Source organism: Paraburkholderia lacunae (assembly GCF_003353175.1).
GTDB classification, from domain to species: Bacteria; Pseudomonadota; Gammaproteobacteria; order Burkholderiales; family Burkholderiaceae; genus Paraburkholderia; species Paraburkholderia lacunae.
On sequence record NZ_QHKS01000014.1, the window covers coordinates 57,672 to 115,342 of the forward strand.

Consider the following 57,671-nt stretch of genomic DNA (forward strand, 5'->3'; position numbering starts at 1 on the left):
CCAGCATGTCGCCGGAAATGTCGCTGCCGAAGATCTGCAGATCGGCGCGCGAGCTGCGGGCGGCGAGCTTGGCATCCAGCGCGGCGGCCTTCAGCGTTTGCCACGTCTTTGCTTCGTATTGCTTGAGCTTTTCGAAGCCGAAGCGGCGTTCGGCTCCTGGCGCGATATTCAGCGCGACCTGCGCGGCTTCCGCGAGGAACGTGCCGCTGCCGCACATCGGGTCGTAGAGCGGCGTGCCGGCGCTCCAGCCGGTCAGGCGCAGGATGCCCGCCGCGAGGTTCTCGCGCAGCGGCGCCGCGCCCTTGTCGAGACGCCAGCCGCGCTTGAAGAGCGGATCGCCGGAGGTGTCGAGGTAGAGCGTGCAATCGGTGGCGGTGAGGAAGGCAAACACGCGCACGTCGGGCATAGCGGTGTCGACGCTCGGACGCGCGCCGCTGACTTCGCGCAGACGGTCGCAGATCGCGTCCTTGACGCGCAGCGTCGCGAATTCGAGGCTGCGCAGCGGCGATTTGATCGCCGTCACGTCGACGCGCAGCGTTTCGTTTGCGGAGAACCACTGTTCCCAACGCTGTTCGAGCGCGAGCGCGTAGATGTCCTGCTCGCTGCGGTACGGGCGATGCGCGATTTTCAGCAGCACGCGGCTCGCGAGGCGCGAATGCAGGTTGGCGGCCATGCCGGCAGCCCAGCCCCCGCGGAAGTGCACGCCGCCCGGCACTTGTGGGCCGGCTGTGAACGGCGCGCCGTGCAGATGTTTCGCGGCAATTTCGGCGAGTTCGGCGGCGAGCGAGGTTTCGAGGCCGCGCGGACAGGGAAGGAAGAAGTCGAAGGACATTGAGGTTGCCGGAAGGCGTTGGATAAGGCGCTATTGTACGCGGTCGGGGTGAAGCGCCCGGGCGCGTACCGGCCACACCAGTTCGAGCGGACGCTGGAATACGCGCTGCCAGATCGCGCCGCGCAGCGAGCGCACCGTCTTGCGCCGCAAATCGCGCGATTTCACCGCCATGTAGAAGGCAAGCGCGAAGCTCACGGCCACGTTCAGGATCGCCATGCTGCCGACGCCCGCGACCGCCCACCAGAGCTCAGGCAACTTCAACGTGTCTTTGCCGAGCACGCCGAGCGCGACACCGATGGAGCCGGCGCTGAGCGTGACGTGGCGCACTTCAAAAGCGAACGCGAAGGCAGTGATGATCGCGGGCACGAGACCGAGCATCAGGCCGAGCGTGATATTGCCCGCCACGCCTGCCACGTTCGAGCGACAGAACTGCGCGAGGCGGGCGGCGCCGGCCACGCCGAGCGTCATGCGCAGACGCCGGTTGTAGGCGAGCGCATCGGCTACGCGATGCAGGACGAACCAGTTGTCCGTCCAGCCTGCGAGCAGGCTCGACGACCACAGCAGCACGCCGGTCAGCGCCGCGTAGAGCGGCGTCGGTCCGAGCAGCGCGAACGATTGCAAGGTAGCGTGGGCTTTCTCCGGCGAAATGAGGTTGGCGTGGAACAGCATGTGCCACAGCAATTGCACGCCGAGGCACACGGGGAACACCAGCAGGACGTTGCCGAGCACGGCTGCCGCTTGCGTGCGGATCAGCGCGGTCACCGAACTCACGAAGCTGTCCACGCCTGCGGGCGTGCCGGTCCCGTCGAGTTCGCGGGCGAGGGTGGGCGCGGTCATCGCCGGCTGCTTGGTAGCGAGCGAGAAGTGCAGGAAGTGCATCAGAAGGAAGCTGGCTGTGTAGTTGATGCCGGCCAGCAGGCCCTCGAAGATCGATTGCAGATGCGCGCCGGTGATCGCGAACTTCACACACACCGTGACGACGGTGACGAGTCCGCCGCCGGCCGCCATGCGCAGCATCTTCAGGTACTCGGCGCGATCGCGCGCGATGTAGTGCTCGCCGGTGTCGGCGCTGTATTCGACGACCTTGCGCGCGAGCAGCGAGAAATTGCTGCGCACCAGGTGGGCGACGCTTTGGCTCGCATGATTCGCGTTCACCAGTTCGGCGGTCAGACGCGCGCCGGCGTGCGGATCGTCCTGTGCCATCCATGCGTTGAGCAGAAGCTCCGCGCGCACGATGCGCATGCGCATCCGCTCGACCTGGAACACGATATCGACGCTGACGCCGTTGCGGTAGAGGTGTGCGAAGACGTTGTCGGTGGCGCTGCGGCATTCGTCGAGGAGCAGCCGCAGATAGTTGACCTCATGCAGCAGCCTGTCTTGCGACGCGCCTTCGACGACGGCCTGATGCGCGGCTTCGACTGCGAGCATCGCGCGTGTGAGGCGGTAGAACGGCTGCTTTTCCATGGCGACGCGCACATCGCCGGCATCGCGGACGTCGACTTCGCCGAGGCGGCTGCGCACGGTTTGCGACAGGCCGGTGGAGCTGATCTGGCAGGTGAGGTTGTGCAGCGCGGCCAGCAGGTCGAGTGAGAACGGCGTGGTTTCGTGCGGCTCGTTTTCGTCTTGCTCGTCGTCGAAGAGGGCGCGGATGCGGGTGAGCAGATCGGTGGGGAGGGCGTCGATCCACTGCGCGTCGCGCTCGGAGTTGAACATCAGCCTGACGATTGCGGTGAGATCGCGCCGGTTGGGCGCGGGCGGAATCAGCGATGCCTCGAACCGTTCGAACAGCGCGCCGAAGAAGCCCGAGTGGACCGGCATGCCCGCGTCGCAGAGGAGCGAGAGGCTGTCGCTTTCGCGCAGCAGCGCGCGGAGGATGCCGGCGACGTTGGCCTTCCACGTGGGGTTGCGGTCGAGGACGTGGAGCAGGTAACGGATGCGGGTGTGCGCTGGGATCGAGCGCGAATCGGAGGCGGAGTCGGAGGTTGTGCTGGATGCGGCCGGTTGGACGGCGCCCCCGCGGCGGATCCAATGCGCGAGCTCTATCAGCCACTCGCTGCGGTCAGGGTATGGCGCGGTCTTGTCAGCGATCGCTAGCAGCGCGTCTAGCTGGTGGCCGCTGTCGCGGGATGCACGCCATTTTTTTATGAATCTTTGGATGGAGGTGAACATTTTCTTGTTTTGCCTGCGGCGCTGGTGGTCGTTAGGTAGAAGGATATGGCATGTTTTTTTCTTCTGGTAAGCCAAGACCAACGCCGTAGGCAAACAGCCATAAGAACCGTCGCGAAGGCAAATAATCAAGCAAAGACCACCGCCGCAGGCAAACCACAATTGCCGCCGCCAAAGGCAAAACAAAACCTTAACCAGTAGTACCAACAACAGAAGGACAAGCAGGCACAGCCGGAGCAGTAACAGTCCCCTTGCTAGCGGAACTGGCCTTCCCCTGCGTGGCAGAAGCAGCCATCGCCTTCACCCCAGCAGCAATCTGCAAAGACATCTGCCGCAACGCCAACCGATGCCCGCTCACCAGAGCGTCATAGCCACCGCCAACCGGCTCACTAACAACACCCCGGCAAGTCATCACAGCAGTACTGCGTACGGCCCGTACGCTCCAGACAGCGTCGAGCAACGCATGCGATCCCGGCCATGACTCGAACCGTTGCACATTCACGCTGACCCGATAGACAGGCACGCTATCCGGATAAGCGGTGCCATACACGTCGATCGTGTCCAACTGCTGCGTGAGGCCAGTCGACAACGCACGACGAATCTCATCGCCCGGCAGCGAGGCCCAACGCTCCTGCTCCAGCACCTGGACCTGCGTCGGTCCCGTCTGCACGACGAACTGAGTCTTGGCCACTTGAGGCGGCACGTCGATCGGCGCGACTTCGATCAGCCACGCCGGCGCACCCGAAGTCCGCGCGCTAACCAGCGCCCCAGCAGAAGCGGACGCAACTGAAGCAGCAGAAGCGCCACCATCGCTGAGCGTATAAAACCGGCTAGCCGGCGACGAACACGCCGCCATCGTCATCAGTCCGGCCAGAGCGCCAACATAGGCAGCGCCGCGCGCGAGCCCGCGCAGCGGGCGGGGGAGCCGGGCAAACATCATGGTTTATCTCCTGATTTACCGCGCAACAGCGATTCTGGATGACGCTCCAGATAGTCCGACAGCGCATTCAGCGACTGCAACGTGCGCGTCAGTTCCTGCAACGCCTGATGAACATCCGACTGCAACGGCGAATCCTGCTGCAAGGCCGCCTCGGCCGAACCGAACGTCTGCTTCGCCGCCGCCAGGGTGTCGCGCGCCTGCGGCACGACTTCCTTGTCGAGCCGCGCGAACAGCTGGTCGGCGTTCTTCAGCGCGCTGCTCAGATTCATCCCGATCTGGTCGAACGGCACCTTGTCGAGCTTCTTCGCAATGTCGGCGACTTGCAGTTGCAGTTCGTCGAGCGTGTTAGGAATAGTCGGCAACTCGAGCTGATCACCCGTCACGTCGATCGTGGCCGGCGGCGCCTTCGGGAAAATATCCAGCGCCACATACAACTGGCTCGTGATCAGGTTGCCGGTACGCAACTGGCCACGCAGCCCATGCTTGACGAGCTGTTGCAGCAGGTTCTGCCCAGCCAGGCTGCCTGGCGTCGGCGCCGATTCGCGGAAGCGCCTGCCGAGACGGTCGGGGTACAGGTTCATCGTCACGGGCATCGTGAAGGTACGCGTCTTCGGTTCGTAGTCGATGCCGATGTTGGTCACCTGGCCGAGCACGATGCCCCGGAAATCGACCGGCGCGCCGACGGATAGCCCGCGCAGCGACTGGTTGAAGTTCATCACCACGCGCAGCGGCACGCCGTCCGGTTCGCGCATCGCGTCCGCTTCGTCGGAGCCGAGGCGGAAGGTCGTGTTGTTCGGCGCCTGCGCGCCCACGCCCTGGCCCGGCGGCGACTGGAACGACAGGCCGCCGACGATCACGGTCGCGAGCGACTGGGTGTTCAGCTTGAAGCCGCTCGAATCGAGCCGCAAGTCGACGCCGCTCGCATGCCACCAGCGCGAGTTGGTGCCGACGTACTGGTCGAACGGCGCGGCCACGAACACTTGCATTGTCACGCCGGTGCCGTCCTTGTCGAGCGAGAAACCGACCACCTGGCCGACCTGCACGCGCCGGTAGAAAATCGGCGAGCCGATGTCGATCGAACCGAGCGAATCGCCGTGCAGCACGAACTGGTGGCCTTTCTGGTTGCCGGTAACGGGCGGCGGCGTTTCGAGCCCGACGAAGCGCGACTCGCCGTCCGGCGAATGGCCGGCGTCCGCGCCGATGTACGCGCCCGACAGCAGCGTGCTGAGCCCCGACACACCGCTCGCGCCCACCCGCGGCCGCACCACCCAGAAGCGCGAATCTTTCACCGCGAAATCTTCGGCTTCCTTCGTAAGCTGCACCTGAACCAGCACGTGCGACAGATCCCTCGACAGCGTGATGGTCTTCACCGCGCCGACGTCGACGTCCTTGTACTTGACCTTGGTCTTGCCGGGCTCGAGCCCTTCGGCGCTGACGAAACTGATGGTGATGGTCGGGCCTCGTTCGGTCACCGACTTGATCACGAGCGCGACGCCGATCAGCGCGGCGATCAGCGGAATCACCCAGACCAGCGAGGGCAGCCAGCGGCTGCGCGGCTCGATGTCGGGGTCTGGCAATTGGGGCGGTAGCGTGGGTCCGTTCGAATCGTTGCGCGGCGCATCGGAGGCGGGCGTCGGTCCTTGCGGGCTAGTCATGGTCGCGGTCCTGAGGTTTTTGAGTACTGCCTTCCACGTTGTCCCAGATGAGCCGTGGATCGAATTGCATGGATGCCATCATGGTCAGAATCACCACGGAACCGAAAGCGATGGCGCCCGGTCCGGCTGTGATCACGGCCAGCGACTTGAAGCGCACCAGCGCGACCGTTAGCGTGACGACGAACACGTCGAGCATCGACCAGCGCCCGATCCGTTCGACCATCCGGTACAGCGTGGTGCGCTGCTCCGGCCGCCAGCGCGAGCGGCGCTGCGCCGTGACGGTGAGCAGCACCAGCACGCTGAGCTTGAGCATCGGCACCATGATGCTGGCGACGAACACGATCACCGCCAGCGGCCAGTCGCCCGAGGTCCAGAAATAGACGACGCCGCTCATGATGGTGTCGTCTTCGGACCCGAGCAGCGACGAGGTGTGCATCACCGGCAACAGATTCGCGGGAATATACAGCAAGGCCGCCGCGATCAATAGCGCCCAGGTGCGCATCAGGCTGTCGGGATTGCGCCGGTGCAGCACCGCGCCGCAACGGCTGCAATGCTGCGGCTCGACGGAGCGGATGCGCGGCTCGACCCGTCCGCACGCGTGGCAGGAGACGAGGCCCGCGCGCTTCGCGGTGACGTATTTCATCGTGCGCTCACCCCTGATGCGGCGCCGGCGGCGCGCCGGCCTCACCCGTGGAGGGCGCGGGCGGCGCCTCCACGATATTGACGGCGACTGCCGCGCTATCGGCCGCGGTGCGCGGCAGCGGACGCCGATCGTGGCCGTTCATTTCGTCGGCGAGATCCCACAGAATGCGCGGGTCGAAGGTGACGACCACCGCGAACATCAGCGTCAACGCGCCGAACGCGAACAGCGCCGCTTCGGGAATCACGCGGGCGAGACTCACCATCTTCACAATCGTAATCAGCACGCCGAGCATGAACACTTCGATCATGCCCCACGGGCGCACGAATTGAATCGCGCGCAACACCCGGTTGAATGCGGGCGGCACATAACCGGCGCGCAGCGGGATCAGCACATAGAGCAGCGCGACCAGTTCGGTCAGCGGAAACAGGATGGTCGAACAGAACACCATGACCGCGACGATCTGCATGTCCTCGCCCCATAGCGCGATGAGTGCGCCGAACAGCGTGGTCTGCGAGGTGATGCCGTTGGTTTCCAGTTCGACGATCGGGAATCCCTGGGCGATCAGAAAGGTGATCAGCGCGCCGAGAGTCATCGCGCAGATGCTGTCGAGCTTGCGGGAGACGCCGCGATAGAGCGTCGCGCCGCAGCGCGGACAGCGCGCGACCGTACGACCGACAAGCGGTGGCTTGCGGAACAGCGTATCGCACTCATGGCACGCAATCAGGTTGTCATGTTCCATACGGCACAAGGGCTAACGACGTGAGGGAGGCGTGCAATGCCGGTTGTCAAGGTGGGCATGGCGAAAGTGTGGAGCAATAGTACCAAACGCGCCTCGCGGCCGCGCCGACCGCTGCGCCCGATACGGCCGTGAGCCCGGCTGCGCGGGCATTTGAATTTGTCTTACATGAAATCTAATATGGCTCTGACAGCCTCCGGCGCTCGTTGTTCAATGCCGGCCCCGTCGCATGAAAATGGGTGGCGACGGCCCGTTCCTTGCAACGGCAGCCAGCTTTTTCCGCTTGGGGTAGCATGGCGGCCTTGGCGTGTGCCGCGCCCCTCGTCAAATCGCATGGGCCGATCCAGTCTGCGCAGACAGCAGGGAATAGCAGGGCCGGCTGCGCCGTTAACCTCTCTCTAGCGTTGACCTGTCATGGCACTCAATCCTTCTTTCGGCGGCCGGGAGTCGTACACGCGGACCGCCATCACCTTTCACTGGCTGATCGCGTTGCTGATCGTGTGCGGCTTCGCACTCGGTTGGGTGATGACGGATATCCCCGGCTTCACGCCGACCAAGCTGCGCTACTTTTCCTGGCACAAATGGATTGGCGTGACGGTGTTCGTGCTCGCCGTGCTGCGCATTCTGTGGCGCGCCATGTATGGGGCGCCGCCGATGCCGCGCCGTATGCCGGCCTGGCAGCGCGCCGCCGCGCATCTCACGCATCTGCTGCTGTACGTGCTGATGATCGTGATTCCCGTATCGGGCTATCTGTATAGCTCCGCGGCCAATGTGCCGGTGGTGTACCTCGGGCTGATCCCGCTGCCGCGCCTGATCGCGCCGGACCCGCATCTCAAGGAACTGTTGAAGAGCGTGCACATCGTGCTGAACTACGCGCTCCTCGTACTGGTCGCACTGCACGTGGCGGCGGCGCTCAAGCATCAATGGCTGGACCGCGACGGCCTGTTGTCGCGCATGCTCCCTTTCATCAAATAAGGATAACCATGAAAGTCTCGTTTTATCGCTACATGTTCGCCGCGTTCGCAGCGGCCTCGCTCACCGCGGCCGGCAGCGCGCTCGCCCAGGTCGACGTCGCGAAGAGCGCGGTGACGGCCACTTCGAAGCAGATGAACGTGCCGGTGGAAGGCAAGTTCGGCAAATTCACCGCGCAACTGAAGTTCGATCCGGCCAAGCCGACCGAAGGCGGCGCGCAGATCACGATCGACGTCGCCAGCTACGATCTCGGCGACGAAAGCTACAACGAGCAGGTGCGCGGCAAGGACTGGTTTGACGCGAGGGCGTATCCGGCCGCGACCTTCGTGTCGAGCGCGATTGCGCCGGCCGGCGGCAATCAGTTCAAGGTGACCGGCAAGCTGACCATCAAGGGCAAATCGCAGACGGTGGTGGTGCCGGTGACGGTCACCCAGCAGGGCGCGACGCAGACCTTCGACGGCGCACTGCCGATCAAACGTTCGCAGTTCGATGTCGGCACCGGCGAATGGAAAGACACATCGGTGGTCGCCGATGAAGTGGTGATCAAGTTTCGTATCGTTGCAGCACGCAAGTGACGTTCGCTGCGTCGTTCCGGCGCGGTCGCTTATCTTTCAGAACAAAGGAGCATGAGTTGAAAACATCCCTGTTGATCGCCGTAGGCGCACTGGCTTCTTCCTTCTCGCTCGGCGCGTTCGCCGCCGATACCTATCAGCTCGATCCGACCCACACCTTTCCGAGCTTCGAAGCGGATCACTTAGGCGGCCTCTCGGTGTGGCGCGGCAAGTTCGTCAAGAGTTCGGGCATCGTGACGCTCGACCGTGCGGCAAAAACCGGCACGGTGGAAGTGACCGTCGACCCGGCTTCGGTCGAAACCGGCAATCCCAAGCTCGACGAGCATCTGAGGACGCCCGAGTTCTTCGACGTGGCCAAGTTTCCTGCGGCGACCTACAAGGGCACTGAAATCAGGTTCGACGGCGACAAGCCGGCCGAGGTGGTCGGCAATTTCACGATACACGGCGTAACCAAACCGCTGAACCTGAAGATCGAGTCGTTCAAATGCATGCCGCATCCGGTGCTCAAGCGCGAAGTATGCGGCGTGGAAGCGAGCGGCCATTTCAGCCGCGCGGAATACGGCATGGATTTCGGCAGCAAGTACGGCTTCAGCATGGACACCAAGCTGCATATTCAGGCTGAAGGCATCAAGCAGGAGTAAGCGCGTTCACGAGTCGTCACGCATTCACGCATTCGTTGGCGCGTGGTGCGCGCCGCGCGGCCATTCCACGGCAACAAAAAACCGCTTCGTTCGCTTTGGCGACGAAGCGGTTTTTTATTGGCCTGCCCGAAAACGCTGAAGACCTTGCGCGGCGGCTGTCCGGCATTTGCCGCTCGCGTCGTTTTAGATTTTCAGGTACACAGAGCGCTGACGCCGCATTGGTTGTGCGTGCATCCAGTGAGGCAGTATCGGACTTAAAGCCTGCATGGCATCGATAATATTTCGCGCGCATCGGAGATCTGCATGAACGCAACGACAGCAGCAAGCGTGGTGGGGAGCCAGCAAAATTCGTGGCGCGCGGTGGTCGCCGCGTCGATCGGCAACGCGCTGGAATGGTTCGACCTGGTGGTGTACGGGTTTTTCGCGCTGATCATTTCGAAGCTGTTTTTTCCGGCGGGCAACGAGACAGTGTCGATACTGCTCACGCTCGGCACCTTCGGCGTGTCGTTCTTCATGCGCCCCCTCGGGGCGATCGTGATCGGCGCATATGCGGACCGCGCGGGCCGCAAGGCGGCGCTCACGTTGTCGATCCTGCTGATGATGACGGGCACGCTGATCATCGCGCTTTTGCCGACCTATCAAAGCATCGGGATTGCTGCGCCGGTGATCCTCGTAGCGGCGCGTCTGATGCAAGGCTTTTCGGCGGGCGGCGAGTTCGGCAGCGCGACCGCGTTTCTCGCTGAGCACGTGCCGGCGCGGCGCGGCTTCTTCGCGAGCTGGCAAGTGGCGAGCCAAGGGCTGACGACGCTGCTGGCCGCCGGTTTCGGCGCGCTGTTGACCGGCAGGCTGGCGCCGGAGCAGATGGCCTCGTGGGGCTGGCGTGTGCCGTTCTTCTTCGGGCTCCTGATCGGGCCGGTGGCCTGGTACATTCGCACCAGACTCGACGAGACGCCTGAGTTCCTCGCCGCGGCAACGACTACGACGCCGTTGCGCGATACATTCACGAGCCAGAAGCTGCGCCTCGTGATCGCGATCGGCGTGGTGGTGCTCGGGACGGTGTCGACGTATCTGGTGCTGTTCATGCCGACCTACGGCGTGAAGCAGCTGGGTCTTGCGCCATCGGTCGCGTTCGCGGCGATTGCGCTGACCGGCGCGATCCAGATGCTGTTTTCGCCGCTGGTCGGCCATCTGTCGGACCGTCATGGGCGCACCACGATCATGCTGACATCGGCGCTGTTGCTGCTCGTGCTGATTAATCCGGCCTTCGTGTATCTGGTCTCGCATCCGACTTTCGGCACGCTGATCGCGCTGCAGATCGTATTCGGCTTCCTGATGACCGGTTATTTCGCGGCGCTGCCGGGCCTCCTCTCGGAGATGTTTCCGGTGCAGACGCGTACGACAGGCATGTCGCTTGCCTACAACATCGCGGTGACGATCTTCGGCGGCTTCGGGCCGTTCATCATCGCGTGGCTGATCAGCTTCACGGGTTCGAAGGCCGCGCCAAGCTACTACATGATTTTCGCCGCGGCGGTGAGTCTGGCGGCGCTCATGGCGGCGCGGCGCAAACTCGGGTTCAGATAAATATTCCAGAAGGTCTTCGCACGACGGGGCAGAGCAGGGCGATAGTTGCGGCGTGCGGGCGGCAGAGCGATAGATAGGTGGAGCTTGGAACGGTAGAGCGGTAGAGCGGTAGAGCGGTAGAGCCGTAAACGTAAAAGGCCGGTTCGAGTGAACCGGCCTTTTTTTACAGCGAGGTCGACGGCAAGATCAAACTTGCGCGCCTGCGTTCGGGTCGTTCGGATCGGTGCTTTCCTTCTTGTCCTTCAGCAGATCTTCGCGCTTCACGCCGAACCACATGGCGAGCGCCGCGGCGACGAACACCGACGAGTAGATGCCGAACAGAATACCGACCGTCAGCGCCAGAGCGAAGTAGTGCAGCGTGGGGCCGCCGAACAGGAACATCGACAGCACCATCATCTGCGTACAGCCGTGGGTGATGATCGTGCGCGACATCGTGCTGGTGATCGCGTGGTTGATCACTTCGATCACGGTCAACTTGCGTTCGCGGCGGAAGGTTTCGCGAATCCGGTCGAAAATCACTACCGATTCGTTCACCGAATAGCCGAGCACGGCAAGCACCGCGGCTAGCACCGACAGCGAGAACTCCCACTGGAAGAACGCGAAGAAGCCGAGAATGATGATCACGTCGTGCAAGTTCGCGATCACGCCGGCCACCGCGTACTTCCATTCGAAACGGAACGACAGGTAGATCACGATACCCACGACCACGCAGGCGAGCGCGAGCAGGCCGTCGGTGGCGAGTTCCTTGCCGACCTGCGGGCCGACGAACTCGACGCGTTGCAACTGCACCTGCGGCGTCTCCGCCTTCAGCGCGCCCATCACCTGATCGCTCTGTTGCGCGGACGTCAAGCCTTGCTTGAGCGGCAGACGGATCAGCACGTCACGCGAGGTGCCGAAGTTCTGCACTTGCGCGTCGGCGTAACCGAGCTTGCCCAGCGTGCCGCGTACCGGTTCAAGCGGTGCGGCGCCCGGATACTGCACTTCGATGACGGTGCCGCCGGTGAATTCCACCGACAGGTGCAGCCCGCGATGCAGCAGGAAGAACACAGCGGCGACAAACGTCAGCAGCGAGATCGCGTTGAAGATCAACGCGCGCTGCATGAACGGAATGTCTTTGCGGAAACGGAAAAATTCCATGGTTTAGTTCTCCGGGGTTCAGCGGGACGAACCCGGTTTCTGCGGCGAATTCGGCGCGTTGCGGCGGCGCACGGTCGGCTTGCCGGCACGCGCTTGCGCGGAGGCCGCCGCCTTCGGTTTGGCGGTGGCGGCCGCAACGGCTTGTGCGGTGTCGGTGGCGGCGTCCTCGTTGCCGAGGTAGGCAGCGGAGCCCGCCGGCGCCGTGTCCGGACGCCACACCTGGCCGATCGCCAGCGACTTGAGCTTTTTCTTGCCGCCGTACCAGAAGTTGACCACGCCGCGCGAGAAGAACACGGCCGAGAACATCGACGTCAGAATGCCGATACAGTGGACGATCGCGAAGCCGCGCACCGGGCCGGAGCCGAACGTGAGCAGCGCGAGACCGGCGATCAGCGTGGTGACGTTCGAGTCGAGAATCGTCGCCCAGGCATGCGCGTAGCCGTTCTGGATCGCCAGTTGCGGCGGTGCGCCGTGGCGCAGTTCTTCACGCACGCGTTCGTTGATCAGCACGTTCGCGTCGATCGCCATACCGAGCGCGAGCGCGATAGCGGCGATACCCGGCAAGGTGAGCGTGGCCTGCAACATGGACAGCACGGCGATCAGCAGCAGCAGGTTCACCGAGAGGCCGATCATCGAGATCACGCCGAACAGCATGTAGTACGCGATCATGAAGACGGCGATCGCCGCGAAGCCCCACACCACCGAGTGGAAGCCCTTCTTGATGTTGTCCGCGCCGAGGCTCGGACCGATCGTGCGTTCTTCGATGATGTCCATCGGCGCGGCGAGCGAACCGGCACGCAGCAGCAGCGCGAGGTCGGCGGCGGCTTGCGGGGTCGGCTGGCCGGTGATCTGGAAGCGGTCGCCCAGTTCCGACTGGATGGTCGCCACCGTCAGCACTTCGCCCTTGCCCTTTTCGAACAGCACCATGGCCATCGGCTTGCCGATGTTGTCGCGCGACACGCTGCGTACCGCGCGGCCACCGGCCGAATCCAGACGGATGTTGACCGACGGACGCTGATGCTCGTCGAAGCCCGCCGACGCATCGATAATCCGGTCGCCCGTGAAGATGATCTGCTTGCGCAGCAGCACCGGCGTCTGGTTGCCTTGCGTGAACAGTTCGTCGCCCGGCGGCACCGGATCGGACGGGTTCGGATGCGTGTTGACCGGGTCGGCGAGACGCGCTTCGAGCGTTGCCGTGCGGCCGATGATGTCCTTCGCCTTCGCCGTGTCCTGCACGCCCGGCAGTTCGACGACGATACGATCCGCGCCTTGCTGCTGGATCACCGGCTCGGCCACGCCGAGTTCGTTCACGCGGTTATGCAGCGTGGTGATGTTCTGCTTGAGCGCGGCGTCCTGAACGGTTTTCTGCACCGCCGGCGTGAACGTGCCGACCAGTTGCACAGTACCGTCCGTGCCGGGCTGCGACGCCCACTGGAGTTCGTTGATGCTGCGGCTCAGCTGTTTGGCCGCTGCGTCCGCCGTGGCCTGATCGGCGAAGCTGATCACCACCGTCTGGTTGACGCGGTTCACGCCGCCATCGCGGATGTTGTTGTCGCGCAGGAGCGTGCGCGCGTCCGAGGCGTCGGAGTCGAGCTTCTTGTTCAGCGCGCCGGCCATGTCCACTTGCAGCAGGAAATGCACGCCGCCGCGCAAGTCGAGCCCGAGATACATCGGCAACGCATGCAATGCGCTCAGCCAGCGCGGCGATGCGCTTTGCAGGTTCAGCGCGACGATGAACTGCGGATCGGTCGGGTCGCTGTTCAGCGATTTCTGCAGCAGGTCCTTCACGCGCAATTGCGTGTCGGTGTCCAGCAGGCGCACGCGAATGTTCGCGTTGCTCGACGCGTTGTCGAACGTGACGTCTTCAGGCTTGATCTGACTGGACGCGAGCGCCGCTTCGACTTGCGACAGCGTGGTCGAGTCGAGCTTGACCGTTGCCTTGCCGCTCGACACCTGCACCGCCGGCGCTTCGCCGAACAGATTGGGCAGCGTGTACACGAGGCCGATGACCAGAGCCACCAGCATCACGGCGTATTTCCAGAGGGGGTAGCGATTCATGAGTGGTCCAACGGGAAGGTTGGCTTGGAAGCGATGCGTCCGGCGATGAGCGCGGGCGGTGCGCGGTGTGCTGCGTGAGCCGCCGGCGAGGCCGCGCCGGACGCGAGAGAGCAGGCCTTACAGCGACTTGATCGTGCCCTTCGGGAGAATTGTCGTGACCGACGCTTTTTGCACGGTGATTTCCGTGCCTTCCGCGATTTCGATGCCGACGTAAGCTTCGCCCACCTTGGTCACCTTACCGACGATACCGCCGTTCGTCACCACTTCGTCGCCCTTGGCCATTGCGGCGAGCATGTTGCGATGTTCCTTCTGGCGCTTCATTTGCGGGCGAATCATGATGAAGTACAGCACGCCGAACATCAGGATCAGCGGCAGAAAGCTCATCAGATTCGACTCAACGCCACCTGCTGCGGTGCCTTGGGCGAAGGCATTGGAAATGAACGACACGTTGGTCTCTCCGTTATAAATCAAAACGATCAAAAAAATCAGCCGGTTATTCTACCACCGGGCCGACAAGGGTCGGCGCGGCAAATCGGCTTTCCAATCAAGCTTTTAAAGTCCTTTTTTGCCGCGATCGAAAGATGGCTGTAAGGTTTTTCGTGCGATGCCGACGGACTCGGGATGCGAATCCGTCGGCGGTTAGCGCGCAAGGCGCCTAATCGACGCCGCGCGCGCGGTTCTCGTGAAAGCGTTTGCGGAAGGGCTCGAACAGCTTCGCGTCGATCGCGTCGCGCATTTCCTGCATCAGTTCGAGGTAGTAGTGCAGGTTATGGATCGTGTTCAACTGCGCGCCGAGAATTTCCCCTACACGATGCAAATGGTGCAGATAGCCGCGTGTGAAATTTCGGCAGGTGTAGCAGCCGCATTGCTCGTCGAGCGGGCGCAGCGAGTTCTTGTGCGTCGCGTTGCGGATCTTGATGTCGCCGAAACGCGTGAACAGCCAGCCGTTGCGCGCGTTGCGGGTCGGCATCACGCAGTCGAACATGTCGACGCCGGCGGCCACGCCCGCCACCAGGTCTTCCGGCGTGCCGACGCCCATCAGGTAGTGCGGCTTGTTGGCCGGCAGCTTCGGGCCGATGTGGTTCAGCACGCGCATCATGTCTTCTTTCGGTTCGCCGACCGAGAGTCCGCCGATCGCGAGGCCGTGGAAATCCATTTCCGCGAGACCCGCCAGCGACTCGTCGCGCAGGTCCTCGAACATGCCGCCCTGAACGATGCCGAACAGCGCGTTCGGATTGCCGAGCCGGTTGAACTCGTCGATCGAGCGCCTGGCCCAGCGCATCGACATGCGCATCGAGTCGGCGGCTTCCTTGTGCGAAGTCGGCACGTTATCGGTCGCGTAGGGCGTGCATTCGTCGAACTGCATGACGATGTCCGAGTTCAGCACCTTCTGGATCTGCATCGACACTTCCGGCGACAGGAAGAGCTTGTCGCCGTTAATCGGCGACGCGAAGGTGACGCCATCTTCGGTGATCTTGCGCAGATCGCCGAGCGAAAACACCTGAAAACCGCCCGAGTCGGTCAGGATCGGCTTGTTCCAGCCCATGAAGCCGTGCAGGCCGCCGTGCGCCTCGATCGTCTCCAACCCCGGACGCAGCCACAGGTGAAACGTGTTGCCGAGGATGATCTGCGCATGCATTTCCTCGAGTTCGCGCGGCTGGACCGCCTTCACCGTGCCGTAAGTGCCGACCGGCATGAAGATCGGCGTTTCGACCACGCCGTGATTCAGCGTGACGCGGCCGCGCCGCGCCTGGCCGTCGGTGCCGAGCAGTTCGAATTTGAGGCCGTTTTCCGGGCACTCCGTTGGTGTTGATTGCGCGGGCTGCGCTTGCTGCGAATGATGACCGTCGGTCATTGATAACTCCTGTGCTACCGGAAAAGTGCTTTGCATGGGACCAGAGTAACGCGCTATGGGGCTGGAGTAAGCGCTAAAGCACTAACTCCAGCCGACACGCGAACTCTGGCCGACAGCTTTGCATGGGACTGAAGTAGGCGCTATTCAGATCGGCTGAAGCGCGCTTCAAGTGTCGCTGCGCGCCAGCAACATCGCGTCGCCGTAACTAAAGAAACGGTAGCGTTCCTCGATTGCGTGGCGATACGCCGCGCGGATCGTCTCGACACCCGCGAACGCCGACACCAGCATCAGCAACGTCGACTTCGGCAAATGGAAATTGGTGACCAGCCGGTCCACCACGCGGAATTTGTAGCCCGGCGTGATGAAAATATCGGTTTCCGTGCTGGCGGCGGCGAGCGGCCGGCCGGCGGCTTCGGCGTCGCGCGCGGCGGCTTCGAGCGCGCGCATCGAGGTGGTGCCGACCGCGATCACGCGGTTGCCGCGCGCACGCGTTGCCGCGATCTTGTCGGCGAGCGGCTGCGGCAGGTGATACCACTCGCTGTGCATCTTGTGTTCGGCGAGATTTTCGACCCGCACCGGCTGGAAGGTGCCCGCGCCGACGTGCAGCGTCAACGTCGCGCGTTCGACGCCTCTGGCGTCGAGTTTGGCCAGCAGCGCGTCGTCGAAATGCAGGCCGGCAGTGGGCGCCGCCACCGCGCCGGGATTTTGCGCGAACACGGTCTGATAGCGGGTTTCGTCGGTCGCGTCGGGGTCGTGCTCGATATACGGCGGCAGCGGCAGGCGGCCGAACTGCTCGATCAGCGTCAGGCAGTCGTCCGGGAAATGCAGGGTGTAGAACGGCTCGACGCGCTCGCCGAGCGTGACGTCGAACGCGTCGGCGAGGCGAATCGTGGTGCCTGGCTGCGGGCTTTTGCTCGCGCGGATCTGCGCGAGCACAGTGCGCTCGCCGGTCAGACGCTCTACCAGCACTTCGATTTTGCCGCCACTGGCCTTCTGGCCGAGGAAGCGTGCCTTCAGGACTTTGGTATCGTTGAAGACCAGCAGATCGCCGGGCGCGATGCGCTCGGGCAACTCGGCAAAGCGGCGATCCGTGAGACGCGCGGGGCTCACCGTGTTGTCCACTTCGAGCAGACGGCTGGCGCTGCGCTCGGGCAGCGCAACTTGCGCGATCAGCTCGGGCGGCAGATCGAAATCGAAATCGGAAAGCGTAAACATGCGGACGACTGGAAGCGAATTGAGACTGAATTGAGCCGAAGCCGGAGCCGGGCGGCTATGATTGCGGGACGCCGGAGCGGCCCGCGAGCCCGCGCGCTGTATGGCGGCGACACCTTTGACAGCCGATATTGTACTTGCGAAGCAACCCATGCCTTTGTCCGAACGCCGATCGCCCTCCGCTACCGACGAAGTGAGCGCCGAGCCCAAGCGCCGCGTCGCGCGGGGCAAGGCGACAGCGGCGGTGGCGACCGAGGTTGGCGCCGGTGCGGCGCCGGAGCAGAAAAAAGCGGGCCCCGCGCCCGTAAGAACCGCCGACAAGCTCGCCAAGCTCGGGCTCACGCGCGACATCGACCTCGTCCTGCATCTGCCGATGCGCTATGAAGACGAAACTTCGCTGACGCCGATCGGCCACCTGCTGCCGGGCGGCATCGCGCAGACCGAAGGTGTGGTGTTCGACAACGAAATCGCGTATCGGCCGCGCCGCCAACTGCTGGTGAAACTGCGCGACGACGCCGGCGACGAACTCGTGCTGCGCTTTCTGAATTTCTACGGTTCGCAGGTCAAGCAGATGGCGATGGGCGCGCGGCTGCGGGTGCGCGGTGACGTGCGCGGCGGTTTCTTCGGCATGGAGATGGTGCATCCGGCGGTGCGCGCCGTCGGCGAAGACACGCCGCTGCCCCAGGCGCTGACGCCGGTGTATCCGAGCACCGCGGGCGTGACGCAGGCGTATCTGCGCAAATCGATCGATAACGCGTTGTCGCGCACGTCGTTGCCGGAGTTGCTGCCCGAACCGGTCGCCCGCGCATATATGCAGCCGCTCGGCGTGCCGACACTGATGGACGCGGTGCGCACACTGCATCACCCGGACGTGCAGTCCGACGAAACCGCGTTGATCGACGGCACGCATCCGGCTTGGGTGCGCATCAAGTTCGAGGAATTGCTCGCGCAGCAGATGTCGTTGAAGCGCGCGCACGAGGAGCGCCGCACGCGCGCGGCGCCGGCCATGCCGCGTCGCAAGGAAGGCGATGCGTCGGCGCTGGTCGCGCGCCTGTTGAAGGCGTTGCCGTTTTCGCTGACGGCGGCGCAGGAGCGCGTCGGTGGCGAAATTGCGCTCGATCTGACGCAGCCTCATCCGATGCAGCGGCTGTTGCAGGGCGATGTCGGCAGCGGCAAGACGATCGTGGCCGCGCTGGCCGCGGCACAAGCGATCGACGCCGGCTACCAGGCCGCGCTGATGGCGCCGACCGAAATCCTCGCCGAACAGCACGCGCGCAAACTGCGTGGCTGGCTGGAACCGCTGGGGGTGAGCGTCGCGTGGCTGGCCGGCAGTCTGAAGACCAGGGACAAGCGTGCGGCGCTCGAAGCCGCGGCGCTCGGCACGGCGCAGCTCGTGATCGGCACGCACGCAATCATTCAGGACGCGGTCGAGTTCGCGCGGCTGGGGCTGGTGATCGTCGATGAACAGCATCGCTTCGGCGTGGCGCAGCGGCTCGCCTTGCGGGCGAAGGCGCAGAGCGCCGCTGACGGCGCGCAGGATTTCCAGCCGCATCAGCTGATGATGTCCGCGACGCCGATTCCGCGCACGCTCGCAATGACCTATTACGCCGATCTCGACGTCTCGACCATCGACGAATTGCCGCCCGGGCGCACGCCGATCCTGACCCGGCTGGTATCCGACGCGCGGCGCGAAGAGGTGATCGGCCGCGTGCGCGAGGCCGCATTGACGGGGCGGCAGGTGTACTGGGTATGTCCGCTCATCGAAGAAAGCGAGACTTTGCAGTTGCAGACCGCGGTGGAAACGTACGAAACGCTGGTGGCCGCGTTGCCCGAGTTGAACGTGGGCCTCGTGCACGGACGTCTTGCGCCAGCGGAGAAGGCTGCGGTGATGGATGCATTCACTCGCAACGAGGTGCAATTGCTGGTGGCGACGACGGTGATCGAAGTGGGCGTCGACGTGCCGAATGCATCGTTGATGGTGATCGAGCACGCCGAGCGGTTTGGGTTGGCGCAATTGCACCAGCTGCGGGGACGGGTGGGGCGCGGAAGCGCGGCATCGGTTTGCGTTCTGCTTTATACGGGACCGTTGTCGATGACCGCGCGGGCGCGGTTGCAAACGATGCGGGAGACGACCGACGGCTTCGAGATCGCGCGTCGGGACCTTGAGATTCGCGGTCCAGGCGAGTTTCTGGGCGCGCGGCAGTCGGGCGCGGCGATGCTGAGGTTTGCCGATCTGCAGAACGATCAGTGGCTAATCGAGCCTGCTCGCGAGGCGGCTGCGGTTTTGCTCGAGAAGTACCCGGAGGTGGTGTTGCAGCACCTGGCCCGGTGGCTTGGCGCCCGCGAGCAATATTTGAAGGCCTAGTTTTCTGGCCTTCCGGCGGTTGGGCTGTTTGCCTGCGGTGTGACTCCTTGCCTGGTTCTTTGCCTGCCGGAGAGGGCAGAAAAACCAAAAAGTTGGCGAACCGACCCCATAGGTGTATAACTATAATCTATCGAACTCATCGCACTGATTGGTCCCCAATGACGCTCACCGAATTGAAATACATCGTCGCAGTCGCCCGCGAGCGGCACTTCGGCCGGGCCGCCGAAGCGTGTTTCGTCAGCCAGCCGACACTGTCGGTGGCAATCAAGAAGCTCGAAGACGAACTCAATGTGCAAATCTTCGAGCGCGGCACCAGCGAAGTCAGCGTCACGCCGATCGGCGAACAGATCGTCACGCAAGCGCAACGCGTTCTCGAACAAACGCTCGCCATCAAGGAAATTGCCAAACAGGGCAAAGACCCGCTGGTCGGGCCGCTGCGCCTCGGTGTCATCTATACGATCGGACCGTATCTGCTGCCCACGCTTGTCAAACAGATGATCAGGCGTGTTCCGCAAATGCCGCTGATGCTGCAGGAAAATTACACGCTCAAGCTGATCGAGTTGCTCAAACAGGGCGAAATCGACGTCGCCGTCATGGCGCTGCCGTTCCCGGAAACGGGCCTGATGCTGCGCCCGCTCTACGACGAACCGTTCGTCGTCGCGCTGCCGTCCGGTCATGCGTGGGAAAACCGCCCGAAGATCGACGCGGACGACCTGAAGCAGGAAACCATGCTCCTGCTCGGCAGCGGCCACTGCTTCCGCGATCATGTGCTGGGCGTTTGTCCTGAACTGATGCGCTTCTCGCAAAACGCGGACGGCATCCAGAAAACCTTCGAAGGTTCGTCGCTGGAAACGATCCGTCATATGGTCGCGAGCGGCGTCGGTATCACTGTGCTGCCGCGCATGTCGGTGCATGAAGTCAAACCGCACGCGGGCGGCATCGATTCGGGCCTGCTCAGCTATGTTCCCTTCGACGAACCCGTGCCGGATCGCCGCGTCGTGCTCGCCTGGCGCAAGAGCTTCACGCGGATGCCCGCGATCGAGGCGATCTGCGACGCCATCAACGCCTGCGACCTGCCGGGCGTGAAAAAACTCGATTTGCCCGTCGCCGTCAATTAAGTCGCCTCCACGCCGGCTCGTCGCCCATCTGTGCGCGGCGGGCCGTATCGCATCACATGGCGATAGTCGCCGTCCCTATCGAATAGATAAAATTAATCAAATACGTTAATTCGATAGTTTAGTTATAGTTTCCTCCATGGATCGCCCGATCCGCACAAGACCCGGAGGAAATCATGACCCAATCGAACCCGCAGCAAGCCCAGGCCGTCGCCGCTCAATCGGCTCAATCCGCTCGCCCCACCGCCAGCTCGTTCGCCGCGTCGATGCTTGGCATGCGCACGGTCGCCATGTCTTTGCTGGTCGATCGGGCCTTGTCCGCGTAAGCCGTCAGCGTAAGCGCCGCGCCTCTCCCCATATTTTCTTTCCGATAAAGCAACCCTGGAGTTCCGCATGTCCGAACGTAAGCTCACCAATGCAGCCGGCGCACCCGTCGCCGACAACCAGAACTCGATGACCGCCGGCGCGCGCGGTCCGGTCGTCCTGCAAGACGTCTGGCTGCTCGAAAAGCTCGCCCATTTCGACCGTGAAGTGATTCCCGAACGCCGCGTTCATGCGAAAGGCTCGGGCGCATTCGGCACGCTGAAAGTCACGCACGACATCTCGCGCTACACGAAGGCCAAAGTATTCGCCGAAGTCGGCAAGGAAACGCCGCTCTTCATGCGCTTTTCGACTGTGGCGGGCGAGCGCGGCGCCGCCGACGCCGAGCGCGACGTCCGTGGTTTCTCGATCAAGTTCTACACGGAAGAAGGCAACTGGGACGTGGTGGGCAACAACACGCCGGTGTTCTTCATCCGCGATCCGCTCAAGTTTCCGGACTTCATCCACACGCAAAAGCGCGATCCGTACACCAACATGCGCAGCAACGTCGCCGCGTGGGACTTCTGGTCGCGTCATCCGGAGTCGCTGCATCAGGTGACGATCCTGATGAGCGATCGCGGCATTCCGAAGAACTACCGGCAGATGCACGGCTTCGGCTCGCACACGTACTCGTTCGTCAACGCGAACGACGAACGTTTCTGGGTGAAGTTCCACTTCAAGTCGATGCAGGGCATCGAGAACTACACCGACGCGCAAGCGGCGCAGGTCGTCGCGCAGGATCGCGAAAGCGCGCAACGCGATCTGGTCACGAACATCGATGAAGGCAACTTCCCGAAGTGGCGTTTCGCCATTCAGGTGATGCCGGAAGCGGACGCGGCGAGCTATCGCTACAACCCGTTCGACATCACGAAAGTGTGGTCGCAGAAGGACTATCCGTTGATCGACGTCGGCACCATCGAGTTGAATCGCAACGCGGCGAACTATTTCGCGGACGTCGAGCAAGCGGCTTTCACGCCGGCGAACGTGGTGCCGGGTATCGGCTTCTCCCCTGACCGCCTGTTGCAGGGCCGGCTGTTCTCGTACGGCGACACCCAGCGCTATCGTCTCGGCATCAATCACCATCAGATTCCGGTGAATGCGCCGCGCGTGCCGAGCCCGCGTTCGTTCCATCGCGACGGCGCGATGCGCACGGACGGCAACCTCGGCGGCAACGTGAACTACGAGCCGAATCGTTTCGGCGACTTCGCGCAGGACAGCAATGCGTCGGAACCGCCGCTCGCGGCGGGCGCAGTGGACCGTTACGACCATCGCGCGGACGAGGACTATTACAGCCAGCCGGGCCTGCTGTTCCAGTTGTTCGACGCGGCGCAACGCGAGCGGCTGTTCGGCAACATCGCACGGCATATCAGTGGCGTGCCCGAGGACATCGTCGCGCGTCAGATCGAGCATTTCCGCCGGGCCGATCCGGCGTATGCGGAAGGCGTGATCGCGGCGCTCGCCGCGCTCGCTGAAGCGAACAGGAAGTAAGCAGTTCAGGTGATGCAGCAAGGCGGGGCGCATCGGCGCCCTGCCGGTTTTGATACGAATCGAGGGAGCACGATCATGATCCAGACGATGATGTCCACCATTGGCGGCACAGTGGCCGCACGCCGCGCACAACACCAGCAGCAAGCAGCGATGTTGCGCCGCGCGGTGGGGTTCGCGATCGTCACGAGCGGATTGGCGGTGATTGTCGCGCAAGCGCTGCAACACGCGCTCGGCAGATGACATAAGCGCAGCGTGCACGCTGCGCCAGTGACTTTGCGTCACACAAGCAGCAGTCGCATCTAAGATAAACTGTCGGGCGTTCCAAGGTTTCCGGCTTGCTCATCCGCAATCCGTCGATCTGCCGACCGGTTCGTATCACTCTTCAATGGAGTCATCATGGCCAAGAAAGAAGCTGTACAGCACGTCAACATCGGGATCAGCGACAAGGATCGCAAGAAGATTGCAGAAGGTTTGTCGCGCCTGCTCGCCGACACCTACACGCTGTACCTGAAGACCCATAACTTTCACTGGAACGTGACGGGTCCGATGTTCAACACGCTGCATCTGATGTTCGAAGCGCAGTACAACGAGCTCGCGCTGGCGGTCGATTCGATCGCGGAACGTATCCGCGCGCTGGGCGTGCATGCACCGGGCAGCTACAAGGAATTCGCGAAACTCTCGTCGATTCCTGAAGCGGACGGCGTGCCGGCTGCGGAAGACATGATCCGCCAACTGGTGGAAGGTCAGGAAGCCGTGGTGCGTACCGCCCGCGCGATCTTCCCGTCGACAGAAGCCGCTAACGACGAGCCCACGGCCGACCTGCTCACGCAACGCATGCAGACGCACGAAAAGACCGCGTGGATGCTGCGCTCGATGCTGGCTTGAGCATCCTGGGCGTTTCGCCCGGGCTCAGCGCGACGCATTGGCGTTGATATTGGCGTTGGCGTTGAACCGAAACAAAAAAGCCTCTCTTCGCGGGAGGCTTTGCTTTTTGCGGCACCGGATTGCGCGGCGCGTCCGGCCTTGTCCGCCCGGACGCGGCATGCCGCACGCATCCCGTAAAATAGCGGCATCGCCCGCACTTCACCGAGTCCGCACATGTTCGCCCGACTTCCCCTGTATCTGCGCCTCGTGCGCATGGACAAGCCGATCGGCAGCCTGCTGCTGCTGTGGCCCACGCTCAATGCGCTGTGGATTGCGTCGGACGGCCATCCTTCATGGCCGCTGCTGCTGATCTTCACGGTGGGTACGGTGCTGATGCGCTCGGCGGGCTGCGCGATCAACGATTACGCGGATCGCGATTTCGATCGCTATGTGAAGCGCACCGAAAACCGTCCGATCACGTCGGGCAAGATCAAGGCGTGGGAAGCGGTCGCGCTGGCGGCCGGTTTGTCGCTGCTGGCGTTTCTGCTGATTCTGCCGCTCAACACGCTGACAAAGGAGTTGTCGGTGGCGGCGCTGTTCGTCGCCGGCTCGTATCCGTTTACCAAGCGCTTCTTTGCGATTCCGCAGGCCTACCTCGGCATCGCGTTCGGCTTCGGTATTCCGATGGCGTTCGCGGCAGTTCAGGACCACGTGCCGCTGCTCGCATGGGTGATGCTGCTGGCGAACGTGTTCTGGTCGGTCGCGTACGACACCGAATACGCAATGGTCGATCGCGACGACGACATCAAGATCGGCATCCGCACGTCCGCGCTGACCTTCGGCCGCTTCGACGTGGCCGCGATCATGCTCTGCTATGCGCTCACGCTGGGCATTTACGTCGGCATCGGCGTGATGCTCGGTTTCGGCGTGCTGTACTGGCTGGGATGGGCGGCGGCGGCGGGTTGCGCCATCTATCACTACACGCTGATCCGCAACCGCGAGCGCATGCCGTGTTTCGCGGCATTCCGCCATAACAACTGGCTCGGCGGCGCGTTGTTCGCGGGTATTGCCGCGCATTACGCGGCGGCTTCGTTCTAGTTTTTCTGCGCGTCGATTGGATGGACGCCATTGCGCATGTGTTTGCGCTGCGGACGCCGCCCCGGTCTGAACCAGGGCACGGCGTCCTTCGGCGGATCGCCTGACCGTGGACTGCTGTCAGCTGATTGCCGACAGCCGACAGCCGACAGCCGACTGCCGACTGCCGACTGCGCCGAAACGCTTACTGTTTGCCGAACTCGTCGCCCATTTCCTTGGCGCGCGCGTCTGCGGCGAGCACGCCGCGCACGATCGCATCCTTGATGCCGCTTGCGTCGAACGACGTCAGCGCCGCAGCGGTGGTGCCGCCCTTGGACGTCACGCGTTCACGCAACAGGCTCGGCGGCTCGTCGGAATTCGCCGCGAGTTGCGCCGCGCCGGTGAAGGTCGCGACGGCCAGCGCGCGGCCTTGCGCTTCGTTCATGCCGAGCTGGCGCGCGGCTTCCTGCAGTGCTTCGATGAAATAGAACACGTAGGCGGGGCCGCTGCCGGAGATCGCGGTGACGGCGTCGATCTTTGCTTCATCGTCGAACCAGACGGTTTGGCCGACCGCGCCGAGCACCTGCGAGGCGAGCGCGCGGCCCGCTTCATCGACGCTGGCGGTCGCGCTCAGGCCCGCGACGCCCATGCCGATCAGCGCCGGCGTATTCGGCATCACGCGCACGATGCGAGTGTGGCCGTTCAGCCAGCGCGACAGGTCGTCCATGCGAATACCCGCAACAATGCTGATCGCCAGTTGCGACGCGTTCAGGTGCGCTGCGAGGCTTTGCGCGACGCTCTTCAGAATCTGCGGTTTCACCGCCAGCACGACGGCGTCGTAGGAGGCGAGCGCGGCGTCCGCGGCGGCCGCCGTGCGAATGCCGAATTGCTGTTCGTTGCGCTTGCGCGCGTCGTCGTTGGGGTCGATCGCGTAGAGGTCAGAGGGCGCGACGCCGCGTTTGATGAGGCCGCCGATCAATGCGGCCGCCATGTTGCCGCCGCCGATAAAAGCAATTTTCATGATGATCCGAGAGAGGTCCCGTGAGGGGGGCCAAAGAGCCCGCAAGGGTCAGTTAGAGTAATCTCGCGCGCCGAATATAGCGGTGCCGACGCGCACGATCGTCGCACCTTCCAGCACGGCGGCTTCGAGGTCGCTCGACATGCCCATCGAGAGCGTATCGAGTTCGAGTCCGTCTGCGCACAGGCGCTCGAACAGTTCGCGCAATTGCCGATGCGGTACGCGTTGTTCATCGATACCGCCGGCCGGTTCGGGAATCGCCATCAGGCCGCGCAAGCGCAACTTCGGCAGCGCGGCGATTTCCTGTGCGACCTGCGCGGCCTCGGGGATGCTGACGCCGCTCTTCGACGCCTCGCCGCTGATGTTCACCTGCAGGCACACGTTCAGCGGCGGCAGGTTGTCCGGGCGTTGTTCCGCCAGACGCCGCGCGATCTTCAGCCGGTCGACCGAATGCACCCAGTCGAAATGCTCGGCGACCGGCCGCGTCTTGTTCGATTGCAATGGTCCGATGAAATGCCATTCTATCGACGCTCGCAGATCGGCCAGCGCCTCGATCTTGGCGATCGCTTCCTGCACGTAGTTCTCGCCGAACGCGCGTTGGCCGGCCGCGTAGGCGGCGCGCACGTCATCGGCGGGAAATGTCTTCGAGACCGCGAGCAAGGCAATCGAACGCGGGTCGCGTGCGGCGCCTTGCGCGGCGAGGGCGATGCGCTGCCGCACCGCTTCGAGGTTGTGAATCAGATCGGGCATGGAACGAAGCCGGGAGTCCAGCGAAAGACGATTTACCGGATTATACGGACGTCGCCGCGCTGCGCCGGGCTGCACTGCGGCTGGGAGCGTCGCGGGAGTGACACGAAAAGGCGGCGGCTGCGGCATGCCGCGAGCCACATGCCGCCGGCACGCGCTTCAGGCCGACAGCATATGTTCCACCAGTTCGATCCAGTGCGCGACCGGCGTGGACGTGCCGCTTTGCAGATGCGCAATGCAGCCGACGTTCGCCGACAGGATGACCTGCGGCTCCTGCGCGTGCAGCCGTTCGAGCTTCTGGTCGCGCAGCGCGTACGAGAGCTTCGGCTGCGTCAGCGAATAGCTGCCGGCTGAGCCGCAACACAGGTGACTGTCGGCGGGCAGGCGCACTTCGATGCCGAGCGCCGCGAGCAGATGTTCGACCTTGCCGCGCAGCTGCTGACCATGCTGCAACGTGCAAGGCGGATGGAATGCGACGGTATGAATCGACCGGCGGCGCGTGACGGCGACAAGCGTCTCTTCGAATTCCAGCAGGATCTCCGAAATATCGCGTGTCAATTCGACGACGCGGCGAGCCTTCTGCGCATACGCCGGATCGTTGCGCAGCAGGTGCGCGTATTCCTTGACCGTCGCGCCGCACCCGGACGCGTTCATCACGATCGCTTCCACACCCTCTTCGATGTACGGCCACCACGCGTCGATGTTGGCGCGCAGGTCGTCGAGCGCTTCGTCGTTGTAGCCCAGATGCAGACGGATCGCGCCGCAGCAGCCGGCCTCGGGCGCCACCAGCGTTTCGACGCCGAGCGCGTCGAGTACGCGCGCGGTCGCGATGTTGACGTTGGGCATCATCGACGGTTGCACGCAGCCGGCGAGCATCAGCATCTTGCGCTGATGCTTCGCGCCCGGCCATTCGAGCGGACGCTGCCGTGCCGGCACCTTGTCGCGCAGCTTCTTCGGCAGCAGGGGGCGGACGTGCTGGCCGAGGCGCATGGCCGGCGTGAACAGCGCGCTGTTCGGCACGAAGCTCGCGAGCAGCCGGCGCACCAGCCGCTGACCAAACGGGCGCGTGACCTTCTGTTCGGTGATCTTGCGGCCAATCTCGACCAGCCGGCCGTATTGCACGCCGGATGGGCAGGTGGTCTCGCAATTGCGGCAGGTCAGGCAGCGGTCCAGGTGGAGCTGGGTGCTGCGCGTGACGTCCGCGCCCTCGACCATCTGCTTGATCAGATAGATGCGCCCGCGTGGGCCGTCGAGTTCGTCGCCGAGCAGTTGATAGGTCGGGCAAGTGGCCGTGCAGAAGCCGCAATGCACGCACTTGCGCAGGATGGCGTCGGCTTCGTCGCCGTCGGGCGTATTGCGAATGAAGTCCGCGAGGTTGGTTTGCATCGCGTCGCTCAGAAGTCGGGGTAGAGCCGGCCGCGATTGAAAATGCGGGCGGGGTCGAAGGCGGCTTTCAGACCGCGATGGATCTTCATCAGCGGGGCGGGCAGCGGCGTGAACACACCGGCGCCGCGATCGTAGCCATGACCAGTGCGAAAGATGGTCGCATGACCGCCGGCCTGCTTGGCGCTAATGCGCACGGTTTGCGCGTCGGTGTCGGTGATCCACCAGCGCTGGCCGCCGCCCCATTCCATCAGTTGTGCGCCGGGCAGTTGCAGCGGCTCCGTGATGGACGGCAGCGCGAGGCGCCACAGCGCCGCCTTCGGGGCGATCGCGGAAAAGAACGGGTCGGTCTGTTCGCGCAAGCCGGCCCAGAAGCGCTCGGCTTCGACCGCATCGACCACCTCTCCGCCGAGCGCGGTGCGCGCCGCCTTGACCGCAGCTTCCGCGCCGGCCAGCCGCACGGCCAGCGTGCCGTGACGCCATGCGCTCGCGGTGATCGGCAATGGCCGGCCGCCCCATTCGTTGAGCTTGCGGACCGCGTCGGTGCCGTTCATGTCGAATTTGAGCGTGGCTTCCGCCTGCGGCAGCGGCAGCACTTTGATGGACAGTTCGAGGATCAATCCCAAGGTACCGAGCGAGCCGGCCATCAAGCGGGACACGTCATAACCGGCGACGTTCTTCACCACCTGGCCGCCGAAATGCAGCGTTTTCCCGTCGCCGTTCATGATCACCGCGCCGAGCACGAAGTCGCGCGCGGCGCCGGCGGCCGGGCGGCGCGGGCCGGCGATGCCCGCCGCGATGCAGCCGCCGAAGGTGGCCTGCAAGCCGAAGTGCGGCGGCTCGAAGGCGAGCATCTGATGATGTTCGGCGAGCGCCGCCTCGATTTCCAGCAAAGGCGTGCCCGCGCGCGCGGTAATGACGAGTTCGGCCGGATCGTAGGCGATGATGCCGCGATAAGCGCGCGTGTCGAGGATGTCACCTTCCAGCGTCTGGCCGTACCAGTCTTTGGTGCCGCCGCCACGGACGCGCAACGTGCGCCCTTCGGCGCTGGCCGAACGCACGCGTTCGGACCAAATGGCGACGATGTCGTCCTCTTCCATGGTGTCCCGCTTCGTTGTATTTCGCTTGATTGTACCGGGCGGGGGCTCGCTGGCAACCCGGAGCGGACCCGCATCGGGTAATCCGGGTGAGGCTCTCGAAGCGCCGCCGACGCGCGCGATGTCGCGATGCGTCGGCGCGGCGCAAAGGCTTAGAGCCGGCTTAGAACCGGCTTAGAACCGCGGCAGTTCCGGATGCGGCAGCAGGCCGCCGCGCACGTGCATCTTGCCGTACTCGGCGCAACGCGCGCGCGTCGGAATGCCCTTATCCGGATTCAGCAAGCCGGGCGGGTCGAAGGCGCGTTTGACCGCGTGAAACGCGTCGTGCTCTTCCGGGGAGAACTGCACGCACATCGAGTTGATCTTTTCGATGCCGACACCGTGCTCGCCCGTCACCGTGCCGCCCAGTTCGACGCATGTTTCGAGAATGTCGCAACCGAACTCTTCGGCCCGGTGCCATTCGTCGAGATCGTTGCCGTTGAAGAGAATCAGCGGATGCATGTTGCCGTCGCCGGCGTGGAACACGTTGATACAGCGCAGGCCGTATTTCTGTTCCATGACTTCGATGCGCGCCAGCAAGGGGCCGATGCTGCGGCGCGGCACCGTGCCGTCCATGCAGTAGTAATCGGGTGAAATGCGGCCGGCGGCCGGAAAGGCGTTCTTGCGTCCCGACCAGAAGCGCAAGCGCTCGTTTTCCGAGCGCGAAATCTGGATGCGGGTCGCGCCATGTTCGCGCAGCACGGCGGTCATGCGCACGATTTCGTCGGCGACTTCTTCGGCCGTGCCGTCCGATTCGCACAGCAGGATCGCCGCCGCGTCGAGATCGTAGCCCGCGTTGACGAATTCTTCCACGGCGCGCGTGGCCGGCTTGTCCATCATCTCGAGGCCGGCCGGAATGATGCCCGCCGCGATGATGCTGGCAACCGCATCGCCGCCCTTCACGACGTCGTCGAAACTGGCCATGATGACCTGTGCGGTCTGCGGCTTGGGGATCAGCTTGACGGTGACTTCGGTGACGATCGCGAACATCCCTTCGCTGCCGATCAATACAGCGAGCAGATCGAGCCCCGGCGCGTCGGGCGCAAGCGAGCCGAACTCGACGATTTCGCCTTCCATGGTCACCGCGCGCACGCGCAACACGTTGTGCACGGTAAGGCCGTACTTGAGGCAGTGCACGCCGCCTGAATTCTCCGATACATTGCCACCGATCGTGCAGGCAATCTGCGACGACGGGTCGGGCGCGTAATACAAGCCGTATGGCGCGGCAGCTTCGGAAATTGACAGATTGCGCACGCCCGGCTGCACCGTGGCGGTACGAGCGTATGAATCGACTTCGACGATCTTCCGGAAGCGTGCGAGCGATACCACCACGCCGTGACGGATCGGCATTGCGCCGCCCGACAGGCCGGTGCCCGCGCCGCGCGGCACGATCGGCACGTCGAGCCGGTGGCAGATCTGCACGATGCGCTGCACCTGCGATTCCGTCTCCGGCAAGGCGACAGCGAGCGGTAGCCGCCGATAGGCGGCGAGGCCGTCGCACTCGTAGGCCACGGTGTCTTCTTCGCGATACAGCAGACAGTGGGTCGGCAGCACAGCCATCAGCGCCTGCACGACTTCGCGCTGGCGCTGGGCGAGAACTTCGGCCGTCAGTTCAGCGGGTGCGTTCATGTAACTGGTCTCCTCGTGCTTGTCACCCTTCGTTCCGCCTGAATTCAGCGGCGGCTACGGCTACGGCGCTTTGGCCGCGCTAGCCACGCGTCGACGAAACCTCAAGCGGCCCACGAAAAAATCTTGCCCGGGTTCATCAGATTGCGCGGATCGAGCGCGTGCTTGATCGAGCGCATCGTATCGACGGCGACTTCCCCGTGTTCTTCGAGCAGGAAGTTCATCTTGTGCAAGCCGACGCCGTGTTCGCCGGTGCAGGTGCCGTCCATGCGCAGCGCGCGCTGGACGATGCGCTCGTTCAGACGCTCGGCTTCGACGAGTTCTTCCGGCTTGTCCGGGTCGATCAGGATCGCGACGTGGAAGTTGCCGTCGCCGACATGGCCGACGATCGGGCAGGGCAGCGGCGATGCCTTCAGATCCTGTTCCGTTTCCACTACGCATTCCGCGAGGCGCGAGATCGGCACACAGACGTCCGTGGTGACGGCGCGGCAGCCTGGCTTCAGCTGCAGCATCGCGAAATAAGCGCTGTGGCGCGCGTTCCACAGGCGGCTGCGGTCTTCCGGCCGGGTCGCCCATTCGAAACCTTCACCGGCATTCTGCGCAGCGATCTCCTGCACGAGTTCGGCTTGTTCCTTCACACCGGCTTCGGTGCCGTGGAATTCGAAGAAGAGCGTGGGCGCCTCGCGCAGCGTCAGATTCGAATGACGATTGATCGAGCGGATCGCGAGCGAGTCGACGAACTCGACGCGTGCAATCGGCACGCCGATCTGGATCGTTTCGATGACCGCGCGCACCGCATCGCCCATCGACGGAAATGTGCATATCGCCGCCGAAACCGCTTCCGGCTGCGGATAGAGGCGTACGGTGATTTCCGTGATCACGCCGAGCGTGCCTTCCGAACCGACGAACAGGCGCGTGAGGTCATAGCCCGCCGACGACTTGCGCGCCCGCGTGCCGGTTTTGATCACGCGGCCGTCGGCCAGCACCACGGTCAAGCCGAGCACGTTCTCGCGCATCGTGCCGTAGCGCACGGCGTTGGTGCCCGAGGCACGCGTGGCCGACATGCCGCCGATGCTCGCGTCCGCGCCCGGATCGATCGGGAAAAACAGGCCCGTGTCGCGCAGCGCTTCGTTCAGTTGCTTGCGCGAGATGCCGGGCTCGACGGTGACCGTGAGGTCTTCCGCATTGATCGACAGCACGCGGTTCATTGCCGACAGATCGATCGATACGCCGCCCTGCACCGCCAGCAGATGACCCTCGAGCGACGAGCCGTTGCCGTAGGGAATGATCGGTACGTCGTACTGGCCGCACAGCCGGACGACGGTTTGCACGTCTTCGGTATTGCGGACGAACACGACGGCGTCGGGCAGTTGGGGATCGAACGGCGATTCGTCGCGGCCGTGATGGGCTCGCACTGCCTCAGCGGTCGACACACGCTCGGCAAAAACAGCTTTGAGCCCGGCCAGCAACTCGGCGGGAAACGGCCGGCGTAGCGGAGCCGGTGGCACGGGATGATTCACGCATGTCTCCAGATATTGGGGCAGACCTGTGGTGCAGCTTTTGCTTCATTTTACGCCGATCGCCCGTGGGCCGGCGTCGAGGCCGGCTGCCGATCCTATAATGGCGGCGACTTCACGATGCGCGCAATATGGATAAACGCGGTGGTTAGCGCGGTGGTTAGCGCGGTGGTAACGCGGTAGTTAGCGAGGCGTCTTGCATGGACGCATCGTCATTGAACTGGATGGGAGACATCATGGGCAACCGCTTGAGCAAGATCGCCACCCGAACGGGCGACGACGGCACCACCGGTCTCGGCGACGGCCGCCGCGTGCGTAAGGACGATGCGCGCATCGCCGCGATCGGCGACGTCGACGAACTCAATTCGAACCTCGGTGTGTTGCTGTGCGAAACACTGCCCGACGAGGTGCGGGCGGCGCTGGTCGCGATTCAGCACGACCTGTTCGACCTCGGCGGCGAACTTTGCATTCCCGGCCACGCGATGATTACCGACAAACAGCTCGGCCAACTCGATGACTGGCTCGCCGACTACAACGCCACTTTGCCGCCACTGAAGGAGTTCATCCTGCCGGGCGGCTCGCGCGCGGCGGCGCTCGCGCATGTATGCCGCACGGTGTGCCGCCGCGCCGAGCGCGCGATCGTCGCACTGGGCGAGGCGGAGGTGATCAACGCCGCGCCGCGCCAGTATGTGAACCGGCTGTCCGACCTGTTGTTCGTGCTGGCGCGCGTGCTCAATCGTGCGGACGGCGGCAGCGATGTGCTGTGGCAGCACGAGCGCGGCGCCGGCTAGCGGCTTCCGGCATCCACCTTCGAGACTGTGACAATCTGTCCGGGTCAAATTATCTCCTTAAAAAGGTATTGTAAGTGCATCTTTAAGGAGAAGTACCCATGACCGCTCTCACAGCCGACCAGATTGCCCGCGTCAAAGCCACTGTTCCCGTTCTTGCCGAGCATGGCACGACCATCACCAGGCATTTCTACAAGCGCATGTTCGCGCACCATCCCGAGTTGAAGAACGTGTTCAACCAGACCCACCAGAAGAGTGGCAGCCAGCCGGAAACGCTGGCGAAGGCGGTGTACGCGTATGCGGCCAATATCGACAATCTCGGCGCGTTGGGCCCGACTGTGTCGCGAATCGCCCATAAGCACGTGAGCCTGAATATCCGGCCGGAGCAATATCCGATCGTTGGGCGTCATCTGCTGGGCGCAATTGTCGATGTGTTGGGCGACGCGGTCGATCAGGAGACGCTCGGCGCATGGGAAGCCGCGTACGGGCAACTCGCCGGCATTTTCGTCGGCGCGGAGGCGAAGCTTTATGAAGGCGCTGCGTGGAGCGGCTTCCGGCCGTTCAAGGTCGCACGTAAGGAGGTGGAGAGCGATGAAATCACGTCGTTCTATCTGACTCCCGCCGACGGCTCGCCCGCTTGCGGCTTCGAGCCGGGCCAATATCTGAGCGTGAAGCGCTTCGTGGATGTACTTGGCGTCGATCAGCCGCGGCAATACAGTCTGTCGGATGCGCCGAACGGTAAATGGCTGCGTATCTCGGTGAAGCGCGAAGCTGGCCGCGAAGACACGGCGCCGGGTCACGTGTCCAATCTGCTGCACGACGGTGTGGAAGTGGGCGCGGTGGTGCATGTCAGCGCGCCGATGGGCGACTTCACGCTCGACCGCGAGAAAACCACGCCGGTGGTGCTGATGAGCGGCGGCGTGGGCGTGACGCCGATGACCTCGATGCTGTCCACGTTGCTCGCCGACCAGAGTGGCCGCAGCGTGACCTTCGTGCATGCGTGCCGCAATGGCCGCGTGCACGCGTTCCGGCAGTGGCTGAACGACAAGGTTGCGGCGCATCCGAATGTCACGCGTGCGGTGTTCTACGAAACCATTGAAGCGAGCGATCGTGCCGGCATCGACTACGACTTCGAAGGCCGCCTCGACGTGGCGAAAATCGCCGACAAGGTGATCGTGCCCGATGCGGATTACTACATCTGCGGACCGGTGCCGTTCATGCGCGCGCAGTGCGACGCGCTGGCCGCGCTCGGTGTGGACGCGGCGCGGATTCACACCGAAGTGTTCGGTTCAGGCGCGGTGCAATAAAGCGGGGAGGCGCATGGAGAAGCGCGCTTCGAGCGTGCGCCATGCGCCTTAACCGACCGCCAGTGTCACCGGCTTGCCGATTCGGCTCATGATTTCGACCAAGGTGTCGATGGTGAATTTGGTGGTCTTCTTGTTGACCACGTCGGACACGCGCGGGCGCGACACCATCAGAATTTCAGCTGCCTCGGCCTGCTTGAGGTGATGCTGCTCGATCCAGTTGGACAGCTCGGTCATCAACTGTTCTTTGAGCAACCGCGTGTCGTTGATCTGCTTTTGCGACGCAGCGTGCAAGCGCTTGGCTTCTTCAGCGGAAAAGCCGAGTTCGAGGAACAGGTTCGCACCGGGCTTCGTCACGTGACGGATTTTTGTGTCGATCGTCATTTGCTAAGTTTTCCTATGGTTGACTATGGCGCGATACCGCGTTTCGGCAATGTTCCTGTCGTACGGCCCCAGCTTCTGTGTCTTTTTCTGAAAGCAGTGCAATACGTACAACGCTTCCACGAACTTTGTCACGTACATCACAGGATAAATACCATCCGCTTCCTTGATGCGAATCTCGCGCGTGCCGGCGCCGATCGTGTCAAACGGCTTCCAGTCGTCAGGGTCCAGACCAGCCTGAATCTTGCCAAGTTGAAACCCGGCCTGACGGCGCGGCTCTTCGGGAAAATCCAGTAAATCGCGATAGCTGGAGCCCATCCAGCGAATTCCTTTGTCCTGTTCCATAGCCGCCTTTCGTGTACAAAACCTTATACGCAACACCCAGCCAGGTCAAGCTGCATTCGACCCGGCGATGAGTTGTTACGGTGCCGAGGCGGTTCACGAAGCACCATTAGTCCGTTCGGCTAACAAAACGGCCCAATCAGCGTAAGCCGATTGGGCCGTTTCGGTCAGGCTGACCATCTCATTAAAGCCGGCTCAGTGAGCCGGGTTTTCGATGAACCCATCACAGCCATGACACAGGACGCCTAGTTGCCGCTGCCGCGCGCCACGCGCCGTTGCTTGACCGCTTCGGCGAGACCTTCCAGTACGGCGACGCTTTCGTCCCAGCCGATGCACGCATCGGTGATGCTCTGGCCGTACGTCAGCGCGCAGCCTTCCTGCAGATCCTGGCGGCCCGCGACCAGATGCGATTCCACCATTACGCCGACAATCCGTTCGTCACCCGACGCAATCTGGCGGCCGATATCCGCGCACACCGGAATCTGATTTTCGTGCTTCTTCGAGCTGTTCGCGTGGCTCGCGTCTATCATCAGACGCGCAGCGAGACCGGCCTTGCCGATGTCGGCGCAAGCGGCGTTCACGCTATCCGCATCGTAGTTCGGCGTCTTGCCGCCGCGCAGGATAATGTGGCAATCCTCATTGCCGGCGGTCGAGACGATCGCCGAGTGGCCGCCCTTGGTGACCGACAGGAAATGATGCGGCTGCGACGCCGCCTTGATCGCGTCGACCGCGATCTTGACGTTGCCGTCCGTGCCGTTCTTGAAGCCGACCGGGCACGACAGCCCCGAAGCGAGTTCACGATGTACTTGCGACTCTGTGGTGCGCGCGCCGATCGCGCCCCACGAGATCAGGTCGGCAATGTACTGCGGGCTGATCATGTCGAGGTATTCGGTGCCGGCCGGCAGCCCGAGTTCGTTGATGCGCAAGAGCAGCTCGCGCGCGGTGCGCAGGCCGTCATTGATCTTGAAGCTGTTGTCCATGTGCGGGTCGTTGATGAGCCCCTTCCAGCCGACAGTGGTGCGCGGCTTTTCGAAGTACACGCGCATCACGACTTCGAGTTCGCCGGCAAAGCGCTTGCGCTGTTCGACGAGGCGCCCGGCGTATTCCATGGCTGCCTTCGTGTCGTGGATCGAGCACGGTCCGATGACGACGATCAGACGGTCTTCCATGCCGTGCAGGATGCGATGCATCGCCGTGCGCGAGTTGTAGATCACGTCGGACACCGTTTCGTCGCAGGCGAATTCGCGGATCAGGTGGGCAGGCGGCGTGAGTTCTTTCAATTCGCGGATGCGGACATCGTCGGTGTTGTGCGGGGGCATGGTTGTTCTCCTGAATCGGTTCTTAGCGTGTTCGCGCAGGCAACGAAGGCTGCGATGAGGCAGCGATGCCAGAGCGGACGACAATCAATAAAATTTCAAAGGCAAATTTCGAAAGCGTGAGGCGAAAAAAAACCGCCAGGCTAGCTGGCGGTTTTTCGGGAATTCCTGGTGTCCTGCGTGCACTAACACCCCTCTCGATCCGCCAGCGGTCTGAGATACCAAAAAAAGTAAAAGTAAAACTTGGCGGACATGGCGAAATGAGGTCGTTGGTCAAAAAGGGTGAATGACTTTATAACCCGCATAGGCTCGGCTGGCAACCCGAGTGGTGTAAAAATGCGGGAAATCCGCATACTTCGTGCGAAATGTGCGCGAAGTATGCGTGAACCTGAAAATCAGGCCGTGCCGCCAACCGTCATCCGGTCGATCCGCAGCGTTGGCTGGCCGACGCCCACCGGCACGCTCTGCCCTTCCTTGCCGCACACGCCCACGCCCGAATCCAGCTTCATGTCGTTGCCGATCATGCTGACGTATTTGAGCGATTCCGGGCCGCTGCCGATCAGCGTCGCGCCCTTGACCGGGTAGGTGACCTTGCCGTTTTCGATCATGTAAGCCTCGGAAGCCGAGAACACGAACTTGCCGTTCGTGATGTCGACCTGGCCGCCACCGAAGTTCACCGCGTACAAACCGTTCTTCACGGACGCGATGATTTCCTGCGGGTCTTTGTCGCCGTTGAGCATGTACGTGTTGGTCATGCGCGGCATCGGCAGCGCGGCGTACGACTCGCGGCGCGCATTGCCCGTAACCGGCATCTTCATCAGACGCGCGTTCAGCGTGTCCTGGATGTAGCCCTTCAGGATGCCGTCTTCGATCAGCGTCGTGCACTGAGTCGGGTTGCCTTCGTCGTCGATATTGAGCGAGCCGCGCCGGTTCGGCAGCGTACCGTCGTCGACCACGGTGACGCCCTTGGCAGCGACCCGCTCGCCGATGCGTCCAGCAAATGCCGACGAACCCTTGCGGTTGAAGTCGCCTTCCAGACCGTGGCCGATCGCTTCGTGCAGCAGCACGCCGGGCCAGCCCGGGCCGAGCACGACGGTCATCGCGCCTGCCGGAGCCGGACGGGCGTCGAGATTGACCAGTGCCGCATGCACTGCGTCGTCGACGTAGCGCGACAACACTTCGTCGGTGAAGTAGCCGTAGTCGAAACGGCCACCGCCGCCGCCGCTGCCGATTTCGCGGCGGCCGTTCTGTTCGGCGATCACCGTCACCGACACGCGCACCAGCGGCCGGATGTCGGCCGCAAAGCCGCCGTCGCTGCGCGCCACCAGCACCACGTCGTATTCCCCGGCGAGGCCTGCCATCACTTGCTGGATGCGTGGGTCGCGGCCGCGCGCCATCTGTTCGATGCGCTCGAGCAGCTTCACTTTGGCGGTGGCGTCGAGCGAATGCAGCGGATCGGACGGCAGGTACAGGTCACGCCCGGCGATGCCGGTCAGCGACGACGCCACCTTGACCTTCTGCTTGCCGCCGCCAGCCTTGGCGATCGCGCGGGTGGCGATGGCCGCCTGACGGATCGCTTCGGGCGACAGGTCGTCCGAATACGCGAAAGCCGTGCGGTCGCCCGACACGGCGCGTACACCGACGCCCTGATCGATGCTGAAGCTGCCCGACTTCACGATGCCTTCTTCGAGACTCCACGCTTCGCTGCGCGTCGCCTGGAAATACAGGTCGGCGTAATCGATCTTGTGCGTGAAGATTTCGGCGAGCGTGCGGGTGAGCAGGGATTCGTCGAGACCATAGGGCGTCAGGAGGATGTCCTTGGCGGTGGCGAGATTACGGATACCGGGTTCGATGATATTCATGCGAAGTATGTTCTGCTCGATACGAAGGATTCGGTTAGCGCCACGGTCACTATATGAGTGGGAGGCGCCGCAGTTTCAATGTCGGGTTTTAAATTGGATCGGTCAACTCAGCACGCGATGACGCCAGGCGGGCAGGCTCTGTCGTACCTCGTCGATGCGCGCGCGCTCGAGATTGCCGGCTACCACGCCGGCGCCTTCGTCGCGCACCGCGACGATCTCGCCCCACGGGTCGATCAGCATGCTGTGGCCCCATGTCCGGCGGCCGTTCTCATGTTTGCCGCCTTGCGCGGCGGCCAGCACGTAGCACTGGTTTTCGACCGCCCGGGCGCGCAGCAGCATGTCCCAATGCGCGCGGCCGGTGGTGTAGGTGAACGCCGACGGCACCACGATCAGCGCGCAGTCGCCCATGCGCCGGTACAGCTCCGGAAAGCGCAGATCGTAGCAGACCGACAGACCAACGCGTCCGAACGGCGCCTCGAAGGTGCGGACTTCGCCGCCGGGGCAGATGGTGCGTGCCTCGTCGAACGATTCGTCGCCCTTTTCGAAGTTGAACAGATGGATCTTGTCGTAGCGCGCGGCCTCGGTGCCTTGCGGGTCGAACACCAGCGTAGTGTTCAGCACGCGCGAGGCCTCCGGCGCCATCAGCGGCAGTGTGCCGCCGATCACCCAGACCTTGTGGCGGCGCGCGGCATCGGCGAGAAAGCGCTGGATCGGTCCGTCCTGGTAGGGCTCGCGCACGGCGAGCTTGTCTGTGTCCTTGAAGCCCATGAAGCAGAAGTATTCAGGCAGCAGGACGAGTTGCGCGCCGTCAGCGGCGGCTTCGGCGATCAGCCGTTCCGCTTCGGCCAGATTGCGCTCCCGATCCGGCGTGCTGACCATTTGCAGCGCGGCGACGCGAAATACGCTTTCGGGGGATCCGCTGGACGCCGCGGAAGACGAGGTTGAAGAGACGTGTGTTTCGCTCATGAGCGTTTCGAACAACTCCCGGCAAAGGCGGCGGCGTCAACCGCTCGCGCCGCGTACGTCGATCAAGGCTGGCTGGGGCCGCTGGCGCGGCACCGCGCTCTATTCGTCAATCTGGTGAAACAGGGCTCAGTGCGCTTCCACGGCCGAAGCCGGAGCGTCCATCTTACCGCGATCGCTCTTCACCCGCTCGATGTGCGGTTTCGACCACGAACCGGTGATCGCATACTCGCGCGCAAACGCCGTGGAGACCGACTTGCTGAACGCCAGATCGGCCACCAGCGCGCCCAGACCGAGCAGCGGATTGATCACGGTCGCGGCGATCACCGCGGCGCCCGCGCTGACGGTCGGCACGATCGCCACGTGCAGGTCCTGGGTTTCCTGTGCCAGATCGACCGAACCCTTCATTTCGGCGCGCGCCGGTGCCGTGAGCACCTCGAAGTTCTCGGTGCGGCCGATGCCGTTATGGATCTGGCCGGTGCCCGTGACGTGTTCGAACGGCAGCCCCTCGCCGATCACGTCGCGGAAATTCAGCGTGGCGAAGCGCGCGAGGCTTTGCAGGCTCAGCACCCCCAGCAGCTTGGCGACGCCCGGATCGACCTTGAGAATCTGCCCATGGCGCAGATCGACGGCCAGATTGCCGTTGAGCGTCGGATAGTCGATTGCGGTCGGGCCGCCGCGCCACACCATCTTGCCCGACAGCGTGCCGCTGCCGGCCTTGAGCGTGCGCGGCTGGCCGAAGCGCTCGAGCAGCGCGCCGGCGTCCTTGATGTCGAGTTTGAAATCGAACACGGTACGGCGCGGCGTCGCTTCGTCGGCGGTATTGCCCAGGCCCGTCGAGGTGCGCCAGTTGGCCGTGGCGGTCAGCGTGGCGGCGGGGTTGCTGACGGCGAGTTTGTCGAGTTGCCAGACCGGCACGCCGTCTTCGTCGAAATTGTGCGCGTCGACCTCGAGGCGGCCGATATTGTGATCGCGCACGATCAGTTCGTTGACCACCAGATCGATCGACGGCATGTTCTGCGCCGGCGCCGACATCGCCTGGCCAAGCAGATCCTTGTCCGTGGCCGAGGGAATCACCACGCGGGCGAAGCGCGCCTGCAGCGTGCCCGGCGATTCCTTGCTGGCGCCCGGCAGCCAGGAAACGTGACCGGACACCTGATTCGACGCGATATTGGCCTGCCATTTGCCTTCGGCATGCGACGCGCCGACGATCACGCTGTCCCAGTGGCGCTTGAGCAGCGTCAGCGTGCCGATGTGCAGCGCGAAGCGGCTCGGCAGGAATTGCGCGACGGTCCTGTTCGGCGCGGCGGCGGGCGCCTCCTTACTGCGCATCTGCGCGACGAGCGCGCGCCAGGCGTCGGCGTCGAACGCTTCGACGTCGACGGCGGCGATCACACCTTCGGACGGCAACTCGGCAGGGCGGTTCACGCCGACCGCGCCCAGCACGACGGTCGGCGGCGTGTTTGGCCGGTAGCGCAGCAGGTAGGTGGCGGCGATCGGCCCGAAGGTCAGGTCGGCGCGTTCCAGGCCGGATTCGCTCGCCGTGGCCGCAGGGCTGACGGCGAAGCGCAGCGGCATCGGCGTGCCGACCGGCTTGTTGAACGGGGCGGGGAAGTCGAGCGCGAGGCCGCTCAGGTCGGAGTTCGCCGTGACTTCCGGCAGCCGGCCCCGCGCACCGCGCACGTTGAGCGCGTAGGGCGCGCTGCCGCTCATGCGCGTGAGGACCTGCTCGGCCGGGCCATGCAGATTGAGACCGCGGGCCGCGTCGACGGCGATATGGCCGCCGACATCGAGCGCATACGTGCCGTCCTGCTTCAATCCACCTTTCGCGTGCACGTCGCCGCCCATGAACTGGCCGGAGAGCCGGTCGGTCTGCGCGGTGTGCTCGGTGAAGCGCACCTTGCCGTTCAGTTGCGACAGCGGCGGCACGTTCTCGACCGTCAGGCGGTCGTTCTGAAAGCCGACCGCGCCTTCCACGGCGATATGCGGTTTCGGCGTGCGCGGCACCGTCAGCTTGAGCGCCAGCGCGGCGGGTCCTTCGGCGTGCACCTTCCCGGTCGCATGTTTGGACATGATGCCGAGCGAGCTTTCGTTGACGTAGTCGAGCATGTCGGCGAGCGGCCCGCGCCCGTCGCCGTCGATGACGAGGTTCGATGCCCTGGTGCCGAGATCGTCGATCTTGCCGCTCACCCTGGTCAGCGCGACGCGCTTGTAATGCGCGCGGCCGATATCGAAACGCAGCACGTTCTGCTTGAGCTCGAACACGCCGTCGATGCCGTCCAGCGGCGGCCACACGTTCGGCGTGCCGTTCTTCATCTTGCGCGGCGGGTACGGCGAGGGGTCGAACTTGCCGCCCTTGAACGGCGCGACGATATGGAACAGCCCCGCGGTCGGCTCGCGCGAATAGGGGAATTGGGTCAGGTCGCCGTGCACTTCGATGGTCGCGCCGTGCGACATGCCGGCTTGCAGCCCGTGGCCCAGATAGATGCGCAGTTTCTCGCTGATGCTGGTCGGCAGATAGCGGACGATGCGCGTCACCTGCGCGCGCTGGAAGTCCGCTTTCAGATCGAGCGAGCCGCGACCATGGCCGGGATTGCTGTAACTGGCCGTGGCGGTGGCCGCGACGTCCGCGTTGGAGACCCCGAAGTCGGCCACTTTCACGGCGAACGCCGGGTGGTTCTCCCCTGGCGCTTTCGGCGTGATGGTCCAGTCGGCGCGGCCATGCAGGTGGTCGAGCTTCAGGCGCGGATCGTCGAATACGCCTGGCAGCGTGAGCGCGAGGTTCGACGTGTCGAGAAGCGCCGAGCCGTGGTTTTCGTCGGCATCGACGTGGCCCCACAGGTTTTCGATGCCCGGTATGCCGGCGCGCGGGTGATTGCGCGCCGTCAGCCCGGGCGGCGGTTCCTGCGCGGCGACGCTGATGCCTTTCAGATCGCCCTTGAAGCGATAGCGCTCGATCGGCTCGGCGCCGCTCGGCCGGTGGTCGCTGCCCGCTTCGCCGGACTCCGGTTTGCCGCGCTCGACCTCGATCACGTAGTTCGCGACCATTCCGCGTGGATTGAAGCGCACGAGGCCGTTCAGGAGGCGCGTCGGCAACGGCAGCGCGCGGCTGAATTCGGCGAGGATGCCCAGATCGGCGCGGTCGCCGCTGACGCTGACAAGTTGCCCATGCTGCAGCGTGGCTGTGCGGTAGCGGCCGTTCAGCGTCGTTAGCGCGAGGGTGCGGGTGAGCGGCGTGCCATCGTCGAGCGCCGGCTGGCCGAGTTCGGCGTGTAAATCGCTCAGTTGCAGCCGGTAATCGCCCTGGTCGGCTTCGAGGCGCCATGAGAAATTGGCGATCGGCACGACCAGCTTGGGCTGGGTAGGGCGCACCCGCATCGCGACCTCTGTGCCGGCAAGCTGGCCGCCTGCCGACTTCATGCGGCCATTGGCGAAGTCGACCCAGATCGCATTGTCGATGCGGCCTGCAAACGTCTCGATCGGGAAATTGACGTAGCGCGCGAGCGTCGGCAGATCGACCGGGCCGGTCGAGACGTAGACCTGGCCGGTCCAGTTGACCGGCTTGCCGATCGCCGAGAGCCGCGCGTGTTTGAAATGCGCGCGGAAATCGAGCGGGCCGTGCAGGACCTGGCCTTCGGCGGGCGCCTGCAGCGCGAGCCGGTGATCGTAGCCGTCGTTGAGAATCGCGAGGCGAATGTCGTGCAGCGCGAGCTCCGGCGCATCGTGTTGCGCATCGCGCCAGCGCAGGACGCCGCCGCGCAGCACGATTGCCTGCTGGCGCAATAGCCAGGTGGACAATGTGTCGTTGCCGCTGTGCTGGGTCGGCACCGGCACGCCGGCCACCGAAAGCACGCCGTCGCTCGCGCGCGACACCAGCACGTCGGGCTGATCGACGATCAGGCTGGAGAGCGCCGGATGAAACTGCCAGAGCGACTTCCACGACACCGTCGCGGTAGCGTGTGGAATGGTCAGCGCGGCCTTGCCTTCGTGATCGCGGATGACGATATCGGTGGCGTCGAGGCCCGGCTGAAAGCCGCTCCAATGCGGCGCCAGCTTGCCGATGGTGAATTGCGTGTGCAGCTTGTCGGAGACGGTGGCTTCGATCTGCGGCCGGAACGAATCGATGCGCGGCAGCAGCACGTACCGCAAACCGAGAAACAGAGCCGCCGCGATGAAGTAGAGGGCGAGTGCGAGCGCCAGCACCACATGGGACGTCCGATGCAGCAAGACGTGCGCGCTTCCGCTCGCGGGCCGGACCTGGCCGGTTTCGTGCGGGTCGGCTGATTCGTTTCGCTCGGACATGCTGCGGCGGGTGGGCGTATGGTAGTTTTGCGAATTAACGACGAAATGTAACACACGGCATAGTGTCGGCGGACTTCCGGCAAACCCTGTCTGCATGCCGTCTTGCGGCTTGCGCGAGGCCGGCGGACCGCTGTTCCGCAGCGAACTGAACAACTCATATAAAGCAACGAGCGAGCCAGACCCTTGATGACTGACGCCACTCTCCTGAGTTCCAGCTATTCACACTACGCGGCCCGCGCCGCGGCGGCCCGTCCGCAACTCGTGGCGCATGTGGCAGCGCTCGCGTCCGCGCCGCTCAGCCGTGAGCGCATCGACGCGCGTTTCGATCTGCTGTGCGCCGAGGCGGCGGAGGCGGCCGGTGGCGCATTGAGTGAGGATGCACTCAAACGGGCCTTGCGCCAGTTGCGAACCGAGGTGTTTTGCGCCGTGATGGAGCGCGACCTCGCCGGCGAGGCGGATGTCGCCGAAGTCACCGGCGCAATGACGGACCTGGCCGAGACGACGATCCAGCGCGCGCTGGCGGTCCTGTCCGCCGAACTCGAGGTGCTGTACGGCGCGCCGCGCGGACCGCAAGGCGAGCGGCTCGCTTTGGGCGTGGTCGGGATGGGCAAGCTGGGCGGGCGTGAGCTGAACGTGTCGTCGGATATCGACCTGATCTTCATCTATGAGGAAGACGGCGAGACGGCGGGTGGCCAGCGTTCGCCAATCGCCGTGCAGGACTTTTTTACGCGCCTCGGCAAGCGCCTGATCGGCGCTTTGGCGGAAGTGACCGCCGACGGCTACGTGTTTCGTGTCGATATGCGACTGCGGCCGAATGGCGATTCGGGGCCGCTGGTGTGCAGCATCGGCATGCTCGAAGAGTATTTCTACGTGCAGGGCCGCGAATGGGAGCGCTATGCGTGGATCAAGGGGCGGCTCGTGTCCGAGGGCGCGAGCGATGCCGCGCAGCGCATGCAGAAGCAGCTCGACACGATCGTCACGCCGTTCGTCTATCGCCGCTACCTCGACTTCGGCGTGATCAGCGCGATTCGCGCGCTGCATTTGCAGATTCGCCAGGAAGCGCAGCGCCGCGCGTCGATGCGGCCCGACAAGGCCGACGACATCAAGCTGGGCCGCGGCGGCATCCGCGAAATCGAATTCAGCGCCCAGGTGTTCCAGCTGATCCGCGGCGGCCAGGATGCCGGTTTTCGCGTACGGCCGACGCTCGCGGTGCTGCGGCACGCCGCAACTCACGGGCTGATCGACACGGCGGTGTGCGTGAAGCTTTCGCAGGCTTACCGCTTCTTGCGCGAGCTCGAACATCGCCTGCAATACCGCAACGACGCGCAGACCCACGCGATGCCGGTCGATCCCGAAGAACGCGCGGCGCTCGCGCATGCGATGGGTTGCGACGACTACGCGGCGCTGATGGCGAAGCTCGACGCCCACCGCGAGTTTGTCGAACGGCAGTTCGACCAGATTTTCGCCGACAAGGTGAGCGGCCGCGACGGTTGCGGCGCGCCTGAGGACGGCGCGGCAGCGTGGGTCTGGAGCAGCGCGCTCGCCGACGACAGCGCAGACGAAGCTTTGCGGGCCCGTCTGACGGAACTGGGCGTGGCCGAACCGGGCGATCTGCTGGCGCGGCTGCGCGCGGTGTGGCAGTCGTCGCGTTACGCGGGGTTGGCCGAGCGCAGCCGGCAGCGTTTCGACATCGTTGCGCTGCGTGCGCTGGAAGCCGCGCGTACGCTGGAGCCAGCCGAGCGGCGCGGCGACACGGTGGCGCGCTTTTTCGATCTGCTCGAAGCGGTGAGTCGGCGCGGCGCGTACCTGGCGTTGCTGACCGAATATCCGCAGGCGCTGCATCGGGTGCTGTCGGTGCTGGGCGGTTCGCGCTGGGCGGCCGGCTATCTGATTCGCCACCCGCAATTGCTGGACGAACTGCTCGACGATGAGGCGATCGCCAGTCCGTTCGATTGGCGCGAGTTCAAGCGCACGCTGCGCCTGCGTCTGGCCGCCGCCGACGGCGTCGAACAGCAGATGGACTTGCTGCGCCATGCGCACCAGGCCGAGGTGTTCCGCATCCTGCTCATCGATCTGGCCGGCAAGCTGAGTGTCGAACACGTGAGCGACCGCCTGTCCGAACTCGCCGACGCCGTGCTCGACGTGACGCTCGAAGCCGTCTGGAAGCAGTTGCCCAAACGCCATCGCGAGGTGCCGCGCTTCGCCGTGATCGCCTACGGCAAGCTGGGCGGCAAGGAACTGGGCTACGCGTCCGACCTCGACCTGATCTTCCTCTACGACGATTCCGACGATGCCGCTGCGGACGTCTACGCAACCTACACGCGCCGCCTGATCACCTGGCTGACGACCGCGACCGGCGCCGGCACCCTGTTCGACGTCGACTTGCGGCTGCGGCCGAACGGTGAGTCGGGCTTGCTTGTCACCGATCTGGACGCGTTTCGCCGTTATCAGCTGCGCGAAGGCGATGCCGCCAACACCGCGTGGGTCTGGGAGCATCAGGCATTGAGCCGGGCGCGCTATTGCGCGGGCGACGCCGGCATCGGTGCGCAATTCGAAGCAATCCGCGAACAGGTGCTCACCACGCCGCGCGAGGCCGCGCCGCTGGCGGCGGAAATCGTCGAGATGCGCGAGCGCGTCGAGGCCGGACATCCGAACCATACGGCGCTCTTCGACCTGAAGCACGACCGCGGCGGGATGGTCGATATCGAATTCACCGTGCAGTACTGGGTGCTGTTGCACGCGGCGAGCGATCCGGAACTGATCCGCAATACCGGCAATATCGCGTTGCTGCGCGAGGTGTCGCGTTTCGGCTTGATGAGCGAGGCGGAAGCGGAGACCGTGGGCGCGGCGTATCGAACCTACCGGAAGTTGCAGCACAGGCTGCGTCTGGATGGGATGGAGAAGGCGCGAGTCGATCCGGCTTCGGTGGCAAGCGAGCGCGCGGCGGTGCTGGCGCTGTGGAAGCGGGTGTTCGGCTGACAGCTCGCGGTTGGCCGGGTTGTGCGCGCTGCCCGCCTACGCCGCCAGCATTTCCTTCGCGTGTTTGCGGGTGGTCGCGGTGATCGCGAGGCCGCCGAGCATCCGTGCGACTTCTTCGACACGGCTCGCGCGGTCGAGCGAGGTCACGCTGCTGACCGTGCCGCCCTTGCCGTTGCCCGCTTTCGCCACCTGGAAATGATGGTCGCCGCGCGCGGCCACTTGCGGCAGGTGCGTGACGCACAGCACCTGGCGCGCCTGACCGAGCTGATGCAGCAAGCGGCCGACCACTTCCGCGACGCCGCCGCCGATCCCCGTATCCACTTCGTCGAAGATCAAGGTTGGCGTTGGGCTTGCCGCACTGGCGATCACGGCCAACGCAAGGCTGATCCGCGCCAGTTCGCCGCCGGAGGCGACTTTCGCGAGCGGCCGCAACGGCACGCCGGCATGACCGGCGACGCGAAATTCGACCTGTTCGAGACCGTGCGCGCCACCTTCGGGCAGCGGTACCAGCGCGACTTCGAAGCTGCCGCCTTTCATCGACAGTTCCTGCATGCCGGTGGTCACCGCCGTGCCCAAAGCCTTGCCGGCCTTGGCGCGCGCCTTCGACAGCCTGGCTGCTTCAGCGAGGAAGGCTTCCTTGGCCTTGGCTTCGGCGGCGTGCAGGCTGTCGAGATCGGCGGCAGCGTCGAGCGCGGCCAGTTGCTGGCGACGCGCGTCGTGTTCTTCGGGCAGCGTTTCCGGTTGCAAACGGAATTTGCGTGCGGCCGAGTGCAACGCGTCGAGGCGCTTTTCGACCTGCGCGAGCCGGTCCGGATCGAGTTCGAGCTTTTGCGCGTAGTGGCTCAGCGAATACGCTGCTTCCTGCAGCTGGATCTCGGCCGGTTCGAGCGAGGCCAGCACGTCGTTCAATGTCGGGTCGATCTCCGCGAGATCGCGCACCTTCGAGACAATCGACGAGAGATGCGTGATCATCGCCTCGTCCGATTCGGACAGCGCACTGAGCGCGCCCTGCACGCCGTCGATCAGGTTGGCCGAATGCGACAAGCGCCGATGCTCGCTGTTGACCTCTTCCCACTCGCCCGGCTGCGGCGCGAGCTTGTCCAGTTCGGTGAGCTGCCACGCGAGCCGCTCGCGTTCGAGTTGCAACTCGCGGTCGCGGGTTTGCGCGTGCTCGACGGCCTGGACCTTTTCGCGCCACGTGCGCCATGCACGCGTGACGGCTGCCGCGCTTTCGGTGAGACCGGCGTGCGTGTCGAACAGCTCGCGTTGGGCATCCGGGCGCATCAGCAGCTGGTGCGCGTGCTGCCCGTGAATATCCACCAGCATCTCGCCGACTTCGCGCAACTGCGCGAGCGTGGCCGCCGTGCCGTTGATGAAAGCCCGCGAGCGCCCATTGGCATCCACCACGCGCCGCAGCATCACGGTGCCGCCATGCTGGCCATCGTCCGCCGTTGCACCGAACGCCTGCTCGTCGAGCCATTGCCCGACCTGCGCATGCGTCTCGAATTCGGCGGTGATGTCCGCCCGGCTCTCGCCGGTGCGCACCACGCTCGCATCGGCGCGGGCGCCGAGCGCGAGCGCCAGCGCGTCGATCAGGATCGACTTGCCGGCGCCGGTTTCGCCGGAGAAAACGGTAAAGCCGCTGTCGAATTCGAGATCGAGCGCGGCGACGATGACGAAGTCGCGTATCGAGAGGTGGCGAAGCATGGAGGTCGTCTGATGAGCTTAAAGTTTCGGGCCGCGGCGGTCGTACCGGTTCGTTCGGGTCCGCTCAGGGCTAGCTATCTTCTTCGTGCGACGGGTATTCGTTCCAGTGCAGTTTCTTGCGCAGCGTCGCGAAGTGGCTGTAGCCGACCGGATGCAGCATCGGCACCGTATGGCGCGAACGGCGCACTTCGATCGTGTCGCCCAGTTCGAGCGAGGTGAACGACTGCATGTCGAAATTGACGTTCACTTCGCGGCCCGAGACGATCTGGATGCTGACCTTGGAGTCGTCCGGCAGCACGATCGGCCGGTTCGACAGCGCGTGCGGCGCGATCGGCACCAGCACGATGCCTTGCAGCTGAGGATGCAGGATCGGTCCTTGCGAGGACAGCGCGTAGGCGGTCGAGCCGGTAGGCGTGGCGACGATCAGACCGTCCGAGCGCTGGTTGTACATGAAGCGGCCGTCCACCGACACATGCAGCTCCGCCATCCCCGAAAAGCCGCTGCGGTTGACCACCACGTCGTTGAAGGCGAGCGCGTGATAGATCGGGTTGCCGCCGCGCATGATGCGCGCCTCGAGCAGCATGCGCTCTTCGCGCTCGAAGTTACCGGACAGCATCTGCGGCACGATCTCGCTCATGTCGGAGATCGGGATGTCGGTAATGAAGCCGAGCCTCCCGTGGTTGATGCCGATCAGCGGCGTGCGGTATGGCGCGAGCTGGCGGCCGATGCCGAGCATCGTGCCGTCGCCGCCGAGCACCACCGCGACGTCGGCGCGCGCGCCGATCTCGGCGGGACGCAGCGCCGGATAGTCGGTAATGCCGATTTCGGCGGCGGTTTCCGCTTCGAATACGACGTCGAAGCCACGCCTGGCGATGCACGAGGCGAGCGCGGTCAGCGGCTCGCCGATGCCCGGCGTATTGTTGCGCCCGACGAGCGCGACGGTCTTGAACTGGCTGGTCACTTGCATGCCGGCATTACACCATAGGTAGGGCCTGAAAAGAACCGCAGACAGACCCGGGAGCGGGCCGGCCAACGCAGCCTGCCAGCCCGTTGCACGATTATCGTTAGAATGGTGAAGTCTTGATGACACGCGCGTGGGCTGTGGCAAGGCTGCGCGCCAGCGGCGGATTCGCCGGGCAGGCCGCCGGCGAGGCGCCGGGCGGAGTGCCAGCCGAAGTGCGGGATCAATTGCAAAGCGCCGCCCCGCCGACCGGCGGCGCGATGGTCAGCGCCTGACGCGGTTGGCGCCGTTAGCGCTCGCGATAGTCGCGGCATTGAGCTAAAATTTTTCGTCATGCTAGATCCTCGCGCACAGACCCTCCTCAAAACGCTGATCGAGCGCTATATCGCCGAAGGTCAGCCCGTCGGCTCGCGCACGTTGTCACGCTATTCCGGCCTCGAATTGAGCCCGGCTACGATCCGCAACGTGATGTCCGACCTCGAGGATCTGGGGCTCGTGATCAGTCCGCACACTTCCGCGGGCCGCATTCCTACGCCGCGCGGCTACCGGCTGTTCGTCGACACGATGCTCACCGTCGAATCCGCCGCCGACGAGGAAGCCGTCACCCGTACCGTCAAGACTACGCTGCAGGCCGGCGAGCCGCAGAAAATCGTCGCGGCGGCGGCCAGCGTGCTGTCCAACCTGTCGCAGTTCGCCGGCGTGGTGCTGACGCCGCGGCGCAGCCACGTCTTCAAGCAGATCGAATTCATGCGCCTGTCCGACAAGCGCATCCTGCTGATCATCGTGACGCCCGAGGGCGACGTGCAGAACCGCATCATGGCGACCCAGCGCGATTTCTCCCCGTCGCAACTGGTTGAAGCCTCCAACTACATCAATGCGCACTTCGCGGGCCTGTCGTTCGACGACGTGCGCCGGCGCCTGCGTGAAGAGATCGACGAGCTGCGCGGCGACATGACCACGTTGATGCACGCCGCCGTCACGGCCAGCACCGACGAATCCGACACCGGCGAGACCGTGCTGATCTCCGGCGAGCGCAATCTGCTCGAGGTCGCCGACCTGTCGTCGGACATGGCGCGGCTGCGCAAGCTGTTCGATGTGTTCGACCAAAAGACCAGTCTCCTTCAGTTGCTCGATGTTTCGAGTCACGCCCAGGGGGTGCAGATTTTCATCGGCGGCGAGTCGAATCTCGTGCCGATCGAGGAAATGAGCGTCGTCACCGCGCCGTACGAGGTGAACGGCAAGATCGTCGGCACGCTGGGCGTGATCGGACCCACTCGCATGGCCTACAACCGGGTGATACCCATTGTCGACATCACCGCCCGCCTGCTTTCGCTGACTCTCAGCCAGCAGTAAGCATTGGCCGCGGCGTTTCCTGCTGGAAATGATGCGTGACGGCGCGCGGCTTGCCAATCGGCCGAATGGCCAGGAGGCAAGCCGGACCCCGCAATGGACCACGCCGCTATAATGAATCCCACCTGAAACCGACTCTCCGCCTTGCGCGGTACTCCCTGTTGCCTATGCGCTTCGACCTCGAGCGGCCTTCGCAGAACGCCACGTCGCACCGTGTCGCCGTGTTGCTGATCAATCTCGGCACGCCCGACGCTCCGACGCCGCGCGCCGTTCGCCGCTATCTGGCGCAGTTCCTGTCCGACCCGCGGGTGGTCGAGATTCCTGCCTTGATCTGGCAGGTGATCCTGCGGCTGTTGATTCTGCCGTCCCGCGGCCGTGCGTCGGCGAAGAAGTACGCGGCTGTCTGGATGCCTGAAGGCTCGCCGCTGCGCGTGTATACGGAGAAGCAGGTGGAGGGTTTGCGCCATCTGCTGCAATTGAACGACTACACGGTGCTGGTCGACTACGCGATGCGTTACGGCACGCCAGGTATTCCGGCCATGCTGAACCAGTTGAAACTGGCCGGCGCCGAGCGCGTACTGCTGATGCCGATGTATCCGCAATACTCGTCGTCGACCACGGCTACGGCTTTCGACGAGGCATTCTCGGCACTCAAGCGGATGCGCAATCAACCGGAAATCCGCACGGTGCGCCAGTATGCCGATCATCCGGCGTACATCGCGGCACTGGCCGCGCAGGTGCATCACTACTGGCATCAGCACGGCCGTCCGGACTTCGCGGCGGGCGACAAGCTGGTGCTCAGTTTTCACGGCGTGCCAAAGCGCACGCTCGATCTCGGCGATCCGTACCACGAACAGTGCCAGCAAACCGGCGCGTTGTTGATGCATGCGCTGGAACTGACGCAGGTGGAATGCCGGATTACCTTCCAGTCGCGTTTTGGCAAAGCCGAATGGCTGCAGCCGTACACCGCGCCGACACTGAAAGAGTTGGGCGCGGCGGGCGTGCGGCGGACCGACGTGTTCTGCCCTGGCTTCACCGCCGACTGCCTTGAAACGATTGAGGAAATCGGCATGGAAGTGCGCGACGAGTTCCTGCATGCAGGCGGCAAGGAGTTTCACCGGATTCCCTGTGTCAATGCCTCGCAGGCATGGATTGCCGCGCTTGGCGAGATCGTTGCGCAGAATTTGCAGGGCTGGCCGGTGCAGGCGGTGCCTGTGCCGAATACGGCGGGGGCGCAGGCGGGCTCATGAATTACAAGGTTTCAACCGAACCGGGCGCAAAGCTGCGCATCGACAAATGGCTCTGGGCAGCGCGTTTCTTCAAGACGCGCTCGCTGGCGGCGGATGCGGTCGACAAAGGCCACGTCCGCATCGGCGGCGCCAGCGTCAAGCCCGCTAAGGACGTGCGTGTCGGCGATCTGGTCGAAATCGAGATCGAGCGGACTGTCTGGCAGGTGGAAGTGCTGGGCGTGTGCGATGTGCGCGGCCCCGCGAGTGTCGCGCAGACGCTTTATGCGGAAACCGGGGAGAGCAAGGCCAGGCGGCAGGTGGAGCAGGAACGGCGCAAGACGTATCGCGAGCCGGCCGCCGCTTTGCACGGCCGGCCGACCAAGCGCGACCGGCGCATCATCGACAAATTTTCAGGTGGGGATTGAACAGCTGTTCCATCGTGGCGTGCACACCGCCGTATTCGGTGGTGTGATCGTTGACGGCCCCGGACATGCAGATGGTCGTGGTGCCCGCGATCAGTACCAATGCGACCACCGATATTGCAAAGGTCAGTTTCACGGTGCTCCCCTTGGGAAGATGATGCAGGACGGAAACAGGCTAATCGGTTGGAATTGCAGATTGTCGGAAAGGCTTACGTCAGATTAGGGTTAACGTGTCTTTTCCGACGCTTTAATGGAGCATAGGCCACTTGTCGTGCGTACTCAATCTGAATCTGATTGCGGCACGATAATGGTTGTAACCGGGCATTTCCTCGGGAGATCCCTCGTGCGAAAAGTTCCGGCAGAGGCGCTTGAAATGGGTCTTTCAGGCCCCACCTGCCGTTTCGATATGCGGTAACGCGCCAAGTTGTCTGTCGCAATTTTGCAACGCACAAACTGCGTCAGCTCTGGGGCACTGCCGCCACCATTGGCTTTTATTTTTTAACGACTTTCAGCGACATGGAAAACACGCAAGAGAACCCGACGAGCCAGAATCCCACGCCCGCCGACGAAACCGCGCGCCAGGCCGCCGAGGCCGCAGCATCCCAGCAGGACGCGGCCGTAGCTGCTGCCACCGAGTCGCCGGCTGCCGGCGTCGAGGCCGAGCTGGCTGAAGCCCAAGCCAGGATCGCCGAACTGCAGGAGAGCTTCCTGCGGGCGAAGGCCGAGACCGAAAACGTGCGCCGCCGCGCTCAGGAGGATGTGGCCAAGGCTCATAAGTTCGCGATCGAAAGCTTCGCCGAGCATTTGCTGCCGGTGATCGACAGCCTGGAAGCGGCGGTCGCTCACTCGTCCGACGATCTGCAGAAAGTTCGCGAAGGCGTCGAACTAACGCTGCGCCAACTTACCGGCGCACTGGAAAAGGGCCGCGTCGTCGCCCTGAACCCGGTCGGCGAGAAGTTCGATCCGCACCGCCATCAGGCCATTTCGATGGTGCCGGCCGAACAGGAGCCGAACACCGTTGTCGCCGTGCTGCAAAAGGGCTTCGTGATCGCCGACCGCGTGCTGCGTCCGGCGCTCGTGACCGTCGCGCAGCCGAAGTAATGCGCTGCGGGTGGTCTTGCGCCGGCACGCACCCGTCATGACCAATATTCCCGTCGACGCCACCGCGTTTGCCGTGTTCGACGCAGGGCTAGCCGAAGCCGGGGATGAACTGGCCGTGGTGTTTTTCCGGGGTCTCGACTGCTTCAACTGAGAGATCGCCAGGAAGGCAATGCTGGCGCAGCCGGACGCGATTCGGGCGCTCGGTCCCGGAGGGTTCCACGGCAACGTCTACGAGCACCGCGAACTGGGCCGCCGCTTCCCGCTTCATGGGGTGCCCACGTGGTTCTCCTTCCATCGCGGCAAACGGCTCGGCCGGGCAACCGGCTGGCGCGGCCTTGCGCAATTCGAGGCGGCGGTCGCGGCCGCGCGGGAAAAATCCGGGCGGCCGATGCGGACGGCGTCGCGTCAGGTAGCGACAAAAGCGGAAAAAGTTCGGCTGATTGAAAAAAATTAAAGACCGTATCGCAAAAGAGGTCTTGAAAACGATGCGGACGCACTCATGTTGGGTGCAGGTATGAATTGAGAGCGGAGTGCCTTGCCGCCAGATGGGCAAAAAAGGCGCTTCCCGCAGCGATCAAAGTTAGGAGATTAGTAAAAATGGGCAAAATTATCGGCATCGACCTCGGCACGACCAACTCGTGCGTGGCGATCATGGAAGGCAATTCGGTCAAGGTGATCGAGAATTCGGAAGGTGCGCGCACCACGCCGTCGATCATCGCTTACATGGAAGACGGCGAGATTCTCGTTGGCGCGCCTGCGAAGCGTCAGTCGGTCACGAACCCGAAGAACACGCTGTATGCGGTCAAGCGCCTGATCGGCCGCCGCTTCGAAGAAAAAGAAGTGCAGAAGGACATCGGCCTGATGCCGTACAAGATCATGAAGGCCGATAACGGCGACGCATGGATCGAAGTGCGCGATCAGAAGCTGGCCCCGCCGCAAATCTCCGCGGAAGTGCTGCGCAAGATGAAGAAGACCGCTGAAGACTACCTCGGCGAGACGGTCACGGAAGCTGTGATCACGGTTCCTGCGTACTTCAACGACAGCCAGCGCCAGGCTACCAAAGACGCAGGCCGCATCGCCGGTCTGGAAGTGAAGCGGATCATCAACGAACCGACCGCCGCGGCGCTCGCGTTCGGCCTCGACAAGAACGAGAAGGGCGACCGCAAGATCGCGGTGTATGACCTGGGCGGCGGCACCTTCGACATTTCGATCATCGAAATCGCGGATGTCGACGGTGAAAAGCAGTTCGAAGTGCTGTCCACGAACGGCGACACGTTCCTCGGCGGTGAAGACTTCGACCAGCGCATCATCGATTACATCATCGGCGAGTTCAAGAAGGAGCAGGGCGTCGATCTGTCGAAAGACGTGCTCGCGCTGCAACGCCTGAAGGAGTCGGCTGAAAAGGCGAAGATCGAGCTCTCGTCGAGCCAGCAAACCGAAATCAACCTGCCGTACATCACGGCCGACGCGTCGGGTCCGAAGCACCTGAACCTGAAAATCACGCGTGCGAAGCTGGAAGCGCTGGTTGAAGAGCTGATCGAGCGCACCATCGAACCGTGCCGCGTGGCCATCAAGGACGCAGGCGTGAAGGTCGGCGAAATCGACGACGTGATTCTGGTCGGTGGTATGACCCGCATGCCGAAGGTGCAGGAAAAGGTTAAGGAATTCTTCGGCAAGGACCCGCGTCGTGACGTGAACCCGGACGAGGCCGTCGCCGTTGGCGCCGCGATTCAAGGCCAGGTTCTGTCGGGCGACCGCAAGGACGTTCTGCTGCTCGACGTGACCCCGCTGTCGCTCGGCATCGAAACGCTCGGCGGCGTGATGACGAAGATGATCAACAAGAACACCACGATCCCGACCAAGCATGCGCAGGTCTACTCGACGGCTGACGACAATCAGAGCGCCGTGACGATCAAGGTGTTCCAGGGCGAACGCGAAATGGCAGCGGGCAACAAGCTGCTGGGCGAGTTCAACCTGGAAGGCATCCCGCCGGCACCGCGCGGCACGCCGCAGATCGAAGTGAGCTTCGACATCGACGCGAACGGCATTCTGCACGTCGGCGCGAAAGACAAGGCAACCGGCAAGGAAAACCGCATCACGATCAAGGCGAACTCGGGTCTGTCCGAAGCTGAAATCGAAAAGATGGTGAAGGACGCCGAAGCGAACGCGGAAGAAGATCACAAGCTGCGTGAGTTGGCCGATGCCCGCAATCAGGGCGACGCGCTGGTCCACAGCACGAAGAAGGCGCTCACCGAATACGGCGACAAGCTGGATGCCGGCGAGAAGGAAAAGATCGAATCCGCGCTGAAGGACCTCGAAGAAGCGCTGAAGAGCGGTTCGAGCGACAAGGCCGCCATCGAAGCCAAGATCGAAGCGGTGGCCACAACCTCGCAGAAGATGGGCGAGAAGATGTACGCCGACATGCAGGCAGCGCAAGGTGCCGAAGCTGCGGCAGCGGGCGCGGCAGGTGCGGGCGCGTCGGCGGGTGGCGCAAGCCAGCCGGAAGACGACGTGGTCGACGCCGAGTTCAAGGAAGTCAAGAAAAACTGAAGCCAGGTCGTATTTCGACCGTAAAGCCGCACACAGCCCTGTGTGCGGCCCGGCTGCACAAGGGACTGCGCCTAGTCGGGCAGCAGAACGTGCAAGAGCGGTTATCACGCCTGGCGAGCCTTTTCGGCTCTCCGGGCACATTTGTTTTATGGAGGGCGTTGTTTTGAACCGCTGCAAGGCGGAGGAAAACAGCGGCCGGACGAGTCGTGAGACTCCAGCATTCAAGAGGAGCCACCGCGCCGCATTGCGCGAGTGGTGTTGAACCGATATGGCGAAACGGGATTACTACGAGGTTCTGGGCGTCGCAAAGAACGCGAGCGACGACGAAATCAAGAAGGCTTATCGCAAGCTGGCGATGAAGCACCACCCCGACCGCAATCCGGGCAACAAGGATTCGGAAGGGCATTTCAAAGAGGTGAAGGAAGCCTATGAAATGCTGTCGGACTCGCAAAAGCGTGCCGCGTACGATCAGTACGGCCATGCGGGCGTCGATCCGAATATGGGCGGAGCCGGTGCGCAAGGCTTCGGCGGTTTTGCCGATGCGTTCGGCGATATTTTCGGCGACATCTTCGGCCAGGCAGCCGGTGGCGCCGCACGTGGCGGTGGCGGCCGTGCCGGCCCGCAGGTGTATCGCGGCGCCGATCTGCGCTACAGCATGGAAATCACGTTGGAACAGGCCGCACACGGCTACGACACGCAGATTCGCGTGCCGAGTTGGGTATCGTGCGAAATCTGTCACGGTTCGGGCGCCAAGCCCGGCACCAAGCAGGAAACCTGCCCGACCTGTAGCGGTTCGGGTTCGGTGCGGATGTCGCAGGGTTTTTTCAGCATCCAGCAGACCTGCCCGAAGTGTCACGGCACGGGCACCTACATTCCTGAACCGTGCGTGCATTGCCACGGCGCGGGCAAGGTCAAGGAAACCAAGACGCTGGAAGTGAAGATCCCGGCAGGTATCGACGACGGCATGCGCATCCGCTCGGCCGGCAACGGCGAGCCGGGCATCAATGGCGGTCCGTCGGGCGATCTGTACGTCGAGATTCATATCAAGCAGCACTCGGTGTTCGAGCGCGACGGCGACGACCTGCACTGCCAGATGCCGATTCCGTTCACCACGGCGGCGCTAGGCGGCGAGATCGAAGTGCCCACGCTCGCGGGCCGCGCCAGCTTCACCGTGCCCGAAGGCACGCAGTCGGGCAAGACGTTCCGTCTGCGCGGCAAGGGCATCAAGGGGTTGCGTTCGAGCATTGCCGGCGATCTGTACGTGCATGTGCAAGTCGAAACACCGGTCAAGCTCACTGATCCGCAGCGCGATCTGCTCAAGCAGTTTGAAAAGGCACTGGTGGAAGGCGGCGCGCGGCATAGCCCGCAAAGCAAGAGCTGGTTCGATCGGGTGAAGAGCTTCTTCGATTAATGGCAGTTTGAAGTTGGCGGTAAGCATGAGGGCAGATGAGCGCGACGCAGTTTTCGCGTTGCTCGACGATTGCGGCGCAACGGCGGCGCGCCGCTCGAGTCGTCTGTACACAGGTTTTGCGCATGAGCGGGTCTGTACGGACGCATCGCGACTCGAAGCAGTGTGCGAAGCCGTGGCCGCTGACACGCGGCGCGGTTTGCATGCCGTCGTGCTCGCCGACTATGAATTCGGCCGGAATCTCGTCCTCGGGGACGTCGTTGGTTCGGGATTGGATAAAACGCAGCGTGGCGATGCCGCGCTGCGTTTTTTATTGTTCGAGCGTTGTGCAAAGCTCTCCCGCGACGAAGTCGATGCGTGGCTGCTGCGGCGCGACGGCGGCGCGGCTGAGGCGTCGGTGGCGGGCACGGCGAATGTGCGCGCAAGCGTCGAACCAGCGCAGTTCAACGAAGCGATCGAGGCAATTCATGGCGCCCTGCGCGCAGGCGATTCATATCAGGTCAACTACACGTATCGGCTCGGTTTCGACGTATTCGGCTCGCCAACGGCGCTCTATCGCCGGCTAAGAGCCCGTCAGCCTGTTCCATACGGCGCGCTGATCGCGTTGCCGGACGACAGGTGGGTGCTGTCCTGCTCGCCGGAACTGTTCGTCGAGAAGGAGGGCGCCATGTTGCGCGCCCGGCCCATGAAAGGCACCGCGCCGCGTTCGGATGATCCGACGGCCGATCGCGAGGCAGCGCAGTTCCTCGCCAACGATCCCAAGAACCGCGCCGAAAACGTGATGATTGTCGATCTGCTGCGCAACGACCTGTCGCGCGTGGCGCAGACAGGTTCGGTCAGCGTGCCCGCGCTGTTTTCGGTCGAGCCTTATGCGTCGGTGTGGCAGATGACGTCGACCGTGCATGCGACTTTGCGCGCGCACACGTCGTTTGCCGGCATCATGCGGGCGCTGTTTCCGTGCGGCTCGATAACCGGCGCGCCGAAGCATCGCACGATGCAACTGATCGATACGC

At 63.9% G+C, this 57,671-nt stretch carries 48 protein-coding genes and 1 pseudogene (2 of these 49 cut by a window edge); 23 read left to right on the forward strand and 26 right to left on the reverse strand.

Annotation, left to right across the window (positions count from 1 at the left end; translation table 11 throughout):
* From DLM46_RS21815 to DLM46_RS21840, 6 genes are all read right to left on the reverse strand, one after another.
* Nucleotides 1-832, reverse strand: the 5' portion of a protein-coding gene (locus tag DLM46_RS21815; RefSeq protein WP_115103761.1) for a THUMP domain-containing class I SAM-dependent RNA methyltransferase. It extends 461 nt beyond the left edge of the window; 832 of the gene's 1,293 nt are visible here — the first part of the coding sequence; the start codon lies at nucleotides 830-832; its stop codon lies off the left edge, out of view.
* Nucleotides 833-862: 30 nt separating this feature from the next.
* Nucleotides 863-3,001, reverse strand: coding sequence for a site-specific recombinase (locus DLM46_RS21820; protein ID WP_115103762.1), 2,139 nt, complete (start codon nucleotides 2,999-3,001; stop codon nucleotides 863-865).
* A gap of 187 nt (nucleotides 3,002-3,188) precedes the next feature.
* A complete protein-coding gene (locus tag DLM46_RS21825; protein WP_115103763.1) occupies nucleotides 3,189-3,938 on the reverse strand; it encodes a PqiC family protein in 750 nt (249 codons plus the stop codon).
* Entirely contained in the window at nucleotides 3,935-5,593 is a 1,659-nt protein-coding gene (locus DLM46_RS21830; RefSeq protein ID WP_115103764.1) for a PqiB family protein, read from the reverse strand. Before DLM46_RS21830 ends, DLM46_RS21825 begins: the two co-directional genes overlap by 4 nt.
* Nucleotides 5,586-6,236: a paraquat-inducible protein A gene (locus DLM46_RS21835; protein WP_115103765.1), complete on the reverse strand. Its 651-nt coding sequence runs from the start codon at nucleotides 6,234-6,236 to the stop codon at nucleotides 5,586-5,588. Before DLM46_RS21835 ends, DLM46_RS21830 begins: the two co-directional genes overlap by 8 nt.
* 7 nt (nucleotides 6,237-6,243) lie before the next feature.
* Complete coding sequence (locus DLM46_RS21840; protein WP_115103766.1) at nucleotides 6,244-6,975, reverse strand: paraquat-inducible protein A; 732 nt, start codon at nucleotides 6,973-6,975, stop codon at nucleotides 6,244-6,246.
* A gap of 411 nt (nucleotides 6,976-7,386) precedes the next feature.
* On the opposite strand from DLM46_RS21840, the gene DLM46_RS21845 reads away from it, so the two are divergent.
* The 4 genes from DLM46_RS21845 to DLM46_RS21860 all read left to right on the forward strand — a co-directional run bounded on the left by DLM46_RS21845 (nucleotide 7,387) and on the right by DLM46_RS21860 (nucleotide 10,738).
* Complete coding sequence (locus DLM46_RS21845; RefSeq protein ID WP_115103767.1) at nucleotides 7,387-7,947, forward strand: cytochrome b; 561 nt, start codon at nucleotides 7,387-7,389, stop codon at nucleotides 7,945-7,947.
* Between the two features lie 8 nt (nucleotides 7,948-7,955).
* On the forward strand, nucleotides 7,956-8,519 hold the full coding sequence (locus DLM46_RS21850; RefSeq protein WP_115103768.1) for a YceI family protein: 564 nt from the start codon (nucleotides 7,956-7,958) through the stop codon (nucleotides 8,517-8,519).
* Between the two features lie 68 nt (nucleotides 8,520-8,587).
* Nucleotides 8,588-9,157 carry a YceI family protein gene (locus DLM46_RS21855; RefSeq protein ID WP_115103933.1) on the forward strand — a complete coding sequence of 190 codons (570 nt, stop codon included), beginning with the start codon at nucleotides 8,588-8,590 and terminating at the stop codon, nucleotides 9,155-9,157.
* A gap of 303 nt (nucleotides 9,158-9,460) precedes the next feature.
* Entirely contained in the window at nucleotides 9,461-10,738 is a 1,278-nt protein-coding gene (locus DLM46_RS21860) for an MFS transporter (RefSeq protein ID WP_115103769.1), read from the forward strand.
* 186 nt (nucleotides 10,739-10,924) lie between these two features.
* On the opposite strand, the gene secF is transcribed toward DLM46_RS21860, so the two are convergent.
* From secF to queA, 5 genes are all read right to left on the reverse strand, one after another.
* Complete coding sequence (secF, locus tag DLM46_RS21865) at nucleotides 10,925-11,875, reverse strand: protein translocase subunit SecF (protein WP_115103770.1); 951 nt, start codon at nucleotides 11,873-11,875, stop codon at nucleotides 10,925-10,927.
* Between the two features lie 18 nt (nucleotides 11,876-11,893).
* Nucleotides 11,894-13,933 (reverse strand): protein translocase subunit SecD, encoded by a 2,040-nt coding sequence (secD, locus tag DLM46_RS21870; RefSeq protein ID WP_115103771.1) that lies wholly within the window; start codon nucleotides 13,931-13,933, stop codon nucleotides 11,894-11,896.
* Nucleotides 13,934-14,050: 117 nt separating this feature from the next.
* Nucleotides 14,051-14,380, reverse strand: coding sequence for a preprotein translocase subunit YajC (gene yajC / locus DLM46_RS21875; protein ID WP_115103935.1), 330 nt, complete (start codon nucleotides 14,378-14,380; stop codon nucleotides 14,051-14,053).
* Between the two features lie 208 nt (nucleotides 14,381-14,588).
* Nucleotides 14,589-15,788, reverse strand: a complete 1,200-nt coding sequence (tgt, locus tag DLM46_RS21880; RefSeq protein ID WP_115103772.1) for a tRNA guanosine(34) transglycosylase Tgt — start codon at nucleotides 15,786-15,788, stop codon at nucleotides 14,589-14,591.
* Between the two features lie 165 nt (nucleotides 15,789-15,953).
* Nucleotides 15,954-17,003 (reverse strand): tRNA preQ1(34) S-adenosylmethionine ribosyltransferase-isomerase QueA, encoded by a 1,050-nt coding sequence (gene queA, locus DLM46_RS21885; RefSeq protein ID WP_115103773.1) that lies wholly within the window; start codon nucleotides 17,001-17,003, stop codon nucleotides 15,954-15,956.
* A gap of 148 nt (nucleotides 17,004-17,151) precedes the next feature.
* On the opposite strand from queA, the gene recG reads away from it, so the two are divergent.
* From recG to ubiA, 7 genes are all read left to right on the forward strand, one after another.
* The gene (recG, locus tag DLM46_RS21890) at nucleotides 17,152-19,365 is read left to right on the forward strand and encodes an ATP-dependent DNA helicase RecG (RefSeq protein ID WP_115103774.1); all 2,214 of its coding nucleotides are present in this window, start codon (nucleotides 17,152-17,154) and stop codon (nucleotides 19,363-19,365) included.
* Nucleotides 19,366-19,523: 158 nt separating this feature from the next.
* The gene (locus tag DLM46_RS21895) at nucleotides 19,524-20,483 is read left to right on the forward strand and encodes a LysR substrate-binding domain-containing protein (protein ID WP_115103775.1); all 960 of its coding nucleotides are present in this window, start codon (nucleotides 19,524-19,526) and stop codon (nucleotides 20,481-20,483) included.
* A gap of 173 nt (nucleotides 20,484-20,656) precedes the next feature.
* Nucleotides 20,657-20,806, forward strand: a complete 150-nt coding sequence (locus tag DLM46_RS39540) for a hypothetical protein (RefSeq protein WP_165848036.1) — start codon at nucleotides 20,657-20,659, stop codon at nucleotides 20,804-20,806.
* A 67-nt stretch (nucleotides 20,807-20,873) separates the two neighbouring features.
* Nucleotides 20,874-22,328 carry a catalase gene (locus DLM46_RS21900; protein WP_115103776.1) on the forward strand — a complete coding sequence of 485 codons (1,455 nt, stop codon included), beginning with the start codon at nucleotides 20,874-20,876 and terminating at the stop codon, nucleotides 22,326-22,328.
* A gap of 75 nt (nucleotides 22,329-22,403) precedes the next feature.
* Nucleotides 22,404-22,568 carry a hypothetical protein gene (locus tag DLM46_RS39545; RefSeq protein WP_165848037.1) on the forward strand — a complete coding sequence of 55 codons (165 nt, stop codon included), beginning with the start codon at nucleotides 22,404-22,406 and terminating at the stop codon, nucleotides 22,566-22,568.
* 156 nt (nucleotides 22,569-22,724) lie between these two features.
* The gene (locus DLM46_RS21905) at nucleotides 22,725-23,213 is read left to right on the forward strand and encodes a Dps family protein (RefSeq protein ID WP_115103777.1); all 489 of its coding nucleotides are present in this window, start codon (nucleotides 22,725-22,727) and stop codon (nucleotides 23,211-23,213) included.
* A gap of 213 nt (nucleotides 23,214-23,426) precedes the next feature.
* Nucleotides 23,427-24,290 (forward strand): 4-hydroxybenzoate octaprenyltransferase, encoded by an 864-nt coding sequence (gene ubiA / locus DLM46_RS21910; protein ID WP_115103778.1) that lies wholly within the window; start codon nucleotides 23,427-23,429, stop codon nucleotides 24,288-24,290.
* Between the two features lie 181 nt (nucleotides 24,291-24,471).
* Here the strand turns inward: ubiA and proC are convergent, their stop codons facing one another.
* The 6 genes from proC to DLM46_RS21940 form a co-directional block, all read right to left on the reverse strand.
* Nucleotides 24,472-25,287, reverse strand: coding sequence for a pyrroline-5-carboxylate reductase (gene proC / locus DLM46_RS21915; RefSeq protein ID WP_115103779.1), 816 nt, complete (start codon nucleotides 25,285-25,287; stop codon nucleotides 24,472-24,474).
* 48 nt (nucleotides 25,288-25,335) lie between these two features.
* Nucleotides 25,336-26,034, reverse strand: coding sequence for a YggS family pyridoxal phosphate-dependent enzyme (locus DLM46_RS21920; protein WP_115103780.1), 699 nt, complete (start codon nucleotides 26,032-26,034; stop codon nucleotides 25,336-25,338).
* 156 nt (nucleotides 26,035-26,190) lie between these two features.
* Complete coding sequence (gene glcF, locus DLM46_RS21925; RefSeq protein WP_115103781.1) at nucleotides 26,191-27,417, reverse strand: glycolate oxidase subunit GlcF; 1,227 nt, start codon at nucleotides 27,415-27,417, stop codon at nucleotides 26,191-26,193.
* 8 nt (nucleotides 27,418-27,425) lie between these two features.
* A complete protein-coding gene (gene glcE, locus DLM46_RS21930) occupies nucleotides 27,426-28,514 on the reverse strand; it encodes a glycolate oxidase subunit GlcE (RefSeq protein ID WP_115103782.1) in 1,089 nt (362 codons plus the stop codon).
* Nucleotides 28,515-28,685: 171 nt separating this feature from the next.
* Nucleotides 28,686-30,179: an FAD-linked oxidase C-terminal domain-containing protein gene (locus DLM46_RS21935; protein ID WP_115103783.1), complete on the reverse strand. Its 1,494-nt coding sequence runs from the start codon at nucleotides 30,177-30,179 to the stop codon at nucleotides 28,686-28,688.
* Between the two features lie 101 nt (nucleotides 30,180-30,280).
* Nucleotides 30,281-31,696, reverse strand: coding sequence for an FAD-linked oxidase C-terminal domain-containing protein (locus DLM46_RS21940; protein ID WP_115103784.1), 1,416 nt, complete (start codon nucleotides 31,694-31,696; stop codon nucleotides 30,281-30,283).
* Between the two features lie 233 nt (nucleotides 31,697-31,929).
* Here DLM46_RS21940 and DLM46_RS21945 point away from each other — a divergent pair, with 233 nt between their 5' ends.
* The gene (locus tag DLM46_RS21945) at nucleotides 31,930-32,484 is read left to right on the forward strand and encodes a cob(I)yrinic acid a,c-diamide adenosyltransferase (protein WP_115103785.1); all 555 of its coding nucleotides are present in this window, start codon (nucleotides 31,930-31,932) and stop codon (nucleotides 32,482-32,484) included.
* Between the two features lie 98 nt (nucleotides 32,485-32,582).
* On the forward strand, nucleotides 32,583-33,788 hold the full coding sequence (hmpA, locus tag DLM46_RS21950) for an NO-inducible flavohemoprotein (protein WP_115103786.1): 1,206 nt from the start codon (nucleotides 32,583-32,585) through the stop codon (nucleotides 33,786-33,788).
* Between the two features lie 48 nt (nucleotides 33,789-33,836).
* On the opposite strand, the gene DLM46_RS21955 is transcribed toward hmpA, so the two are convergent.
* The 6 genes from DLM46_RS21955 to DLM46_RS21985 all read right to left on the reverse strand — a co-directional run bounded on the left by DLM46_RS21955 (nucleotide 33,837) and on the right by DLM46_RS21985 (nucleotide 42,951).
* Nucleotides 33,837-34,169 (reverse strand): helix-turn-helix domain-containing protein, encoded by a 333-nt coding sequence (locus DLM46_RS21955; protein WP_115103787.1) that lies wholly within the window; start codon nucleotides 34,167-34,169, stop codon nucleotides 33,837-33,839.
* 3 nt (nucleotides 34,170-34,172) lie between these two features.
* Nucleotides 34,173-34,511, reverse strand: a complete 339-nt coding sequence (locus tag DLM46_RS21960; protein ID WP_115103788.1) for a type II toxin-antitoxin system RelE/ParE family toxin — start codon at nucleotides 34,509-34,511, stop codon at nucleotides 34,173-34,175.
* A 242-nt stretch (nucleotides 34,512-34,753) separates the two neighbouring features.
* Entirely contained in the window at nucleotides 34,754-35,827 is a 1,074-nt protein-coding gene (aroG, locus tag DLM46_RS21965; protein ID WP_115103789.1) for a 3-deoxy-7-phosphoheptulonate synthase AroG, read from the reverse strand.
* Nucleotides 35,828-36,219: 392 nt separating this feature from the next.
* On the reverse strand, nucleotides 36,220-37,686 hold the full coding sequence (tldD, locus tag DLM46_RS21975) for a metalloprotease TldD (protein ID WP_115103790.1): 1,467 nt from the start codon (nucleotides 37,684-37,686) through the stop codon (nucleotides 36,220-36,222).
* A gap of 102 nt (nucleotides 37,687-37,788) precedes the next feature.
* Nucleotides 37,789-38,652, reverse strand: a complete 864-nt coding sequence (locus tag DLM46_RS21980; protein ID WP_115103937.1) for a carbon-nitrogen hydrolase family protein — start codon at nucleotides 38,650-38,652, stop codon at nucleotides 37,789-37,791.
* Between the two features lie 126 nt (nucleotides 38,653-38,778).
* Entirely contained in the window at nucleotides 38,779-42,951 is a 4,173-nt protein-coding gene (locus DLM46_RS21985; RefSeq protein ID WP_244306322.1) for a YhdP family phospholipid transporter, read from the reverse strand.
* Between the two features lie 186 nt (nucleotides 42,952-43,137).
* Here DLM46_RS21985 and glnE point away from each other — a divergent pair, with 186 nt between their 5' ends.
* Nucleotides 43,138-45,930 (forward strand): bifunctional [glutamate--ammonia ligase]-adenylyl-L-tyrosine phosphorylase/[glutamate--ammonia-ligase] adenylyltransferase, encoded by a 2,793-nt coding sequence (gene glnE, locus DLM46_RS21990; protein ID WP_115103791.1) that lies wholly within the window; start codon nucleotides 43,138-43,140, stop codon nucleotides 45,928-45,930.
* Between the two features lie 36 nt (nucleotides 45,931-45,966).
* Here glnE and recN read toward each other — a convergent pair whose 3' ends face one another.
* A complete protein-coding gene (gene recN / locus DLM46_RS21995; protein WP_115103792.1) occupies nucleotides 45,967-47,637 on the reverse strand; it encodes a DNA repair protein RecN in 1,671 nt (556 codons plus the stop codon).
* 70 nt (nucleotides 47,638-47,707) lie between these two features.
* Nucleotides 47,708-48,604 (reverse strand): NAD kinase, encoded by an 897-nt coding sequence (locus DLM46_RS22000; protein WP_115103793.1) that lies wholly within the window; start codon nucleotides 48,602-48,604, stop codon nucleotides 47,708-47,710.
* A gap of 116 nt (nucleotides 48,605-48,720) precedes the next feature.
* On the opposite strand from DLM46_RS22000, the gene DLM46_RS39550 reads away from it, so the two are divergent.
* The 4 genes from DLM46_RS39550 (at nucleotide 48,721) to DLM46_RS22015 (ending at nucleotide 51,602) form a co-directional block, all read left to right on the forward strand.
* Nucleotides 48,721-48,873, forward strand: a complete 153-nt coding sequence (locus DLM46_RS39550) for a hypothetical protein (protein ID WP_165848038.1) — start codon at nucleotides 48,721-48,723, stop codon at nucleotides 48,871-48,873.
* A gap of 58 nt (nucleotides 48,874-48,931) precedes the next feature.
* Entirely contained in the window at nucleotides 48,932-49,951 is a 1,020-nt protein-coding gene (hrcA, locus tag DLM46_RS22005; protein ID WP_115103794.1) for a heat-inducible transcriptional repressor HrcA, read from the forward strand.
* Nucleotides 49,952-50,115: 164 nt separating this feature from the next.
* Entirely contained in the window at nucleotides 50,116-51,198 is a 1,083-nt protein-coding gene (gene hemH / locus DLM46_RS22010) for a ferrochelatase (RefSeq protein WP_115103795.1), read from the forward strand.
* Entirely contained in the window at nucleotides 51,195-51,602 is a 408-nt protein-coding gene (locus DLM46_RS22015; protein WP_115103796.1) for an RNA-binding S4 domain-containing protein, read from the forward strand. Before hemH ends, DLM46_RS22015 begins: the two co-directional genes overlap by 4 nt.
* Here the strand turns inward: DLM46_RS22015 and DLM46_RS39555 are convergent.
* Complete coding sequence (locus DLM46_RS39555; RefSeq protein ID WP_165848039.1) at nucleotides 51,574-51,735, reverse strand: hypothetical protein; 162 nt, start codon at nucleotides 51,733-51,735, stop codon at nucleotides 51,574-51,576. The two genes, DLM46_RS22015 and DLM46_RS39555, sit on opposite strands and share 29 nt — an antisense overlap.
* A 380-nt stretch (nucleotides 51,736-52,115) precedes the next feature.
* Between DLM46_RS39555 and grpE the strand changes: the two genes are divergently transcribed.
* From grpE to pabB, 5 genes and pseudogenes are all read left to right on the forward strand, one after another.
* Nucleotides 52,116-52,700, forward strand: coding sequence for a nucleotide exchange factor GrpE (grpE, locus tag DLM46_RS22020; RefSeq protein ID WP_115103797.1), 585 nt, complete (start codon nucleotides 52,116-52,118; stop codon nucleotides 52,698-52,700).
* A gap of 37 nt (nucleotides 52,701-52,737) precedes the next feature.
* Nucleotides 52,738-53,144: pseudogene (locus tag DLM46_RS22025) on the forward strand (thioredoxin family protein).
* A gap of 153 nt (nucleotides 53,145-53,297) precedes the next feature.
* On the forward strand, nucleotides 53,298-55,250 hold the full coding sequence (dnaK, locus tag DLM46_RS22030) for a molecular chaperone DnaK (protein ID WP_115103798.1): 1,953 nt from the start codon (nucleotides 53,298-53,300) through the stop codon (nucleotides 55,248-55,250).
* Between the two features lie 268 nt (nucleotides 55,251-55,518).
* Nucleotides 55,519-56,661, forward strand: a complete 1,143-nt coding sequence (gene dnaJ / locus DLM46_RS22035; protein ID WP_115103799.1) for a molecular chaperone DnaJ — start codon at nucleotides 55,519-55,521, stop codon at nucleotides 56,659-56,661.
* Between the two features lie 25 nt (nucleotides 56,662-56,686).
* Nucleotides 56,687-57,671, forward strand: partial view of an aminodeoxychorismate synthase component I gene (gene pabB, locus DLM46_RS22040; RefSeq protein WP_115103800.1) — the 5' portion only. 902 nt of this gene lie beyond the right edge of the window; the window shows 985 of its 1,887 coding nt (coding positions 1-985); the start codon lies at nucleotides 56,687-56,689; its stop codon lies off the right edge, out of view.

Coding starts and splice junctions, on each gene's coding strand:
- DLM46_RS21980 (WP_115103937.1), bottom strand. CDS start 38,652: ATGAGCGAAACACACGTCTCTTCAACCTCGTCTTCCGCGGCGTCCAGC.
- DLM46_RS21960 (WP_115103788.1), bottom strand. CDS start 34,511: ATGGAACAGGACAAAGGAATTCGCTGGATGGGCTCCAGCTATCGCGAT.
- proC (WP_115103779.1), bottom strand. CDS start 25,287: ATGAAAATTGCTTTTATCGGCGGCGGCAACATGGCGGCCGCATTGATC.
- DLM46_RS21900 (WP_115103776.1), top strand. CDS start 20,874: ATGTCCGAACGTAAGCTCACCAATGCAGCCGGCGCACCCGTCGCCGAC.
- DLM46_RS21935 (WP_115103783.1), bottom strand. CDS start 30,179: ATGAACGCACCCGCTGAACTGACGGCCGAAGTTCTCGCCCAGCGCCAG.
- glnE (WP_115103791.1), top strand. CDS start 43,138: ATGACTGACGCCACTCTCCTGAGTTCCAGCTATTCACACTACGCGGCC.
- DLM46_RS22015 (WP_115103796.1), top strand. CDS start 51,195: ATGAATTACAAGGTTTCAACCGAACCGGGCGCAAAGCTGCGCATCGAC.
- DLM46_RS21945 (WP_115103785.1), top strand. CDS start 31,930: ATGGGCAACCGCTTGAGCAAGATCGCCACCCGAACGGGCGACGACGGC.
- secF (WP_115103770.1), bottom strand. CDS start 11,875: ATGGAATTTTTCCGTTTCCGCAAAGACATTCCGTTCATGCAGCGCGCG.
- DLM46_RS21985 (WP_244306322.1), bottom strand. CDS start 42,951: ATGTCCGAGCGAAACGAATCAGCCGACCCGCACGAAACCGGCCAGGTC.
- hmpA (WP_115103786.1), top strand. CDS start 32,583: ATGACCGCTCTCACAGCCGACCAGATTGCCCGCGTCAAAGCCACTGTT.
- secD (WP_115103771.1), bottom strand. CDS start 13,933: ATGAATCGCTACCCCCTCTGGAAATACGCCGTGATGCTGGTGGCTCTG.
- aroG (WP_115103789.1), bottom strand. CDS start 35,827: ATGCCCCCGCACAACACCGACGATGTCCGCATCCGCGAATTGAAAGAA.
- DLM46_RS21850 (WP_115103768.1), top strand. CDS start 7,956: ATGAAAGTCTCGTTTTATCGCTACATGTTCGCCGCGTTCGCAGCGGCC.
- dnaJ (WP_115103799.1), top strand. CDS start 55,519: ATGGCGAAACGGGATTACTACGAGGTTCTGGGCGTCGCAAAGAACGCG.
- recG (WP_115103774.1), top strand. CDS start 17,152: ATGCCTTTGTCCGAACGCCGATCGCCCTCCGCTACCGACGAAGTGAGC.
- DLM46_RS21820 (WP_115103762.1), bottom strand. CDS start 3,001: ATGTTCACCTCCATCCAAAGATTCATAAAAAAATGGCGTGCATCCCGC.
- DLM46_RS39540 (WP_165848036.1), top strand. CDS start 20,657: ATGACCCAATCGAACCCGCAGCAAGCCCAGGCCGTCGCCGCTCAATCG.
- DLM46_RS39545 (WP_165848037.1), top strand. CDS start 22,404: ATGATCCAGACGATGATGTCCACCATTGGCGGCACAGTGGCCGCACGC.
- glcF (WP_115103781.1), bottom strand. CDS start 27,417: ATGCAAACCAACCTCGCGGACTTCATTCGCAATACGCCCGACGGCGAC.
- queA (WP_115103773.1), bottom strand. CDS start 17,003: ATGTTTACGCTTTCCGATTTCGATTTCGATCTGCCGCCCGAGCTGATC.
- DLM46_RS39550 (WP_165848038.1), top strand. CDS start 48,721: ATGACACGCGCGTGGGCTGTGGCAAGGCTGCGCGCCAGCGGCGGATTC.
- tldD (WP_115103790.1), bottom strand. CDS start 37,686: ATGAATATCATCGAACCCGGTATCCGTAATCTCGCCACCGCCAAGGAC.
- DLM46_RS21955 (WP_115103787.1), bottom strand. CDS start 34,169: ATGACGATCGACACAAAAATCCGTCACGTGACGAAGCCCGGTGCGAAC.
- DLM46_RS21895 (WP_115103775.1), top strand. CDS start 19,524: ATGACGCTCACCGAATTGAAATACATCGTCGCAGTCGCCCGCGAGCGG.
- hemH (WP_115103795.1), top strand. CDS start 50,116: ATGCGCTTCGACCTCGAGCGGCCTTCGCAGAACGCCACGTCGCACCGT.
- recN (WP_115103792.1), bottom strand. CDS start 47,637: ATGCTTCGCCACCTCTCGATACGCGACTTCGTCATCGTCGCCGCGCTC.
- DLM46_RS21860 (WP_115103769.1), top strand. CDS start 9,461: ATGAACGCAACGACAGCAGCAAGCGTGGTGGGGAGCCAGCAAAATTCG.
- glcE (WP_115103782.1), bottom strand. CDS start 28,514: ATGGAAGAGGACGACATCGTCGCCATTTGGTCCGAACGCGTGCGTTCG.
- DLM46_RS21920 (WP_115103780.1), bottom strand. CDS start 26,034: ATGCCCGATCTGATTCACAACCTCGAAGCGGTGCGGCAGCGCATCGCC.
- DLM46_RS21905 (WP_115103777.1), top strand. CDS start 22,725: ATGGCCAAGAAAGAAGCTGTACAGCACGTCAACATCGGGATCAGCGAC.
- DLM46_RS21830 (WP_115103764.1), bottom strand. CDS start 5,593: ATGACTAGCCCGCAAGGACCGACGCCCGCCTCCGATGCGCCGCGCAAC.
- DLM46_RS22000 (WP_115103793.1), bottom strand. CDS start 48,604: ATGCAAGTGACCAGCCAGTTCAAGACCGTCGCGCTCGTCGGGCGCAAC.
- DLM46_RS21825 (WP_115103763.1), bottom strand. CDS start 3,938: ATGATGTTTGCCCGGCTCCCCCGCCCGCTGCGCGGGCTCGCGCGCGGC.
- ubiA (WP_115103778.1), top strand. CDS start 23,427: ATGTTCGCCCGACTTCCCCTGTATCTGCGCCTCGTGCGCATGGACAAG.
- DLM46_RS21840 (WP_115103766.1), bottom strand. CDS start 6,975: ATGGAACATGACAACCTGATTGCGTGCCATGAGTGCGATACGCTGTTC.
- hrcA (WP_115103794.1), top strand. CDS start 48,932: ATGCTAGATCCTCGCGCACAGACCCTCCTCAAAACGCTGATCGAGCGC.
- dnaK (WP_115103798.1), top strand. CDS start 53,298: ATGGGCAAAATTATCGGCATCGACCTCGGCACGACCAACTCGTGCGTG.
- DLM46_RS21845 (WP_115103767.1), top strand. CDS start 7,387: ATGGCACTCAATCCTTCTTTCGGCGGCCGGGAGTCGTACACGCGGACC.
- DLM46_RS21835 (WP_115103765.1), bottom strand. CDS start 6,236: ATGAAATACGTCACCGCGAAGCGCGCGGGCCTCGTCTCCTGCCACGCG.
- grpE (WP_115103797.1), top strand. CDS start 52,116: ATGGAAAACACGCAAGAGAACCCGACGAGCCAGAATCCCACGCCCGCC.
- tgt (WP_115103772.1), bottom strand. CDS start 15,788: ATGACCGACGGTCATCATTCGCAGCAAGCGCAGCCCGCGCAATCAACA.